The 53,806-nt window shown below is 74.0% G+C and carries 46 protein-coding genes (1 of these 46 only partly in view); 25 read left to right on the top strand and 21 right to left on the bottom strand.

All coding sequences use genetic code 11. The features are described 5' to 3' along the window. Positions 1 to 15: 15 nt before the first annotated feature. The 3 genes from ACWGIS_RS10795 to ACWGIS_RS10785 all read right to left on the bottom strand — a co-directional run bounded on the left by ACWGIS_RS10795 (position 16) and on the right by ACWGIS_RS10785 (position 4,804). On the bottom strand, positions 16 to 498 hold the full coding sequence (locus ACWGIS_RS10795) for an ATP-binding protein (protein ID WP_453362043.1): 483 nt from the start codon (positions 496 to 498) through the stop codon (positions 16 to 18). Positions 499 to 1,002: 504 nt separating this feature from the next. Then, positions 1,003 to 2,745 (bottom strand): pyruvate dehydrogenase, encoded by a 1,743-nt coding sequence (locus tag ACWGIS_RS10790; RefSeq protein WP_453362042.1) that lies wholly within the window; start codon positions 2,743 to 2,745, stop codon positions 1,003 to 1,005. Between the two features lie 64 nt (positions 2,746 to 2,809). Then, complete coding sequence (locus ACWGIS_RS10785) at positions 2,810 to 4,804, bottom strand: protein phosphatase 2C domain-containing protein (protein WP_453362041.1); 1,995 nt, start codon at positions 4,802 to 4,804, stop codon at positions 2,810 to 2,812. 509 nt (positions 4,805 to 5,313) lie between these two features. On the opposite strand from ACWGIS_RS10785, the gene ACWGIS_RS10780 reads away from it, so the two are divergent. Continuing rightward, positions 5,314 to 6,303 (top strand): helix-turn-helix transcriptional regulator, encoded by a 990-nt coding sequence (locus ACWGIS_RS10780; RefSeq protein ID WP_453362040.1) that lies wholly within the window; start codon positions 5,314 to 5,316, stop codon positions 6,301 to 6,303. A 36-nt stretch (positions 6,304 to 6,339) separates the two neighbouring features. Beyond that, a complete protein-coding gene (locus ACWGIS_RS10775) occupies positions 6,340 to 6,822 on the top strand; it encodes a DUF456 domain-containing protein (RefSeq protein WP_453362039.1) in 483 nt (160 codons plus the stop codon). Positions 6,823 to 6,925: 103 nt separating this feature from the next. Here the strand turns inward: ACWGIS_RS10775 and ACWGIS_RS10770 are convergent, their stop codons facing one another. Further along, positions 6,926 to 8,386: a GDSL-type esterase/lipase family protein gene (locus ACWGIS_RS10770; protein ID WP_453362038.1), complete on the bottom strand. Its 1,461-nt coding sequence runs from the start codon at positions 8,384 to 8,386 to the stop codon at positions 6,926 to 6,928. Positions 8,387 to 8,516: 130 nt separating this feature from the next. Between ACWGIS_RS10770 and ACWGIS_RS10765 the strand changes: the two genes are divergently transcribed. Then, positions 8,517 to 8,885 carry a PPOX class F420-dependent oxidoreductase gene (locus ACWGIS_RS10765; RefSeq protein WP_453362037.1) on the top strand — a complete coding sequence of 123 codons (369 nt, stop codon included), beginning with the start codon at positions 8,517 to 8,519 and terminating at the stop codon, positions 8,883 to 8,885. A 36-nt stretch (positions 8,886 to 8,921) separates the two neighbouring features. On the opposite strand, the gene ACWGIS_RS10760 is transcribed toward ACWGIS_RS10765, so the two are convergent. The 5 genes from ACWGIS_RS10760 to ACWGIS_RS10740 form a co-directional block, all read right to left on the bottom strand. Continuing rightward, positions 8,922 to 9,422, bottom strand: coding sequence for a methylated-DNA--[protein]-cysteine S-methyltransferase (locus tag ACWGIS_RS10760; protein WP_453362036.1), 501 nt, complete (start codon positions 9,420 to 9,422; stop codon positions 8,922 to 8,924). A 2-nt stretch (positions 9,423 to 9,424) separates the two neighbouring features. Next, positions 9,425 to 10,861 carry an AlkA N-terminal domain-containing protein gene (locus ACWGIS_RS10755; protein ID WP_453362066.1) on the bottom strand — a complete coding sequence of 479 codons (1,437 nt, stop codon included), beginning with the start codon at positions 10,859 to 10,861 and terminating at the stop codon, positions 9,425 to 9,427. 695 nt (positions 10,862 to 11,556) lie between these two features. Continuing rightward, complete coding sequence (gene rsgA, locus ACWGIS_RS10750) at positions 11,557 to 12,678, bottom strand: ribosome small subunit-dependent GTPase A (protein ID WP_453362035.1); 1,122 nt, start codon at positions 12,676 to 12,678, stop codon at positions 11,557 to 11,559. A 261-nt stretch (positions 12,679 to 12,939) separates the two neighbouring features. After that, positions 12,940 to 14,427: a cellulose binding domain-containing protein gene (locus tag ACWGIS_RS10745; protein ID WP_453362034.1), complete on the bottom strand. Its 1,488-nt coding sequence runs from the start codon at positions 14,425 to 14,427 to the stop codon at positions 12,940 to 12,942. A 342-nt stretch (positions 14,428 to 14,769) separates the two neighbouring features. After that, complete coding sequence (locus tag ACWGIS_RS10740; protein WP_453362033.1) at positions 14,770 to 16,101, bottom strand: radical SAM protein; 1,332 nt, start codon at positions 16,099 to 16,101, stop codon at positions 14,770 to 14,772. Positions 16,102 to 16,357: 256 nt separating this feature from the next. On the opposite strand from ACWGIS_RS10740, the gene ACWGIS_RS10735 reads away from it, so the two are divergent. The 3 genes from ACWGIS_RS10735 to ACWGIS_RS10725 all read left to right on the top strand — a co-directional run bounded on the left by ACWGIS_RS10735 (position 16,358) and on the right by ACWGIS_RS10725 (position 20,949). Continuing rightward, a complete protein-coding gene (locus ACWGIS_RS10735; RefSeq protein ID WP_453362032.1) occupies positions 16,358 to 17,602 on the top strand; it encodes an FAD-binding protein in 1,245 nt (414 codons plus the stop codon). Between the two features lie 185 nt (positions 17,603 to 17,787). Next, positions 17,788 to 17,973, top strand: coding sequence for a hypothetical protein (locus tag ACWGIS_RS10730; RefSeq protein WP_453362031.1), 186 nt, complete (start codon positions 17,788 to 17,790; stop codon positions 17,971 to 17,973). An 81-nt stretch (positions 17,974 to 18,054) separates the two neighbouring features. After that, complete coding sequence (locus tag ACWGIS_RS10725; RefSeq protein WP_453362030.1) at positions 18,055 to 20,949, top strand: glycoside hydrolase family 2 TIM barrel-domain containing protein; 2,895 nt, start codon at positions 18,055 to 18,057, stop codon at positions 20,947 to 20,949. Between the two features lie 167 nt (positions 20,950 to 21,116). Here the strand turns inward: ACWGIS_RS10725 and ACWGIS_RS10720 are convergent, their stop codons facing one another. Continuing rightward, positions 21,117 to 21,632: a hypothetical protein gene (locus tag ACWGIS_RS10720; RefSeq protein ID WP_453362029.1), complete on the bottom strand. Its 516-nt coding sequence runs from the start codon at positions 21,630 to 21,632 to the stop codon at positions 21,117 to 21,119. Further along, positions 21,629 to 23,329, bottom strand: coding sequence for a PHP domain-containing protein (locus ACWGIS_RS10715; RefSeq protein WP_453362028.1), 1,701 nt, complete (start codon positions 23,327 to 23,329; stop codon positions 21,629 to 21,631). The genes ACWGIS_RS10720 and ACWGIS_RS10715 overlap by 4 nt, the downstream gene beginning before the upstream one ends. A gap of 462 nt (positions 23,330 to 23,791) precedes the next feature. On the opposite strand from ACWGIS_RS10715, the gene ACWGIS_RS10710 reads away from it, so the two are divergent. Beyond that, the gene (locus ACWGIS_RS10710) at positions 23,792 to 24,394 is read left to right on the top strand and encodes a TetR-like C-terminal domain-containing protein (protein WP_453362027.1); all 603 of its coding nucleotides are present in this window, start codon (positions 23,792 to 23,794) and stop codon (positions 24,392 to 24,394) included. A gap of 103 nt (positions 24,395 to 24,497) precedes the next feature. Here the strand turns inward: ACWGIS_RS10710 and ACWGIS_RS10705 are convergent, their stop codons facing one another. Both ACWGIS_RS10705 and ACWGIS_RS10700 read right to left on the bottom strand, forming a co-directional pair. After that, positions 24,498 to 25,265 carry an isocitrate lyase/PEP mutase family protein gene (locus ACWGIS_RS10705; RefSeq protein WP_453362026.1) on the bottom strand — a complete coding sequence of 256 codons (768 nt, stop codon included), beginning with the start codon at positions 25,263 to 25,265 and terminating at the stop codon, positions 24,498 to 24,500. Beyond that, complete coding sequence (locus tag ACWGIS_RS10700) at positions 25,262 to 25,675, bottom strand: hypothetical protein (RefSeq protein WP_453362065.1); 414 nt, start codon at positions 25,673 to 25,675, stop codon at positions 25,262 to 25,264. The genes ACWGIS_RS10705 and ACWGIS_RS10700 overlap by 4 nt, the downstream gene beginning before the upstream one ends. Before the next feature lie 442 nt (positions 25,676 to 26,117). On the opposite strand from ACWGIS_RS10700, the gene mmuM reads away from it, so the two are divergent. Continuing rightward, positions 26,118 to 27,044, top strand: a complete 927-nt coding sequence (mmuM, locus tag ACWGIS_RS10695; RefSeq protein ID WP_453362025.1) for a homocysteine S-methyltransferase — start codon at positions 26,118 to 26,120, stop codon at positions 27,042 to 27,044. A 361-nt stretch (positions 27,045 to 27,405) separates the two neighbouring features. On the opposite strand, the gene ACWGIS_RS10690 is transcribed toward mmuM, so the two are convergent. Both ACWGIS_RS10690 and ACWGIS_RS10685 read right to left on the bottom strand, forming a co-directional pair. After that, on the bottom strand, positions 27,406 to 27,813 hold the full coding sequence (locus ACWGIS_RS10690; protein ID WP_453362024.1) for a DUF3592 domain-containing protein: 408 nt from the start codon (positions 27,811 to 27,813) through the stop codon (positions 27,406 to 27,408). 345 nt (positions 27,814 to 28,158) lie between these two features. Continuing rightward, entirely contained in the window at positions 28,159 to 29,748 is a 1,590-nt protein-coding gene (locus ACWGIS_RS10685) for a carboxylesterase/lipase family protein (protein WP_453362023.1), read from the bottom strand. A 536-nt stretch (positions 29,749 to 30,284) separates the two neighbouring features. Here ACWGIS_RS10685 and ACWGIS_RS10680 point away from each other — a divergent pair. Next, complete coding sequence (locus ACWGIS_RS10680) at positions 30,285 to 32,204, top strand: sulfatase (protein WP_453362022.1); 1,920 nt, start codon at positions 30,285 to 30,287, stop codon at positions 32,202 to 32,204. Here ACWGIS_RS10680 and ACWGIS_RS10675 read toward each other — a convergent pair. Further along, positions 32,196 to 32,855, bottom strand: a complete 660-nt coding sequence (locus ACWGIS_RS10675) for a ThuA domain-containing protein (RefSeq protein WP_453362021.1) — start codon at positions 32,853 to 32,855, stop codon at positions 32,196 to 32,198. The genes ACWGIS_RS10680 and ACWGIS_RS10675 overlap by 9 nt on opposite strands. A gap of 161 nt (positions 32,856 to 33,016) precedes the next feature. Here ACWGIS_RS10675 and ACWGIS_RS10670 point away from each other — a divergent pair, with 161 nt between their 5' ends. Continuing rightward, positions 33,017 to 33,754, top strand: coding sequence for an SAM-dependent methyltransferase (locus tag ACWGIS_RS10670; RefSeq protein WP_453362020.1), 738 nt, complete (start codon positions 33,017 to 33,019; stop codon positions 33,752 to 33,754). 382 nt (positions 33,755 to 34,136) lie between these two features. On the opposite strand, the gene ACWGIS_RS10665 is transcribed toward ACWGIS_RS10670, so the two are convergent. After that, entirely contained in the window at positions 34,137 to 34,781 is a 645-nt protein-coding gene (locus ACWGIS_RS10665; protein ID WP_453362019.1) for a hypothetical protein, read from the bottom strand. Between the two features lie 100 nt (positions 34,782 to 34,881). Here ACWGIS_RS10665 and ACWGIS_RS10660 point away from each other — a divergent pair, with 100 nt between their 5' ends. Then, positions 34,882 to 35,286, top strand: a complete 405-nt coding sequence (locus tag ACWGIS_RS10660; protein WP_453362018.1) for a VOC family protein — start codon at positions 34,882 to 34,884, stop codon at positions 35,284 to 35,286. Between the two features lie 76 nt (positions 35,287 to 35,362). On the opposite strand, the gene ACWGIS_RS10655 is transcribed toward ACWGIS_RS10660, so the two are convergent. Together ACWGIS_RS10655 and ACWGIS_RS10650 are read right to left on the bottom strand one after the other, a co-directional pair. Further along, positions 35,363 to 36,052, bottom strand: coding sequence for a helix-turn-helix domain-containing protein (locus ACWGIS_RS10655; RefSeq protein WP_453362017.1), 690 nt, complete (start codon positions 36,050 to 36,052; stop codon positions 35,363 to 35,365). Positions 36,053 to 36,062: 10 nt separating this feature from the next. Next, on the bottom strand, positions 36,063 to 36,998 hold the full coding sequence (locus tag ACWGIS_RS10650; protein WP_453362016.1) for an AraC family transcriptional regulator: 936 nt from the start codon (positions 36,996 to 36,998) through the stop codon (positions 36,063 to 36,065). A gap of 101 nt (positions 36,999 to 37,099) precedes the next feature. Here ACWGIS_RS10650 and ACWGIS_RS10645 point away from each other — a divergent pair, with 101 nt between their 5' ends. Then, complete coding sequence (locus ACWGIS_RS10645) at positions 37,100 to 37,942, top strand: NmrA family NAD(P)-binding protein (protein ID WP_453362015.1); 843 nt, start codon at positions 37,100 to 37,102, stop codon at positions 37,940 to 37,942. 132 nt (positions 37,943 to 38,074) lie between these two features. Here ACWGIS_RS10645 and ACWGIS_RS10640 read toward each other — a convergent pair whose 3' ends face one another. Then, positions 38,075 to 39,244, bottom strand: coding sequence for a YihY/virulence factor BrkB family protein (locus ACWGIS_RS10640; protein WP_453362014.1), 1,170 nt, complete (start codon positions 39,242 to 39,244; stop codon positions 38,075 to 38,077). Between the two features lie 17 nt (positions 39,245 to 39,261). Between ACWGIS_RS10640 and ACWGIS_RS10635 the strand changes: the two genes are divergently transcribed. Next, positions 39,262 to 40,896, top strand: a complete 1,635-nt coding sequence (locus ACWGIS_RS10635; protein WP_453362013.1) for an acyl-CoA dehydrogenase family protein — start codon at positions 39,262 to 39,264, stop codon at positions 40,894 to 40,896. Between the two features lie 324 nt (positions 40,897 to 41,220). After that, a complete protein-coding gene (locus tag ACWGIS_RS10630) occupies positions 41,221 to 42,510 on the top strand; it encodes a GAF domain-containing protein (RefSeq protein ID WP_453362012.1) in 1,290 nt (429 codons plus the stop codon). A 54-nt stretch (positions 42,511 to 42,564) separates the two neighbouring features. Here the strand turns inward: ACWGIS_RS10630 and ACWGIS_RS10625 are convergent, their stop codons facing one another. After that, complete coding sequence (locus tag ACWGIS_RS10625) at positions 42,565 to 43,617, bottom strand: M4 family metallopeptidase (RefSeq protein WP_453362011.1); 1,053 nt, start codon at positions 43,615 to 43,617, stop codon at positions 42,565 to 42,567. Between the two features lie 182 nt (positions 43,618 to 43,799). Here ACWGIS_RS10625 and ACWGIS_RS10620 point away from each other — a divergent pair, with 182 nt between their 5' ends. From ACWGIS_RS10620 to ACWGIS_RS10570, 11 genes are all read left to right on the top strand, one after another. Next, a complete protein-coding gene (locus ACWGIS_RS10620) occupies positions 43,800 to 45,203 on the top strand; it encodes a hypothetical protein (RefSeq protein WP_453362010.1) in 1,404 nt (467 codons plus the stop codon). A gap of 88 nt (positions 45,204 to 45,291) precedes the next feature. After that, complete coding sequence (locus ACWGIS_RS10615) at positions 45,292 to 45,864, top strand: GNAT family N-acetyltransferase (protein WP_453362009.1); 573 nt, start codon at positions 45,292 to 45,294, stop codon at positions 45,862 to 45,864. 152 nt (positions 45,865 to 46,016) lie between these two features. Continuing rightward, the gene (locus tag ACWGIS_RS10610) at positions 46,017 to 46,100 is read left to right on the top strand and encodes a putative leader peptide (protein WP_316944184.1); all 84 of its coding nucleotides are present in this window, start codon (positions 46,017 to 46,019) and stop codon (positions 46,098 to 46,100) included. A gap of 134 nt (positions 46,101 to 46,234) precedes the next feature. Continuing rightward, positions 46,235 to 47,926 (top strand): nitrite/sulfite reductase, encoded by a 1,692-nt coding sequence (locus ACWGIS_RS10605; RefSeq protein WP_453362008.1) that lies wholly within the window; start codon positions 46,235 to 46,237, stop codon positions 47,924 to 47,926. A 31-nt stretch (positions 47,927 to 47,957) separates the two neighbouring features. Continuing rightward, the gene (locus ACWGIS_RS10600; RefSeq protein ID WP_453362007.1) at positions 47,958 to 48,137 is read left to right on the top strand and encodes a hypothetical protein; all 180 of its coding nucleotides are present in this window, start codon (positions 47,958 to 47,960) and stop codon (positions 48,135 to 48,137) included. After that, positions 48,134 to 48,844, top strand: a complete 711-nt coding sequence (locus ACWGIS_RS10595) for a phosphoadenylyl-sulfate reductase (RefSeq protein ID WP_453362006.1) — start codon at positions 48,134 to 48,136, stop codon at positions 48,842 to 48,844. Before ACWGIS_RS10600 ends, ACWGIS_RS10595 begins: the two co-directional genes overlap by 4 nt. Positions 48,845 to 48,885: 41 nt before the next feature. Next, a complete protein-coding gene (cysC, locus tag ACWGIS_RS10590) occupies positions 48,886 to 49,422 on the top strand; it encodes an adenylyl-sulfate kinase (protein ID WP_453362005.1) in 537 nt (178 codons plus the stop codon). Further along, positions 49,419 to 50,354 carry a sulfate adenylyltransferase subunit CysD gene (cysD, locus tag ACWGIS_RS10585; protein WP_453362004.1) on the top strand — a complete coding sequence of 312 codons (936 nt, stop codon included), beginning with the start codon at positions 49,419 to 49,421 and terminating at the stop codon, positions 50,352 to 50,354. The genes cysC and cysD overlap by 4 nt, the downstream gene beginning before the upstream one ends. Before the next feature lie 2 nt (positions 50,355 to 50,356). Beyond that, complete coding sequence (locus ACWGIS_RS10580; protein WP_453362003.1) at positions 50,357 to 51,712, top strand: sulfate adenylyltransferase subunit 1; 1,356 nt, start codon at positions 50,357 to 50,359, stop codon at positions 51,710 to 51,712. A 229-nt stretch (positions 51,713 to 51,941) separates the two neighbouring features. After that, the gene (locus ACWGIS_RS10575) at positions 51,942 to 53,054 is read left to right on the top strand and encodes an aliphatic sulfonate ABC transporter substrate-binding protein (RefSeq protein WP_453362002.1); all 1,113 of its coding nucleotides are present in this window, start codon (positions 51,942 to 51,944) and stop codon (positions 53,052 to 53,054) included. A 40-nt stretch (positions 53,055 to 53,094) separates the two neighbouring features. Continuing rightward, positions 53,095 to 53,806, top strand: the 5' portion of a protein-coding gene (locus ACWGIS_RS10570) for an ABC transporter ATP-binding protein (RefSeq protein ID WP_453362001.1). It continues 77 nt past the right edge of the window; the window shows 712 of its 789 coding nt (coding positions 1–712); its start codon is at positions 53,095 to 53,097; its stop codon lies beyond the right edge, outside the window.

The raw sequence follows: 53,806 nt of genomic DNA, 5'->3' as shown, positions 1-53,806 counted from the left end.
GGGCGCGGCATGAGGTCATGCCGCGCCCCCGTCCAGTTCGAACCACACCGCCTTGCCCACGGCGTGCACCCGCACGCCCCACGCGTCGGCCAGGGACTGCACCAGGACCAGGCCCCTGCCGTGCGTACCGTCGTCGGCGTCCGGTACCCGCAGCCGTGGCCTGCGCCCCACGAAGTCCCTGACCTCCACGCGCAGTCCGCGCGGCGAGACGGTGGCCGTCAGCACCGCGTCGTGGTCGGTGTGCACCAGGGCGTTGGTCACCAGCTCACTGGTGAGCAGTTCGGCGACCTCCGACCGTCCGGGTCTCCCCCAGTGACGTAACAGCTCCCTCAGTGCCTTGCGGGCCTCCGGCACGGCCCTCAGGTCCCCCCGTCCCAGCCGGCGCCGGAGCTGCGGCGCCCCCGGCTTCTCCCCGCCCCCGTCGACCGTTTCCTCCACTGTCTCCGCCGCGGGTGCCCCCAGTGTCCCGGGGCCGCCCGCACGTGCCTGCCTCTTCATGACCCCCGCCCGCACGCCGATGTCGGTTTCCTTCCTGCTCGAACACGTTCACGGGGATCCATGCCCGGCCGTGGAAGACGACAGTCATGCTGAATCGTCAATCACGCGCCGTTCGCCGGCCGTTCGCCGTCACCGCACCGGGGAAGCGGCCCGCCGGGACGGGGTCGGCCGGACCCCCGGGAGCGGCGCGTCCCGGCCCGGGCACGCCTGCGAGAGCGGAACCGCTGTGTGTCCAGGGGCAGTTCGGGCGGGTGGCGCGACCCTCACCGGGCACCCCGGCGCCCGTGAGGGGAGGAGAGCCGGTGCGGCTGCCGGTGCGCGCGCCCGCCCTCGGCCGCGCCGTCCCTGGGGTCTGCCGCCCGCGACGGCGCGCCGACCGCGTGAGATCGCCCCAACTGCCGACAGCGGCCTGCCTATTCCGCCGTAGACGACGGGGAGGGACGGCTCCCGCCACTCGACACGCGGGCGCCGGGGCCGTGCGACCGGTCCCGTGCGGGTCGCGCCTCAGGGCCTCGGCACGTTGCGCAGGTTGGAGCGGGCCATCTGCACCATGCGGCCCACGCCCCCGTCGAGGACGATCTTCGACGCGGACAGGGCGAAGCCCGTGACCATCTCGGCGCTGATCTTCGGCGGGATGGAGAGGGCGTTGGGGTCGGTGACGACGTCGACGAGCGCCGGGCCCTTGTGCCGGAAGGCGTCCTTGAGAGCGCCGGCGAGCTGCTTGGGCTTCTCGACGCGGACGCCGTACGCCCCGCAGGCCTCGGCGACGGCGGCGAAGTCGGGGTTCTTGTTCGCCGTGCCGTGCGAGGGCAGGCCGGCGACCAGCATCTCCAACTCCACCATGCCGAGCGAGGAGTTGTTGAAGAGGACGACCTTCACCGGCAGGTCGTACTGGACGAGGGTGAGGAAGTCGCCCATCAGCATGCTGAATCCGCCGTCACCGGACATCGAGACGACCTGGCGGCTCCGGTCGGTGAACTGGGCGCCGATAGCCATCGGCAGCGCGTTCGCCATCGAGCCGTGCGAGAACGAACCGATCACCCTGCGGCGCCCGTTGGGCGAGATGTAGCGCGCCGCCCAGACGTTGCACATGCCGGTGTCGACGGTGAAGACCGCGTCGTCGTCGGCGACCTCGTCCAGGACCGCGGCGACGTACTCGGGGTGGACCGGGACGTGCTTGTCGACCTTCCTGGTGTACGCCTTGACGACGCCTTCGAGCGCGTCGGCGTGCTTCTTCAGCATCTTGTCGAGGAAGCGCCGGTTCTTCTTGGTCCGCACCCGCGGGGTCAGGCACCGCAGGGTCTCGCGCACGTCGCCCCACACGGCCAGGTCGAGCCGGGAGCGGCGGCCCAGGTGCTCGGGGCGGACGTCGACCTGGGCGATCTTCACGTCGTCGGGCAGGAAGGCGTTGTACGGGAAGTCCGTGCCGAGCAGGATGAGCAGATCGCACTCGTGGGTGGCCTCGTAGGCGGCGCCGTAGCCCAGCAGGCCGCTCATCCCGACGTCGAACGGGTTGTCGTACTGGATCCACTCCTTGCCGCGCAGCGCGTGCCCCACCGGCGACTTGATCTTCTCGGCGAACTCCATGACCTCGGCGTGGGCGCCCGCCGTGCCGCTGCCGCAGAAGAGGGTGACCTTGTCGGCCGCGTCGATCAGCTTGACCAGTTCGTCGATCTCGGCGTCGCCGGGGCGGACGGTGGGCCGCGCGGTGACCAGGGCGGTCTCCGCCGACTTCTCCGGTGCGGGCTCGCCCGCGATGTCGCCCGGCAGCGTCACGACACTGACCCCGCCGCGACCGACGGCGTTCTGGATCGCCGTCTGCACCAGCCGGGGCATCTGCTTCGGGTTGGAGATCATCTCGTTGTAGTGGCTGCACTCCTCGAAGAGCCGCTCGGGGTGGGTCTCCTGGAAGTACCCGAGCCCGATCTCGCTGGAGGGGATGTGCGAGGCGAGGGCGAGGACCGGGGCCATGGAGCGGTGGGCGTCGTACAGGCCGTTGATGAGGTGCAGGTTGCCGGGGCCGCAGGAACCCGCGCAGGCGGCGAGACTCCCGGTGATCTGCGCTTCCGCGCCCGCGGCGAACGCGGCGGTCTCCTCGTGCCGGACGTGGATCCAGTCGATGGCCGCGTTGCGCCGGACGGCGTCCACGACCGGGTTGAGGCTGTCGCCGACGACCCCGTACAGCCGTTTCACGCCCGCGCGGACGAGAAGGTCGACGTACTGCTCGGCGACGGTCTGCTTGGCCATGACGTCACGTGCCCTTCGGTCTCCGGAGATCCCTTCGGGTTCCATGAATCCACACGGCGGGCGGTTACGCCTCCCACACGGCGGCGGCCGTCCGGTCGTCGGCGTACCCCTTGACCCTGACCTGGCTGTCCGCGAGGAACGTCGCGAGCCCCGGCGGCTCGGGCGCCGACCAGCGTGTCGTCAGATGCCCGGCGAGCTCCGGTTCCCCGCGCAGCGGCTCCGCGAGGCCGCCGGTGCACAGCAGCAGCGTGTCACCCGGGCGGGCGACGGAGGCCCGGAACCGGAAGGGGGCGCGGGGCGGCCGGGGCGCGGGCTCGTACGGGCTCGGCGGTGTCGTGATCCCGAGGTCCATGGTGAGCCGGTCGCCGTCCGGGGTCTCGTGGGGCGGCGACCCGAAACCGACGACGGGCTCCCCGGCGGTCTCCGCCACCCGGGGCTCGATGTCCTGCCACTCGCCGTCCCGCAGCCGGAACAGGCCGCCGGGGCCGACGCCGAAGAAGACGCGCGTACGGCACTCCGGGTCCGCGGGCAGCAGCAGGCACCGCAGGCTCGCGGTGTACTCCTCGGGTTCGACGCCCTGTTCGGCCGCGCTGGCCCGCAGCCTGCCGAGGCTGCGGTCGGTGAGGCGGTGCAGCCCCGACTTCAGGTCGCCGCGCCGGCCCGCCCGGATGTCCTCGGCCAGCCGTGCGTGGCTGCGGCCGACGGCCCGGCCGATCCACCGGCACGCCTCCGCGGCCGCCCGGTGCGCGCCGGGGGTGGCCCGCGCGCCGGTCGCCATGGCCACGAGGACCAGGGCGTCCTCGCCCGTCCCGAAGCGGGCGGTCAGCAGGGCGTCCCGGCGCGGTTCGCCCCGGTACCGCGCGGAGTCCCCGCGCACCGAGACCGCCCGCAGGGTGCACGCCCCGTACTGCGCGCCCTCCAGCACCGTGTCCGCGACGAGGTCCGCCAGCGCGTCCGGGTCGGCGGGCGGCAGGGCCGTGGGCTCCGCGTCGTAGGTGGGCGGCCCGGATCCGACGTGGCCGACGGGGTCCGGCGGCGCGGCGCCCGCGGCCGGGGGCTCCGGATCCGCGAGGGAGGGCCAGGCCGGCCCGGCGGACCGGCCGAGGGGCGCGAGGGTGGGTTCGTCGGGCGGCGCGGGGGCGGCACCGCCGGGCTTCTCGGCGGGCAGGTAACCGGCGGGAGGCGGCGGCACACCGACGGTCGGGGACCCGCCGGGCGGTCGCGTCCCGTCACCGGCCGGGACGACCGCGGGCGGACCGGCGACGGGCGGTCGCGGGCTCCCGGTCGGCGGCGGGGGGCCGACGGGAAGCGGAGGGGCCTCCGGTGGAGGACCGACGGGCGGCACGGCGGGCGGGGGCGGGCCCTCTGCGGAGGGGCGCGCACCGGTCGGCGGCGGATCGCCTGCCGCCCCGGGCGACGCACTCCAGGCAACCCCCGCCGACGGACGGACCCCGATCGTCCCGCCCACTGGCCGGCCGTCCCCGGTTCCGCCGGCGGACGGAGTCCTGTCCGTCCCGGCGGGCAGAGTTCCGGCCGTCCCGGCGGACGCAGGCCCGTCCGTCCGGGCAGGCGGAGCTCCGGCCGTCCCGGCGGACGCCGTTCCGGCCGTCCCGGCGGAGGGCAGAGGGGCCGTCGGTGACTGAGTGCCCTCCGTGCCGACGGGAGGCCGGTCTTCGAGGGCGCCGGCCACTGGCCGGGAGCCGGAGTCGCGTGATCCGGAGCCCAAGTCGCGTGCCCCGGAGCCCGACTCGCGTGACGTGGGGCCCGACTCGCGTGGCCCGGGGCCGCCGGACGGGGTTCCGGGGCCGCCGGACGGGGTTCCGGAGCCGCCGGTGCGCTGCTCCGGGACGGCGTGCGTCTCCCCGGGCCGGGGCGGGACCTCGTCGGCGTACGCACCCGGCGCCGGGCCGCCGCGCCCCACCGTGCCCGACGCCGACGCGAACCGGTCGTCGAGGGAGTCGGCCGCCGCCGCGGGACCCGTGTCTCCGGTGGAGTCGTCGTACAACTGCCCCCACCAGTCGTCCTCGTGACCGGTAGGACTCTCCCCCTGCTGGCTCATGTCCCTGATTGTCCACCGCGGGAGCCGGAAGGAAACGGTGCATCGGGAAAATCCGGCGGACGGAGATCGCGCGACGGCGTGTCGGACCGGCGGAAAGACGTCGGCTCGAACAGCCGTGCGTGATACCGCCGGGCGGTCCCACCCCCCACGGGAGAACCGCCCGGCGGCGCCGGAGTGACCGGGACCCACCGCACGTCGTGGGTCCGGGTCACGGTCTGGACGACCGGGCCGCCGCGTACGGCGGTCCTTCCCGGTCCTGAGTGTGACCTGGTTCCCTGATGTTCCGCGGTGATGCGCGGTCACGTCCGTCGGGAACCGCCCCGCCCGCGTCCGCGCAGGCCGGACAGGCTCAAGCCGGGCATTGCGGGCGGTGGTTGGTGCCCCAGTGGCGCCACCTTGTCAGAGAGACGGGTGGTGCGGCGATGATGTGGGAAGGCGGGTTTGCGCCGTGGCTGTTTTCCGCCACGGCGCGGTCGTCACGGATGATCCTCGGGGAGGGACGTCTCCGCATGCTGGGAGCGATAGGTCTGGACGAGACGCACGAGTCGGCGTACCGGGCACTGGTGTCCGTGGGCGCCGCCGACGTGCCCGATCTCGCACGCCGGCTCATGCTCGGCGAGTACGACACGGAGCGCGCCCTGCGCCGGCTGGAGCGGCACGGACTGGCGGCGCAGTCGACGGCCCGTCCCGGGCGTTGGGTCGCGGCGCCGCCCGGCGTCGCGCTGGGCGCGCTGCTCACCCAGCGGCGGCACGAGCTGGAGAAGGCGGAGCTGGCGGCGGCGCTGCTCGCCGAGGAGTACCGGGCGCAGGCCGCCGAGCCGGCCGTGCACGACCTGGTTGAGGTGGTGATCGGCGCGGCGGCGGTCGCGCAGCGGTTCCTCCAGCTCCAGCTGGGCGCCAGTGAGGAGGTGTGCGCGCTGGTCACGGGGAACCCGGTGGTCGTCTCGGGGACGGACAACGAGGCCGAGGAGCAGGCGGCCGGCCGTGGCGTGACCTACCGGGTGGTGGTCGAGCGGGCGGTCCTCGACCTGCCCGGCGGCATCACCGAGCTGTCCGCCGCGCTCGGCCGGGACGAGCGGGTCCGCGTCGCCGACACGGTGCCGACCAAGCTCGTGATCGCCGACCGGGCGCTCGCCATGGTGCCGCTGACCTCGCACACCGCCGAGCCCGCGGCCCTGGTCGTGCACGCGAGCGGACTGCTCGAACTGCTCTCGGGCCTCTTCGAGTCGGTGTGGCGGGAGGCGCTCCCCCTGCGCCTCGGCGACACGGGCGTGGCCGAGCAGGAACCGGACGGCCCGGACAGCACCGACCTGGAGGTGCTGTCACTGCTGCTGGCCGGGCTGACCGACGCGAGCGTCGCCAAGCAGCTGGACCTGGGCCTGCGGACCGTGCAGCGCCGGGTGAAGCGGCTGATGGAGCTGACCGGCGTGACCACCCGGCTCCAGCTGGGCTGGCACGCGTACGAGCGTGCCTGGGTGGCCCGGGACCGGCTGGACTGACCTGCGGGTTCACCCGTTCTCCTGCACTCTGGACAGATGGGAGTGTGGGAGCTCCTGCTGGTCGGGGTGGTGATACTGCTCGGCCTGTTCGGAGTACTGGTGCCCGGCGTGCCGGGATCGTGGCTCGTCTGGGCCGCGGTGCTGTGGTGGGCGCTGGAGGACCCCCGCAAGCTGTCCTGGGTCGTGCTGGTGGGCGCGACGGTGGTGCAGCTGTTGTCCCAGGCGGCGCGGTGGGCGCTTCCCCCGCGCAGGCTGCGCGCGAGCGGCGCGACGCCCCGCATGGCGGCGTACGCCGGGTGCGGCGCGCTGCTCGGCTTCGTCGTGCTGCCGGTGCTGGGCGCGCTGCCCGGGTTCATGGGCGGGATCTATCTGTCGGAGCGGCTGCGTCTCGGGCGGCACGGGGAGGCGGTGGCGGCGATGCGCACGGCGATGCGTTCGGGGGGCTGGAGCGTGCTGGCGGAGCTGTTCGCCTGTCTGCTGATCATGGGGGCGTGGGTGGGGGCGGTCATCTGGGGCTAATGCCGCGGCCGCAGAGGGTTCCTGCGTGGCGGTCGGGCCCCGTTGTCAGGCGTCGCGGCGGACGGACTCGCGGACGCCGGGGACACCGGCCGCACCGGCGTCCCTAGCGGGTGAGGGAGGTCAGGTCGACCGCGTCGGCCAGGGCCCGCATGCCGGCGTCGTTCAGGTGCAGGTGGTCGCCGGGGTCGTAGGCGGGGCGGATGCGGGCCGGGTGGGCGGGGTCGCGGACGGCGGCGTCGAAGTCGGCGACGTCGTCGAAGAGGCCGCCCGTGCGGATGAGGGAGTTGACCGCCCGGCGTGCGGCCTCGCGGGACGCCGTCCAGGCGCCGTGCCCGCCGTACGGGGTGAGGGTGGCGCCGACGACGCGGATGCCGTGCGCGTGGGCGCGGCTCACGATGCGCCGGTACGCCTCCTCGAAGGCGGCGGGGTCGAGCTGTTGGGGCGTGCCCTTGATGTCGTTGACGCCCTCCAGGACGATCAGCGCGCGCACGCCGGTGCGGGAGAGGACGTCGGCGTCGAGCCGGGACACGGCGTCCGGTCCGACGCCCTCGCGCAGGAGGCGGTTGCCGGAGATCCCGGCGTTCAGGACGCCGAGCCGACGGGCCGGCGGCAGGCCGCGCAGCCGCTCGGCGAGCCGGTCGGGCCACCGGCGGTTGGCACCGGACGTGGACCCGGTGCCGTCGGTGAGGGAGTCGCCGAGGGCGACCACACTGCCCGCCGCGGGCGCGTCGAGCACGTCGACTCCGGTCACGTGGTACCAGTTCCCGAGCGTGACGGTGTACGCGTCTCCGTCCTCGTCGCGGGTGTGGTCGCCGCTGCGGGCGAGGAAGTTCGTCTGGAGGGCGGAGCGGTGGTACGTCGCCGGGCCCGCGGCGTCCGGGGTGTGCACCGAGATCAGCAGGTCGGCGCCGGCCGGCACGCGCAGCCGTACGGGGTCGCTGACCAGGTCCCAGCCCGCCGGGACGACCACGGACCCGGCGCCCGCGAAGGTCGCGGTGCGCAGCGAGCCCGGGACGGCGTCCGGGCTCGCGGGGGCGCCGGGCCGGTGCAGCGCGACGGTGAGGGAGCCGAGGCGGAGCGGCGCGGTGCCGAGGCGGTTGGTGATCCGGACCCGGACCGCGCTGCCGCCGACGCTCGTGTGCACGACGTTGCGGACGGAGGCTCCAGGAAGCCCCGGCACGGTCCCGGAGGGGGCCGCCTCCCAGGTGCCGGTCCAGTCCTCGTCGGGGCTGCGCAGCACGCCGGACGTCAGGGCCTCGGTGACGGAGTGGGCCGGTGGCAGCGGATCGGCCCCCGAGGCGCGGTAGCCGGGGGCGCCGAGGGCACCGGGCGCCGGGGCGCCGACGGCGGGGACCGGAGCGTGGGCGGCCGGGACGGCGTCACGGCCCGGGACGGCGGACGCGGCGCCCCGGTTCACGGCCCCGCGCTCGACGGCGTCGCGCACGGGGGCGCCGGCCGGGCGGACGGGCCCGGAGACGGTGGCGGCGCCGGCCGTCGGCGGGGCGAACGCCAGCGCGGTCACCAGGGCGGTCAGGAAGTACCTGACCTTGATCACTCGGGTCATGGACCCAAGGGTTCCCGGCACCGGCCGCTCCCAACACACCGTCACACCCCTGGCCGCAGACGCCGGGTGCCGCCCCGACTCGGGCTGTCGGCCGATGTACGGCGGGCGCGGGGATGCTTGGCTTGCCGCCATGACCGAATTCAGCGAGGCGGAACGCGCCTACCTCAGATCGCAGCGGCTGGGCCGGCTGGCCACCGTCGACGCCCACGGACAGCCGCAGGCCAACCCGGTCGGCTTCTTCCCGCAGGACGACGGGACCATCCTGATCGGCGGGTACGCGATGGGATCGACCAAGAAGTGGCGCAACCTCCAGCGGAACCCGAAGGTGGCCCTCGTCGTGGACGACATCGTGAGCCTCGACCCGTGGCGGGTGCGCGGCGTCGACATCCGCGGGGACGCCGAACTCCTCACCGGACCGCACGACTTGGGGCCGCACTTCAGCGAGGAGCTGATCCGGGTCCACCCGAGGCGGATCCACAGCTGGGGCCTGGAGGACTGACGCTGTCGCGGAAGTCCCGCGATCCCCCGTCGACTTCTACGGCGTGAGCACTCCTTCGAGGGTGAGCAGCCGCTGCTTGCGGTCGAGCCCGCCCGCGTAGCCGGTCAGCGAGCCGTCCGCGCCGATCACCCGGTGGCAGGGGCGGACGATCAGCAGGGGGTTGGCGCCGATCGCGCCGCCGATCGCGCGGACGGCGGCGCGAGGGGCGCCGATGCGCGCGGCGATGGCACCGTACGTGGTCGTCCCGCCGTACGGCACGGAGTCGACGGCGGCCCACACCCGTTCCCGGAACTCGGTGCCGGCGGCCCTGAACTCCAGGGTGAAACGGTCGAGTTCACCGGCGAAGTAGGCGGCGAGCTGTTCCTCGGCGGCCCGGAAGAGGCCGGGTGTGTGCCGCCACTCCGGCCGGCGCTCGCGGCCGCCCTTCTGGCCCGGCACGGACAGGGAGGTGAGGGCGCCCGAATCGTCGGCGGTGAGGAGCAGCGGGCCGACCGGGCTGTCCACGGTCGTGCAGTGCGTGACGGTGTGCGAGGACATGATCAGTGGGTTTCCCGTTCCGTGTCGGTGGCGCCGTCTGCGTCGTGTGCCGCGAGCGCGGCGTCGAGGTGGTGGAGGGCGTAGGCGCGCCAGGGGCGCCAGGTGTCGGGGACGCCGGCGTCCGGTGGCGCGGCGTCCGGGTCGCCGAGGGCGCGGTTGCGGATGACCGCGACGGTGCGGGCGTCCATGCCGGGCAGGGCGAGGAGCGCGTGCTGTGCGTCGTCCCGGTCGGCGCCCGCGTCGAGCCGGAGCGTGCCGTCGGCGAGGGCGGCGGCCAGCGCGCCGAGCGTGCCGTCCGGCTCCGCCTCCGCGAGGACGCCCGCTTCGGGGAAGAGGTGGGTCAGCGTGCCGCAAGGGGCGTCCAGCGCCTTGCCGTACCGCCGTACGAGCCGCTCGGCCTGAGCCCGGCCGACGAGCGCGCGCACGGCCAGCTCGTCCGGGTCGGCGGTGCCGGGCGACCGCAGGCCGGGGCGGGCGGCGACCAGCGGGGCGAGACGGGGATCGGCGGCGAGCCGCTCGTCCACCGCGTACGGGTCGGCGTCGAGGTCGAACAGCAGCCGCAGCCGCTGTACGGCGGTGGTGAGATCGCGCAGGTCGGTGAGGTGCAGCAGGGCGTCGAGCCAGCCGCCGGGGTGCGCGGGCCCGGGGCGTGCCGGGCCGCCGGGGCGTTCGTCCACGGCGACGATTCCGGTGCCGTACGGCAGGCGCAGGGTCCGCCGGTACGTACGGCGCCCTCGGGTGCCGGCGACCTCCTCGACGCCCGGGACCGCCTCGCGGGCGAGGACGTCGAAGAGGGCGGTCGACTGGTACGGGCCCCGGTGGGCGAGCCGCAGCGGGATCCCCGCGGAGGGGGTCGCCGCACGCCGCCCGGGGACAGCGCGCCGGGCCGCCGCCGCGCGCAGCTCGCTCGGCGTGGACGCGTAGACGGTGCGGACCGTGTCGTTGAACTGGCGCACGCTGGCGAAACCGGCGGCGAACGCGATCTCGGTGATCGGCAGGCCGGTGGTCTGGAGCAGCACCCGCGCGGTGTGGGCGCGCTGGGCGCGGGCGAGTGCGACGGGTCCCGCCCCCAGTTCGGCGGTGAGCTGGCGCTGCACCTGGCGGGCGCTGTACCCGAGCCGCACGGCGAGCCCGGCGACGCCCTCCCGGTCGACGACACCGTCCCCGATCATGCGCATGGCCCGGCCCACGACATCGGCGCGTACGTTCCAGTCGGCGGAGCCCGGCACCGCGTCCGGGCGGCAGCGGCGGCAGGCCCGGAAACCCGAGCCCTGGGCCGCGGCGGCCGTCGGGTAGTAGCGGACGTTCTCCCGCCTCGGCGTCACCGCCGGGCAGCTGGGCCGGCAGTAGATCCCGGTCGTCCGGACGGCGAAGAAGAACTCCCCGTCGAAACGGGCGTCGCGGCTGCGCACCGCCTCGTACCTGGTCTCTTCATCGATCACGCCATCCAGTCTCCGCCACCGGGACACCCGCCGCTGGCGGAAATCGGACACGGCGCTGGGGCGGCACCGCGGGGGGTCGACCGGGCGTGGCCCGGGTATCGCCCCTCCGGCTGCCGGTCCTCGGCCTCCGGGCGGTACGGCGACGCCGACGCCGACGGGGTCCGCACCGCCGGAATCCCGACGGGTACGCCCTCCCCACCTGGACGGACATCCGGGACGCCCGGGGGCGGGGAGCGGCCGGGGGGCGTCCAGGAGGCGCCGGGAGGCGGGGAGCGCGTACGGGACGCGCCGGGCGGCGAGTGCACGGAGGACCTGTGCACCCGGCCCGCCCAGCAGCCGGTGGCTGGGGTGCAGCGGGCACCGCCAAGCCCCGTGCTGAAGCCAGATGACGGGCGGCGCGGAATCCCGCGCCGCCCGTACGCCCCGCAGGAGCAGGCGCCTGCCTCGCACCGGCCTTGAAGTCGGCCACGGCAGAGGCCGGACTCCCAGCCTCGCAAACCGCCCCGGCGTGAGCCGGGACCAGCCTCGCGTTGGTCCTGACCGCAAGCTGCACGCCCCCCAGCGGGGAGCCGGACGCCAGCCCAGAGGTCGGCCCCGCGCAGCCTCGCCGTGGGTCGGAGTCGGCCCGGCGTCGGCTCTGGCCGGGGCCGGAATGCGCGCCGGCGTCAGGGCCGGCCCCGTGTCAGGGGGCGTCAGGCGTCGTGGCCGCGCTTGGCTCGCAGCGCGGCGCGCCCCTCGGCGTTCTTCCGCTTCCAGTCGCGGCGGATCTCGGCCCGGAGCCGGGCGTCCGTCTTGGCGACGATGCGCTGGTTCTCGCGCAGGAGCTTGCGGTAGCTGTCGAGGCGGCGCTCGGGCAGGACCCCGTCCTCGACGGCGGCGAGGACCGCGCAGCCGGGCTCCGCGACATGCGCGCAGTCCTGGAAGCGGCAGTCGGCGGCCAGCGCCTCGATCTCGGCGAAGACCTGCCCGACGCCGTTCCCGGCGTCCCAGAGGCCGACGCCCCGCAGGCCGGGGGTGTCGATGAGGACGCCCCCGCCGGGCAGGGCGAGGAGGTTGCGGGTCGTCGTGGTGTGACGGCCCTTGCCGTCCAGGTCACGGATGGCCTGTACGTCCATCACGTCCTCGCCGAGCAGCGCGTTGGCGAGGGTGGACTTGCCGGCGCCGGACTGCCCGAGCAGCACCGCCGTGCCGCCCGAGAGGACGGCCGCGAGGACGTCGAGGCCCTCCCCCGCTTCGGAGCTGACGGGCAGCACCGGCACTCCGGGCGCCGTCGTCTCCACGTCCTGGACGAGATGGGCGAGCGTGGCGGGGTCGGGCACCAGGTCGGCCTTGGTCAGGACGACCAGCGGCTGGGCCCCCGACTCCCAGGCGAGCGCGAGGAAGCGCTCGACGCGGCCGAGGTCGAGTTCCAGGGCGAGGGACACGGCTACGACGGCGTGGTCGACGTTGGCCGCGAGGATCTGCCCCTCGGAGCGCTTGGAGGAGGTGGAGCGGACGAAGGCGGTACGGCGGGGCAGGTACGTGCGGACGTAGCGCGGGTTGCCGGTGGGTTCGACGGCGACCCAGTCGCCGGTGCACACCACACGCAGCGGGTCGTGCGGCGTCACGAACGCGGTGTCCGCGCGCACGACCCCGTCGGCGGTGACCACGTCGCACTGGCCGCGGTCGACCCGGATGACGCGTCCGGCGATCAGCCCCTCGGCGTCGTGCGGGGCGAACTCGCGCGCCCATTCCTCGTCCCAGCCGTAGAGGGCGAGAGGGTGCGCGGACAGAGCGGAGAGAGCGGTAAGAGGGGTGGAGGCGGAGGAAGACAAGGGAGACCCTTCGAGGGGCGGCCCCGGCACGCGCGCTCAGGCGCGGAGAAGTGAGAAGGAGGTCAGCCGGCGGCCACGGAGGTGGACTTGATGGACTTCTGGATGCGGGCAGCGCCCATCGCAGTGACAGCCATCGGTCAACACCTCCTGGTTTCCGCTCGGTTGGGCCCCGGCGGCGTGCGCCGCGGGGGAACGTGGAACACCCTAGGCCGGACCTCCGGGCGGACGCCACCGATTATTCGGGGCGTGCGGACACCGGGCTCACGAGACCGTCGTGCAGCCGCGCCCGTTGAGGGTGAAGTCGTGCGCGGGCCCGTTCTCGCCGTGCCAGGAGGCGATGAAGCCGACGCCGAAGGTGCCTCCGGCGCGGACGGACTTGTTGTAGTCGGCGGCGGTGGCGGTGACGCGCGAGCCGCTCTGGGCGTAGTCGCCGTCCCACATCCGGCTGACCCGCTGGCCGTCGCCGAAGGTCCATGCGACGCGCCAGGTGTCGAGGGCCTTGTCGGAGGTGACGGTGACGGCGCCCTGGAAACCGTCGGGCCACTGGTCGACGATCTCGTACCGCACCCGGCAGGTCGCCGCCGGGCGCTTCGTGGACCGGGTGGGGCTCGGGGTGCGGTCGGGTGTGGAGGAGCCGCCCTGGATGCCGGGGCCGGGATCGGGGGCGGAGCGGGTCCGGGAGCGGGACGGCCGGGGTGAGGCCGTCGAGGCGGCCGTGGTGGTCGCGGAGGCGGAGGCGGAGGGGAGGGACGGGCCGGGGTCCACCACGGGCGCGCGGTCTCCTGCCTCGCCGCGCACGGAGGTGCTGCCCTCGGAGCCGTCGAAGGGCATCAGCGAGACCGCGAGGGCCAGCGCGGACACCAGGACGGCGGTGACCAGCGTGCCGGTGCGCCCGATCCGGGGCGCGGCCTCCTCGCCCTCGGTGATCCCGGTGTCCGAGGTGGCGTCGGCGCGTCCGCCGACCAGGCCGGCCTCCGCGGCCCGGCGCCGGCGCTCCAGATAGGCGAGACCGCCCCAGCCGATGACCCCGCCCGCCAGGGCGCCGGGCAGTCCGCCGCCGTGCAGGCGCAGGCAGGCGGCGGCCTCGGCGCACTCCACGCACCGCGCGAGGTGGTGCGAGAGGTCCTCCGGCGTCTCGGTGCCGGGCGAGCGGGTGACCGCGTCGAGCAGGCGCGCGAAGGCGCGGCACCGCGCGTCCATGGGCGTGTCGAGGTGGGCGCGGTGGCAGCGGTCCCGGAACAGGGCGCGTACCTGGGCCAGTTCGGCGGCGGCGGACGCCGGGTCCAGGCCGAGGCGCCGGGCCACGGCGGTCAGCGGCAGCGCCTCGACCTCGACGAGCCACAGCAGCGCGGCGTCCGGTTCCTGGAGGTCCCGCAGGGCGCGCAGGGCGAGCGGGCGGCGCAGTGGCGGCCCGGTGTGGCGGTCGGCCTTCCCGGAGGTGAGCCACAGCCGCAGGTCGGGGTCGAGGTGATGGCCGCGGCCGGCGGCCTCCCAGGCGGCGGCGGTGGTGCGGACCGAGGTGAGCAGCAGCGGGATCCGGGGCAGCCGCGACACCCGGCGCCCGCTCCCCTGCGCCCCGCCGTCGTCGTCGCGTGCCTGGCGTATGCCGTGCGTGAACGCCTCGGTGGCCAGCTGCGTGGCCGAGGCGGATCCGGACGTGCACAGATCGGCGTACGACAGGACCGCGTCCCAGCATTCCGAGAACCACGCGGCCTCGGTGGCGTTCCGGGGAGTCGGCAGGTCGGGCAATGAGGGCTCCTGCGTCAGGTGCATCCACGACGTCAACTCGCTGCCGCTACAGCGGAGTTGGCCTCATCGGCTCGCGGCAGGCCCCGACCTTTTCACGGTTCCCGCACAACTGACAAGGAGCATATCCATCTGGGCGCGGGACGTACGCCGACCCGGGAAAGCGGGCCGCCGCACTCGCGGGGCAGGACGTCCCTGAGGGCCGGGCGCGGGACCGGAGGGAACACCCGAACCGTGCGGAGTGCCGTGCGCGGGATCGCAGGGAACGCCTCGCTGCGCGGCGGCCGTCCGCGAGAGGGCTTCCGGGTTCTCGCGGACGGCGCGGCGTGGCGTGAGGGGGCGCGGCTACCGGGCGGAGGGCTCGGTAGCCGGTTCGCGCGCCGGCAGGCTGTCCATGAACGAGCTGACCGAGAAGACGGCCCGGCCGGGGCCGGGCGGGCCGTAGCCGGGGGGCGAGGAGAGGCCGAAGTCCTCCATCGTCGAGCGGTACGCCTCCAGCAGGCGGATGTGGTACTCCAGCGGGGCGCCCTGCGGGTTGGCCTTGCCGAGCGGCGTCGTCGGCTCCGGGCACCAGGTGGTGAACCGGGGCGTGATGCCGTGCGACATGAAGAAGCGCAGGCCCTCGGTGGTGGAGGCGATGGCCTCGTCGACCGTGGTGAAGCCGAAGGGCTCGGCCATCTCCACGCCCGCCACGAAGTTGGGGATGACGTTGCGCGCGCCGAAGATCTCCGCGGAGTCGAGGATGCGCTTGTGCCACTCGTCGCGGCCCACGTAGCGCTCCTTGCCGGGGCAGTACAGCTCGAACAGGCGGCGGTCCCACACCTCGTAGTTGGGGTGGTAGATCTGCACGCCGTAGTCCTTGAAGCGCTGCACGTCGTCGCGCGGGAGGGCCTGGGCGACGACCTTGCCGATCCAGCGGCCGGGGAAGCGCTCCTCGATGGCCTTGGCGTAGTGGCCGTAGAAGTCGGCCTCGTCGCGCCCGGCGACCGTCCTGGTGATCGCGCCGCCGGTGAGGGTGTACGCGGTGGAGGTCCTCGCCGTGTCGTACCGGTCGATGATCTCCAGCGCCTCCAGGACCTCCTCGACGTCCTTCACGCCCGTGTAGGGGCGGCCCGCGGCCTTGTGCTGGCGCCAGTTGTGGTTGATGTCGCAGTACTGGCACTCCTCCTTGGCGCCGAAGTACTGGCAGACCCGGAAGACGGTGAGGTAGATCAGGTAGCCCCACTGGATGGTGGGGGCCACCTCCATCACGGACTTGCCGTTGGAGAGCTTGTGCCGGTAGTAGTCCGGCATCGGCGGGACGCCGACGTCGGAGATCCGCTTCCCGTCCAGGTAGAGGCCGAGCACGCCCTCCTCGTCGGCCGCGACACGGTACGGGGAGGCGGGGTTCACGCGGACCGAGACGACCGTGCGCCGCAGGTCGTACGGGCCGCCGGTGAGGATGATCTCCTCCGGCGGGCGGCGCAGCGCGGCCGCGCCCAGCTCGGGCAGGGTGCCGTGGTCGAAGGAGAAGATGAAGTACGACTTCGGCTTGACGTCGCCGTCCTCGTTGTCCGAGAGGGCCGAGTCGTCGAAGGCGACGCCCCCGCGGAGCAGGTCCTCCTTGAAGACGGCTTCCCGCGGCACGTGCGGGAACCGTTCCATCAGATCCTCGACCAGCGCGGTGCGGCTGCCCATCCCGTTCTCCTCGCTCCCGGCGTTCGTGCTCGACTCCTCACGGTATGCCCCTGCCTGCGGCGCCGGCGTGCCGGGTCCCCCGTGGGGGCGCGAGCCGGGCCAGCGGACCGTACGGGGCGCTCCGGTCCGCCGTCCTCGCGCACCGGGGCGTACGGTCTTGATCGCGGGGAGTCCGTGAGCCGGGATTCCCTCGTACGCGGCACGTCGTCACGGCGGGTGCACGGCCGCCAGGGACTTCCCGGGGAGGACGCCACACATGACAGAGATCCTGACCAACTGGGCGGGCAACATCACGTACTCCGCCGAGGAGCTGCACCGTCCGGAGTCGCTCGACGCGCTCGCGGCGCTGGTGGCCGCCAGCGCGCGGGTGCGGGTGCTGGGCAGCGGGCACTCGTTCAACACGATCGCCGATCCGGGTGACGACGGCGTGCTCCTCTCGCTGACCGCGCTGCCGCCGGAGGTGGACGTCGACACCGACGCCCGTACGGTGCGTGTCGCGGGCGGTGTCCGGTACGCCGAGCTGGCGCGGCGGGTGCACGAGCGGGGGTTCGCGCTCCCCAACATGGCCTCGCTCCCGCACATCTCCGTGGCCGGCTCGGTGGCGACCGGCACCCACGGGTCGGGGGTGGCGAACGGCTCGCTCGCCTCGGTCGTGCGCGAGGTGGAGCTGGTCACGGCGGACGGCTCGGCCGTGACGATCGCGCGCGGCGACGAGCGCTTCGACGGCGCGGTGACCTCGCTCGGCGCCCTCGGCGTGGTCACCGCCCTCACGCTCGACCTGGAGCCGGACTTCGAGGTGAGCCAGCACGTCTTCACCGAACTCCCGCTGGCGGGGCTGGACTTCGAGGCGGTGGCGGCGTCGGCGTACAGCGTCAGCCTCTTCACCGACTGGGGTGCGCCCGGCTTCCGGCAGGTGTGGCTCAAGCGGCGCACCGACCGGCCCGCCGCCGCCTTCCCGTGGGCCGCGCCGGCCACCGTGGCCATGCACCCGGTACCGGGCATGCCCGCGGTGAACTGCACCGAGCAGTTCGGCGTCCCGGGGCCGTGGCACGAGCGGCTTCCGCACTTCCGTGCCGAGTTCACCCCGAGCAGCGGGGCCGAGCTTCAGTCCGAGTACCTGCTGCCGCGCGAGCACGCACTCGGGGCGCTGCACGCCCTGGACGCCATCCGGGACACGGTCTCGCCGGTGCTCCAGATCTGCGAGGTGCGGACCGTCGCCGCGGACCGGCAGTGGCTGAGTCCCGCGTACGGGCGGGACACCGTGGCGCTGCACTTCACCTGGGTCGCGGACACGGCGGCCGTCCTGCCCGTGGTGCGGCGGGTGGAGGAGGCCCTCGACGCCTTCGGTCCGCGGCCGCACTGGGGGAAGGTGTACGCGATGCCGTCCGCCGTGGTGCGGGGACGCTATCCGCGCCTGGCCGACTTCGCGGCACTCGCCGCCGAGCTGGACCCGGCGGGCACGTTCCGCAACGCCTTCGTCCGCGAGGTCCTGGGCGGCTGACCCCGGCCGGTCGGCCGACCGGGGCCGACCACGGGACCACGCGGCTGTTCGGCGGCCGACGCGTGCCCCCGCCCCTTCCCCCAGCCCCTTTCCCGACCCCTGGTGGCAAGTCCGTGCCCGACCGTAGCCTGGCCGGGCGCGGGGGCCGGGGGCCCTGGTCCGTCCGGGTCGAGGGGGCACGTCCGGTGAAAGGCACATCCCGTGACATCCCCGTCCCGACCGACCCGGGGTGCCTCGGCGCCGCCACGTTCGCGCTGGAGGGCGCCCTGTCGGCCGTGGGCCGGCGCCCCCCGGCCAACGGGGCCGCGCATCGGCGCGGCACCACCGTCTTCTCCGCCACCGCCGGGAAGCACACCGTGCCGCCCGCGTGACCGGCCGGCCGCCCTCCCCGCGGGAGGCGCCCGGCAGCCGCACGACGACCGCACCCTGGGCCGATCCGATCTAGGAGACCGATGTCGTTCCGCACCTCCCCCAGCGAGCGATCCCCGTCCGCCACCGACTACGTCGAGGACGTCTCCCCCGGCGCCGGCACACTTCCCCCGCGCGCCTGGTACGCGTCCTCGGACGCCGACTTACTGTCCCTGAACGGCCGTTGGCGTTTCCGGCTTTCCCCGACGGCCGACGCGGAGGACGACTCGTTCGCCGCGGACGGCTACGACGGCGGGGACTGGGCGGAGGTGTCCGTCCCCGGCCACTGGGTCCTCCAGGGCGACGGGGCCTTCGGCGCACCGATCTACACCAACCACCGCTACCCCTTCCCGGTGGACCCGCCGCGGGTGCCCGACGAGAACCCGACCGGGGACCACCTGCGGTACTTCGACCTGCCCGACGGGTGGCCCGCGGACGGCGGGAGCGTGCTGCGCTTCGACGGGGTGGAGTCCTGCGCCCGGGTCTGGCTGAACGGCACGGACGTCGGCGAGTTCAAGGGGTCGCGGCTGCCCCACGAGTTCGCGGTCGGCCACCTGCTGAGGCCACGGGGCAACGTGCTCGCGGTCCGGGTCCACCAGTGGTCGTCGGGTTCGTACCTGGAGGACCAGGACCAGTGGTGGCTGCCCGGCATCTTCCGGAACGTCACCCTGCTGCACCGTCCGCCGGGCGCCGTGCTCGACTTCTTCGTGCACGCCTCGTACGGCCACGTGGGCGGCGAGGGCACGCTGCGGGTGGACTCCGACGTCGACGGCCGGGTGACCGTGCCGGAACTGGGCGTCGACGTCGCGACCGGCGAGTCCGTGACCGTGCCGGCCGAGCCGTGGACCGCCGAGACACCGCGCCTGTACGACGGCGTGCTGGCGACGGAGGGCGAGCGCGTCCCCCTGCGGATCGGCTTCCGCACGGTCGCCCTCCGCGACGGGCTGATCGAGGTCAACGGCCGCCCGGTCCTCTTCCGGGGCGTCAACCGGCACGAGTGGCACCCGGAGACGGGGCGGGCCCTGGACCCGGAGACCATGCGCGAGGACGTGCTGCTCATGAAGCGGCACAACGTCAACGCCGTGCGGACCTCGCACTACCCGCCGCACCCCGCCTTCCTCGACCTGTGCGACGAGTACGGCCTGTGGGTGATCGACGAGTGCGACCTGGAGACCCACGGCTTCACCGAGCAGGCGTGGCGCGACAACCCCGTGGCCGACGACCGCTGGACCCCGGCGCTGCTGGACCGGGCGGCCCGCATGGTCGAACGCGACAAGAACCATCCCTCGGTGGTCCTCTGGTCGCTCGGCAACGAGGCGGGCACCGGACGCGGGCTGACCGCCATGGCCGGGTGGATCCGCGCCCGGGACGGCTCACGGCTCCTCCACTACGAGGGCGACCCCGACTGCCGTGACACCGACGTGTACACGCGGATGTACGCCCCGCACGCCGAGGTCGAGCGGATCGGGCGGGGCCTGGACGGCGGCTCCCGGCGCCGGCGGTCGCTGCCGTTCGTGCTGTGCGAGTACGGGCACGCCATGGGCAACGGCCCCGGCGGACTCGCCGACTACCAGCGGCTGTTCGAGTCCCACGCGCGCCTCCAGGGCGGCTTCGTCTGGGAGTGGATCGACCACGGCGTCAGGGACGAGCGGTACGGCTTCGCGTACGGCGGCGACTTCGGGGAGGAGCTGCACGACGGGAACTTCGTCTGCGACGGACTGCTCTTCCCCGACCGGACGCCGTCACCGGGGCTGGCCGAGTACAAGAAGGTGATCGAGCCGGTCAGGATCACGGGCGACGGGGCGGGCGGCACGCTCCGGATCACCAACCGGTACGACTTCGCGAATCTGTCCGCGCTGGCCTTCGCGTGGTCCTTCCAGGTCGACGGCGGGACCGTCGCGACGGGCACCCTCCCCGTGCCCGCTCTCCCTCCCGGCGAGACGGCGGAGGTGAGGCTGCCGCCGCCGGCCGCCGACGGGGACGGCGCCGAGACCGGCTGGACGGTGCGGGCGGTACTGGCCCGGCAGTTCGCCTGGGCGCCCGCGGGCCATCCCGTCGCGTGGGCCCACCTCCCGCTCGCCCGGCGGGCGCCGGTCCGGGTGGCCGCCTCCGCCGCACCGGTGCACGGCGGGCGCACGGTCACCCTGGGCCCCGCCTCCTTCGACTCCCGCACCGGCGCACCGCTCACCATCGGCGGGACCGGCGTGAGCGCGCTGCGCCTGGACGTCTGGCGCGCGCCGACCGACAACGACGAGGGCGCCCCCTGGCAGCCCGAGCAGCGCCTCGGGCCGCGGTGGCGCGCGCTCGGCCTGCACCGGATGCGGCACCGCGTGGACGCGGTCGAGGCGTCCGGCGACGCGCTGACCGTACGGACCCGGGTGGCGCCCGCGGGGCGGGAGCTCGGCCTGCGCACGGTGTACCGGTGGACGTCCGACGGGACCCTGCTGCGGCTGACGGTGTCCGTGGCACCCGAGGGCGACTGGCCAGTGCCGCTGCCCCGGCTCGGGATCCGGTTCGGGCTGCCGGCGTCCGCGGACCGGGTGCGGTGGTTCGGCGGAGGCCCCGGCGAGGGCTACCCCGACACCCGGGCGGCCTCGCTGCCGGGCCGCTGGGAGGCGTCGGTGGACGCGCTCCAGACGCCCTACGTCCGGCCGCAGGAGAACGGGGCGCGGGCCGGGGTGCGGTGGGCGGAGCTCGGCGGCCTGCGGATCGAGGGCGACCCGGAGTTCTGGTTCACCGCCCGGCGCTGGACGACCGAGCAGCTCGACGCGGCGGACCACCTGACGGACCTGGTGCCCGGGGACACGGTGTGGGTGAACCTGGACCACGGCCAGCAGGGCATCGGTTCGCAGTCGTGCGGTCCGGGCGTGCTGCCCCAGTACCGACTCCTCGCGGAACCGGCGGAGTTCTCGTTCGTCTTCTCCGAGCCGCGGGGCTGACCCAGGGACGCCGGACGGGCCGGCCCGGCGCGCGCGGCGTACCCGGCCGGGGCACGGACCTGTGCGGGTCCGCGCCCCGGTTCGGACGCCGCGCGCGGCGGGCCCGGGAGCTCGGCCGCGAGAGGCCGGAGAGGCCGGAAGGGCCGCGAGGGGCCGCGAGGGGTACGTCAGTGGTCCGCGCAGCACGGGGTCGGGTCCGGGACCTCGAACGGGACGAGGGTGCCGCCGGCGGCGGGCATCGCGGCCAGGACGAGTTCGCCGTCGCGCCACTCGGGGCGCACGTGGTCCCGGGTGACGAGCCGCCGGTCCGGCGGGGGCGGCCCCGGCTCGCCCAGGACGGCGACACGGGCGATCGCGGAGGCCGCCAGGACCTCCGCGACCGCCACCGTGCCGGTGAGCCGCGCGACGCCGGGGTACAGCACCGCGCGGCCCACCTCGTCGGGCGCCCCCGGCGACACCTCGTACCCCCGGTCCGCGAGGCGCTGCCGGACGGTGCTCAGCAGTGACCGCGAGGGGGCGGAGAGGGAGAGGGCGACCCGGGGGCGAGCGCCCCGCACCAGGTGGGTGCAGCCGAACCAGCCCTCATTGAGGGCCAGTTCGTCCGCGAGGGCGCGCAGCCGGTGATCCGCCGCGCGCAGGTCGCCCGTCCCCGCGTCCACCGTCAGTGTGTGGGGTCCGCTCACGAGGGCAGGACCCACACCGGGTTGGAGTAGAACCACAGGTCGCGCCACGGGTCGGCGTCGCCGACGACGTCGACGGCCGGGCCCGCCGGGTCGACCGCGGCGCCCATCAGACCGGTCGCCGAGCGGTTGCCGTCCGTGCCGCGGAACCGGACGTAGAGGGGACGGTCGACGACGCCCAGGGAGTACGTCAGCCGGACCGTGCCGGTGGACTTGCCGACCTCGTACGAGCGGACGACCCTGGCCGTGGGGGCGGTGAACGTGTCCTTGTCCCCGGCGGCGCCCGTGACATCACCGAGGATGACGTCCACCCGGTCCAGCTCCGGTACGAAGCCCGCCCAGTTGGGGCCGCCGGCCAGGGCGACGTCGATCGTGACGGTGACCTTCGTGCCCTTCCTGACGTGCAGCGCGCCGCCGAGCGTGGCCCAGCGGCCGCCGCCCGACACCCGCGCGTCGAGACCCGAGATCAGCCCGCCGTGGTCGACCCAGATCCGCCCGGCGCGGATGCCGTCCATCACGGCGGCGTACGAGAATCCGTCGGCGCCGACGTGGGTGCGGCTGTACTGGCCGGGCCAGTAGTCGCCCTGGGCGAGGTCGACCTTGCCGCCGTAGACGGGGTCCGTGTGCCTGCCGTTGGCGGTGAAGTCGCTGTCCGGTCCGCCGCGCACGGCGGTGTCCGTGTAGACTTGGTGCGAGTCGGAGTTGGCGGTGATCCACCAGGGCTTGCCCTCGGCGAGCAGGCTGTCCCAGAGGCCGCCGACGGTCGCGGTCATCCAGTCGAAGCCGCCCCAGGTGCGGTAGCTCTCCAGCGGGTATCCGGCGAAGGAGTTGGCGCTCGGGCTGTTGTCGTAGATGCCGCGGGCGCGGCCCATGCCGAGGGGTGCGGCGATGCCGGCGGCCTGGTGGCCGGGCGCGCCCTCGAAGCCGATCGCGATCTGGCGGCCCGAGCCGGTCGCGTCGCGCCAGCTGCGGATCTCGTGCGGGGAGTCGACACCGCGCCGCGCCGGGTGGTTGGCGAGCATCAGCGCGTCCTTGACCTTGCGCCGCCGCACCTGCTCCGCGAGGAAGTTGAGGCCGGCGACGGCCAGCGCCTCGTTGGCGGGCGTCGAGTCGGAGGCGCCCTTCACACTGCCGTCGTAGGAGGTCTCGAACTGCTTGAGGACGGAGACCTCGTTCTTGCCCGGGTGGACGAAGACGGTGCCGTGCTCGGCGGCCGGGATGTTCCACTCCAGTCCCTGGAAGACCAGGGTGTCCTGGTACGCGGCCCTGGCCTCCTTGATGTCGGGGTTGACCTTCTCGACGCCGATCTTGGCGTGCGTCTCGCTGCCGTGGTCGGTGATGACCATCCAGTCGAGTCCGTGCCGGGCGCCCTGGCGGACCTGGTCGGAGACGCGGTACTTGCCGTCGCTGCTGTACTGCGTGTGGATGTGGTGGTCGCCGGAGAGCCAGAGGAAGCCGCCGCTCCTGCGCCGGCCCTCGGCGGCGTACGCGGGTGCCGCGGCGCCCTGGGCGAGCACGCCGCCCGCGGCGAGGCCCGCGCCCAGCAGACCGGCGCGCCGCAGCAGCGAGCGGCGCGAACGCTGCTCGGGGGTCAGCGCCTCGTCCGGCACGGAGGTGTCGAACGCCGCCGGCAGCGGCTCCGCCGCGTGCTCGTGCGGGTGCGGGTGATGGTGGTGCCCGTGTCCGTGTGCGTGGCCCATGTCGGCCTCCTCAAGTCCGGCGGCGCCGGACGGCCGCGCGACAAGGAGGATCGACGGAACACATGAACGTTCAACGGCCGCCGCGTGAGCTGCGGACGACCTGGGAGCGGCGGCTCCCCGCAGGGACCTTCCGGACCTGGGTTCCGGTGCCGGTGCGGGGGCGGTGCTGGTGCCCCTGCCGGCACCAGTACCGGTACCAATGTCCTTGCCGGTGCCGGTACTTGTGGCGGTACCCGTGCCAGTACCAGTACTCGGTGCCGGTACAAGTGCCCGTGTCGGTACCCGTGCCGGTACCGGTACTCGGTGCCGGTACTGGTACCCGTGTCGGTACTCGTGCCAGTACCAGTGCCGGTGGTCGTGCCCGGACCTGTGCCAGTACCAGCGCCAGTGCCGGTACCTATGTATATTAGGCAAATACCTAGCATCCCTAGGTTCAGGTGCTCGCGGAGGTGGTGGTCGGGGATGGCCCGTGCCGGACTCACGGTCGACCGGCTCGTGGCGGCGGCGGCCGACCTCGCGGACGAGGTCGGCTTCGACAACGTCACCGTCTCCGCGCTGGCGCGCCGCTTCGGCGTGAAGGACGCCAGCCTGTACTCGCACGTCAAGAGCCTGCGGGACCTGCGCACCCGGGTCGCCCTGCTGGCCGGCGAGGAGATGATCGAGCGCATCGCCGACGCGGTGGCCGGGCGGGCCGGGAAGGACGCGCTGGCCGCGTTCGCGGGGGCCTACCGGGAGTTCGCCCTGACGCGGCCCGGACGGTACGCGGCCACCCAGATCCGTATCGACCAGGAACTCGTCACCGACTCCCGCGCCCTGCGGCGGACCGCCGAGATCACCTACGGCATGCTCCGCGCCTACGGCCTCGAAGAGCCCGATCTGACCGACGCGGTACGGCTGTTGCGCAGTTCCTTCCACGGCTTCTGCGGCATCGAGGCCGCCGGCGGCTTCGGCGCGCCCCGTGACGTGCAGACGTCCTGGGACCGGGCGGTGGACGCCCTGCACGTCCTGCTGCTCCACTGGCCCGCGGAGGGATCGGCGGCCGACGGATCGGCGGCCGACGCGTGAGATTCCGGCGCACCACGACGTGCGCGGGAGCGGCCCGGTGCTGCGGTCCCGCCGGGCGCGGCCGACACCCGAACGGTCTCCGCGGGATGCCGGACCCCGCCCACTAGTCGCCCGGGCCACGCGCGCCCAGCGCTTCGACCTGCGCGTACGTGGGCGCCGCACCGCGCGGTGGCCGGCCCGCCCGGATGTCCGCGGCGGCCTCCGCGGCGGCACCCAGCGCCCGGCGGTACAGCAGGGAGCCGAGGCTGACCCGGCGGACGCCGAGGTCACCCAGACGGCCGACGTCCGGGCCGAGCGGCGAGTAGAGGATGTTGAGCGGCACGTCCAGGCCGCGCACCAGCTCGGCGATGCGCGCCGGGTCGCTGAGCCCCGGCACGAACACCCCGTCCGCGCCCGCCTGTTGGTACGCGTCGAGGCGGCGGCAGGTCTCGGCGTGGCTGCCGTCGCCGAGCCAGTGGGTGTCGGTGCGGGCGTTCACGAAGAGGTCCGGCACGGCCGCCTTGACCGCGGCGATCTTCGCGGCGTGCAGCCGGGCGGGGGCGAGGGCGTCCTCCAGGTTGATGCCGGCGGCCCCCGCGTCGGCCAGCCGCCGGGCGAACGCGGCCACGTCGTCGGGGTCCGCGCCGAATCCGTCCCCGGCGTCGACGGAGAGCAGGTAGGGCTCCGCCCCGAGCCGCCGGGCGAGCCGCTCCGTCGGCCCGCGCAGGGCCGCGGAGCCGTCCGGCAGACCGGTGGCCGCGGCGACGCCGAGACTCGTGGTGCCGATCGCGGTGAACCCCTGGGCGGCGAGGGCGGCGGCGGACGCGTGGTCCCAGGCGTTGGGCAGCAGCAGCGGCGCGTCCCCGTGGTGGAGGTCCCGGAGGGCGGTCACGCGAGCCGCCCCACCGCGTCGGCGTAATACACCGACTCCGCGAGGTGCGAGGCCAGTTCACGGAACGACCAGCCCTCGCCCGGGGAGTCGTCGAGCTGCCGTTCGGTCAGCGCGTCCAGGCGGTGCGCCCAGATCCCGGCGAGTCTGGTCAGCCGGCTGCGGGCCTCGTCGAAGTCCTCGGCCGTGAACGGGGCGAGGTCCGCCGGGGTCGTCGTCGCCGAGGCGTGCCAGTGGTCCGGCAGCGGGTCCTCACCGGCGAGCCTGGCCTCCAACTCGGCGAGGTGGTCCACGAGATGGTCGGCGACCCGGCGGATCGCCTTGTGCGGGGTGTGGACGCGGCCGTCCGCGTGGACGGGCCCGCCGTCCCAGGCGGTCCAGGTCGCGGCCAGTGCGAGGACGTGGTCGACCATCGCGACGAGGGTCCCGGCGGGACTGCCGGCGCCGGCCCGCTCCCCCGGGCTCGCGCCCGTCGCCTGTGGGCCCTCTTCCTGCCGTGTCTCCTGCGGGTGCTCGTTCATGGAAGGAACGCTAGGGCGCCGACAGTTCGGTACCCGCCGAACCGTCGCGCGCGCCCGTGACGCGGGGGACGCGGCCGCGCACCGGCACGGGGAGGAGCGGTACGGGTCTGACCGGACCGGCGGGGCAGGTGGCCGCGTACCGGAACGGACACCGGCACCGGCACCGGCACCGGGAGGAGCGGTACGGGAGTCCCGGCCGAACCGGCGGGGGACGCGGCCTCGCACTGGCACCGGCAGGCGCGGGGACGGGAGTCCCCGTCGAACCTTCGCGCGCCTGACGCCCCCGCGGGCGACCGGACACCGGGCACGGCGGCGTATCGGCTAGCGTCGGGCCATGACCAGCGACACCTCCCGCACCTTCGCGGACGCCCTCGCCGCCGGCACGGTCGTCCTGGACGGCGGCCTGTCCAACCAGCTCGCGTCGGCCGGACACGACCTGAGCGACGAACTGTGGTCGGCACGGCTGCTCGCCGACCGGCCGGAGGCGATCACCGAGGCACACCTCGCCTACTACGAGGCGGGCGCGGACGTGGCGATCACCGCCAGCTACCAGGCCACCTTCGAGGGCTTCGCCGAACGCGGTGTCGCACCCGCCCGGGCCGCCGAACTCATCGCGCTCAGCGTCGAACTGGCCCGCGAGGCGGCCCGGCGCGCGCAGGCGGGCGGCATCGACCGCCCGCTGTGGGTGGCCGCGTCGGTGGGGCCGTACGGGGCGATGCTGGCGGACGGTTCCGAGTACCGGGGCCGGTACGGGCTGAGCGTGTCCGAGCTGGAGCGCTTCCACCGCCCGCGCCTGGAGGTGCTGGCCGCCGCCGCCCCCGACGTACTGGCGCTGGAGACCGTGCCGGACGCCGACGAGGCCGAGGCGCTGCTGCGGGCGGTGCGCGGACTGGGCGTACCCGCGTGGCTGTCGTACTCCGTGGACGGTGACCGCACCCGGGCCGGGCAGCCGCTGGAGGAGGCCTTCGCCCCGGCCGCCGACGCGGACGAGATCGTCGCGGTGGGCGTCAACTGCTGCGCCCCGGCGGACGTCGGCCGGGCGGTCGAGACGGCCGCGCGGGTCACCGGCAAGCCGGTGGTGGTCTACCCGAACAGCGGGGAGACCTGGGACGCGGACCGGCGCGCCTGGGACGGCCGCGCCACGTTCACCTCCGCCGAGGTCACGGGCTGGCGCCGGTCGGGGGCCCGGCTGATCGGGGGCTGCTGCCGGGTGGGGCCCGACGCCATCGCCGGCATCGCGGGGGCACTGCGCTCGGGGTGATCCCGGCGCCGCCCGGTACCCCGGCGTTCCGGGATACCAGGCGCGTGCCCGCGGTAGCCCCGAGGCACGGACACCATCGAGCGCTCGCAGGCGACGGCACCGTCCGGACCGGGCGCGCCCCGCTGCACCGGCCAACCGCTGCGTACCGGGCGCGAGTTCGTGGCGTCCCGGGCGGCGGACACTTTTGTGGCGGCGCAGGCGGCGTACCGGCGACAGCGGCGGCACCATCCGGGTGAGGTGGCCAGGAGCTGTCGTCGAAGTGTCAGGCCAACACCATGACCGCCTGAGGGCGATGGCGGCCTGATCGAGGAGTTGTTCCCGGGCCGTGACGGCGGCCGGGTGGTGGGGCAGTTCAGCACAATCAAGTGAAGAGATCCAGATACAGCACCACGGCGAGGAAGGCCATGCCGACCCCGCTTATCAGGGATGCGAACAGTCCGGGTTCGCCGTAGCCCTCCAGACGGGCACGTCGGGGCTTGGCTGGGTCGTACCGGACGCGTATTCGCGTCGGGTAGTCGATCGGATACAGCCGGCCGACCTTGGATTCGACCCTGACCTCATCGTTGTCCAGAGGGGTGAAGGCGACCTCGGGATAGAAGCGGGGGTCGCCCTCGCCGTCCGTGTCCTCCCGGACGTGGACGATCTCCGCCTCGATCCACTGCCCTCGGGTGAGGAGGCGGAAGTTGTCCCACGCCTTCACACAGGCCCAGGCCGAGAGCCCTGCCGACACAGGGATGAAGGGCGATATGACGATCTGGTCCGCATTCACGCGGGCAGGCTATAGCGCCCGTCGGACGGCGACAGGCCGTATCGTCACTGCCGCCGAGCGCATCGTCACGGAGTTCGAGCCGCTGGTGGCCGGTCCCCGGCCTTCGACCAGGGGATCTGCGAGCGGCGCCACGTGGTGGATCGATGCCTCAACCGGCTGAAGCAATGGCGCGGCATCGCCACCCGCCACGAGAGGACTGCCGAGTCCTGCCAGGCATCCGTCACCTGGCCTCCCTGCTGATGTGCCTGACAGGTGACGACGGGACCTGGGGCGGTGGCACCGTCCGGCCGAGAGGCCCCTCGACCCCCAGGCCAACCACCGCCCAGCGGAGACCGGTTCACGGCGTCACGGGCGGCGGACGCCTCCCGGTCGGCGCAGGCGGCGTACGGCCGAGAGCGGGGCCGTGCCTCGTAGGGGCGGGCCCGGGCGGGGCTCCGGGGCCGGGGTAGCCGCGGCGCGCGCGGACTCCGCTTCCCAGAGCCGCATCTCGTGGTCGCGCGGACCGTGCAGGAGGCCCGGCTCCGTGCCGAACATCCGGACCGGGTGCGAGGAGTCCCAGGCGGGCCAGCCCGGGTCGCCGTCCACCGCGAACCGCACCCACGCCGAGTGCATCACGTCGGCGAGCTCCTGCGGCGCGCCGGGACCCGCCAGCTTCGCCGACTCCGGCACGTCGGCGGTGTCGAAGACGAAGCCCAGCTCCAAGGCGTGGCAGGCGCCGAGCCCCGGCACGTTGGACGGCCAGGCGAACTCGTAGACGTAGGAGGGCGCGTGGCCGGTGCGGGCGTCGGCGAGCCGGTGCAGCGGAACCCGCAGCAGGTGGTCGGTGACGAGCTGGCCGACCAGTTCGCCGGTGCTCGCGTCCGGGTGGGCGGCGCGGTAGCCGCGCGGCACCTCGGGCCCGCAGTGGCAGCGGGCCATCGCGCCGGCCAGGGCCACCGGGCCGAGCCGGTCGACCCGTTCGAGCAGTCCGGTGGGCGCGAGCCACAGCCGGTACTCCTCACTGGTCCAGCCGAGCAGCAGGCCGACGTCCGGGGCGGCACCGTCGAGCAGCGCGGCCAGCGGGTCGCGCGGCACCAGCTCGCCGTCGACGACGATGCCGAAGGCCGGTCCGCCGAGGACCGGACTGGCGCGCCGGCCGACCTCGGCCTGCACCTCGGCGAGGAGGGTCCGGTCGACGGCGGCGAAGGCGGTGGCGGTCGCCGGGATCTTCAGCCGCGCCGCCATCCGGCGCACCAGGCGGCGCACCTTCTCCCGGTCCGTGGCCTCCGGCGGCCCGCTCTGCAGGGCCGCCCGCCGGAAGAGGCCCGCGGCGCGCGGACTGGCGAGCAGCGCGCCGATGCTGATGGCGCCCGCGGACTCGCCGAACAGCGTGACCCGGTCCGGATCGCCGCCGAAGGGGGTGATGGCGTCGCGCACCCACTCCAGGGCGGCGAGCTGGTCCCGCAGGCCCAGGTTCGGCAGGGCGTCCGGGAACAGGCCGTAACCCTCCACGCCGAGGCGGTAGTTGAGGGAGACGAAGACGACGCCGTCACGGGCGAAGGCGCTGCCGTCGTACACGGGGACGGCGGACGAGCCCCGGGTGAGGGCGCCGCCGTGGATCCACACCATGACCGGGAGCCGCGCCGCCGGATCGGGGTCCGGGGTCCACACGTTCAGGTTCAGGCAGTCGTCGCCGGGGATCACCGGGTCGGACAGGAGCCGGGCGAACGCCTCGGAGTACGGCGGCTTGGGCGGGGTCGGCCCGAACGCGCCCGCGTCCCGCACGCCGTCCCAGGGCTCGGGCGGGACGGGGGGACGGAAGCGGTGCGGGCCGAACGGGGGTGCGGCGAACGGGATGCCGCGGAAGACGGCGGCGCCCTTCTCGTACCGGCCGCGCACGGCTCCGTACGGGGTGGTGACCACCGGGTCCTCGGACGTGCCGGCCATACGTCCCATACATCCCTCTCCTCACCGTGGTGCGGGGCTGCCGCAGTCACCGCATCACATCACCCGGCGCCCCCGCAGCCCGGACGTGCCGGATCCGGGCTCCAGCGTGTCCCGCCCGGGTTGCGCGCCGGTGGGGTCCGGGTGGGGGCGCCGGCGCGGACGTGTAGAAGGCTCACCGTCGGACCGGGCGGACGGCGGGCACAGGCGGGGCGGCTCCTGTCCGGCCCGCCCGGAGCGTTTCCCCACGGACCGGAGGCGCCCTCCGACCAGACGGACGGGAGGCACGGCCGGGGCAGTTCCCATCCGGCCCGTCCGGACGTCCCCTCACGGGCCGGGGGTCCCCCCCGACCAGACGGACGGCGGGCACGGCCGACCCGGTTCCCGTCCGGCCCGCCAGGACCGTCCTTGCCGGAGCCGGTGAGGGGACGCCGGGTGACTGAACGGAACGCGCCGGACAGCCGTACGGAGTAGCGGCGCGCGCGGGAGCCCCGGCCGCCCTCTGGTCCGCGGTGCCGTCAGCGGCTCTGCACGGAAGGAACACCGGGTTGTCCCGTTTCACGCGCTCATGGCGGTCTCCGCACCCGGCCGGGGCGACCGGCCGGGAGAAGCCGCACCCGGACGACACCGACGCCCGGGACGACACCGAAACCACCCCGCACACCGACGCCGCCCCGGACATGGTCGCGGTCCCACCGGACGACGGGGCCGCGTCGGCCGGCGGGGCGTCCGCGCCGCGCGGCACGGACCACCCAGGTCCGGGCGACTCCGCCGCCTCCTCCGAGGGGGCGGGCTCCGACGGGCGGGACGGCGATTCGCGGGGTGACCGGAGCGTGCGGCGTCGTCTGGCGGCGCGGGGCTTCAGCCGGGCCGCCGACGGACTGGCGTTCCTGCTCGTCACCGGTGCGCTCGTGCTGCCGAACAGGCTCGTCGACCTCCGTCCCGCCGGGTTCGCGCGCCTGCCCGTGGAGGCGGTCCTCGGTGCCGCCGTGCTGATCGTGCTGCCGCGCCGGCCGCGGACCGTCGTGGCCGCCGTCGCGGGCCTCGGCCTCGGCGCGCTGACCGTCCTGAACCTCCTCGACCTCGGCTTCGACGAGTTCCTGGGCCGGGGCTTCAACCTCGTCCTCGACTGGGCGCTCCTCGGCGACGCCCGGGCGTACCTGGAGGACTCGGCGGGGCCGACGGGCGCGACCGCCGCCCTGGTCGCGGCGGTGGTCCTCGTCCTCGCCGTGCTGGTCCTGACCGCGCTCGCGGTGGTGCGGCTCGCCGGGATCCTGGCCCGGCACGGTCCCGTCGCGACGCGTTCGACGCTGGCCCTCGGCACGGCCTGGGTGCTGTGCACGGCGACCGGCGTGCAGGTCGCGGGCGTGCCCGTCGCCGCCGAGCACACCGCCGCGAGCGTCCAGGACCGGGTGCAACGGGTGCGGGCGACCCTGCGGGACGAGGCGGCGTTCGCGAAGGTGGCCCGGGAGGACGCCTTCGGCGACACCCCACCGGACCGGCTGCTGACCGGGCTGCGCGGCAAGGACGTGATGATCACCTTCATCGAGAGCTACGGCCGCAGCGCGATCGAGGACCCGGCCACGGCGCCGGGAGTGGACGCGACGCTCACCGCCGCCACCGAGCGGCTGGGCCGGGCCGGGTACGCCGCGAAGAGCGGCTGGCTCACCTCGGCGACGTACGGCGGCAGCAGCTGGCTCGGCCACTCCACGTTCCTGACGGGCCTGTGGATCGACAGCCAGCAGCGCTACCGCACCGTCACCGCCGGCGACCACCTCACCCTCACCGGCGCGTTCCGGAAGACGGGGGCCTGGCGGACGGTCGGCATCATGCCCGGCGTGCAGAAGGCGTGGCCGGAGGCGGAGTTCTACGGTCTCGACCACGTCTACGACTCACGGGACCTCGGCTACCGGGGCCCGAAGTTCAGCTGGTCGACCATGCCCGACCAGTACGCCCTCACCGCCTTCGAGCGCCTCGAACACGGCAGGCGACACGACAAGCCCCTGATGTCGGAGATCATCCTGACCTCCAGCCACCAGCCCTGGGCCCCCGTCCCGAAAACGGTGCCCCAGGACCGGGTGGGCGACGGCTCGGTCTACGAGGACATCCAGCGGGCCGGCAAGAAGCCCGCGGACGTCTTCTACGACTCGGCCGAGGTGAAGCGCGAATACGGCAGGTCCATCCAGTACTCGGTGAACAGCCTCGTCGACCACCTGGCCCGGTACGGCCGCGAGGACACCGTCCTCGTCTTCCTCGGCGACCACCAGCCCATGGCCCGGGTCAGCGGCGCGCACGCGAGCCGGGACGTGCCGTGCACGATCGTCGCCCACGACCCCGAGGTGCTGGAGAAGATCGCCGGCTGGGGCTGGACGGACGGACTCCGGCCCGCGCACGACGCCCCCGTCTGGAGGATGAGTTCGTTCCGCGACCGCTTCCTCACCGCCTACGGTTCGGCCCCGTCATCCTGAGGCACCGGCCGCCCAGCGGATCCCGCCGAGCAGATGGGCGCGGAAGTCGGGGTCCGCGTAGGCCTCCGAGGCGTGCCCGAGCGCGGTGTAGAAGACCCGGCCCGCGCCCTGCTCCCGGCACCACGCCAGCGGGTGGTCCGCCCCCGTCCCGCCGCCCTCGTAGGACGTCTCGTCGGCGCGGACCAGGACGCGCGCCGAACTCCGGGGATTCGCGCGGAAGTCGTACCACTCGTCCGTGAACTCCCAGACGGGCGGCAGGTGCCGGGTCGCCGGATGCCCGTGGTCCTCCACCACGGCCCGGCCCGGCTGGAGGGCGGGGTGCCGGTCGAACCACGTGCCGAGCAGCTCGCCGTAGTAGGGCCAGCCGTACTCGGTGCAGGCCGCCGCGTGCACACCGGCGAACCCGCCGCCCGACTCGACGTGGGCCCGCAGCTCCTCGCGTCCCCGGGGAGTCAGCACCTCCCCGCTCGTCGACAGGAAGACGACGGCCGCGTACGCGTCCAACGGCCCCTCGAAGGCGGCGGGGTCCTCGGTCGCGTCCACGCCGAAGCCGTGCGCGCCGCCGAGTTCACGCACGGCGGTGACGGCGTCCGGGATGGAGTCGTGCCGGTAGTCGGTGGTCCGGGTGTACACGAGAACGCGGAAGGCCATGCCCCGAGCCTATGTCGCCGTCCGGGCGGTTCTTCCCTCGCGGGCCCGTGCTTCTCCGCGCGCGGACGGGGGCGGGTCCGGCGGACCCCGGTGCCGCCGCCGGGGGTGGTCCCCCGGGAAATGGGTGTGCGTGCGGCGGCCGTCGCTGTCAGGCTGCGCCGATGAACCGTGAACAGCTGTCCGAGATCGCTCACGCAGGTCACCCGATCAAGGCGCCCCTCGACGACGGCTCGGTGCGCGAGCTGCTGGAGCACGGGATCGCCCGGCCGGACGCGCGTGTGCTCGACCTCGGCTGCGGTGGCGGCGAGTGGCTGCTGCGCGCCCTGGCCACCGGTCCCCTGCTGCGCGCCGAGGGCGTCGACATCTCGCGGGACGCGCTGGCGCGGGCCGGAGAGTCCGCGGAGCGTCTCGGCGTCGGCTCGCGCCTGACGCTGCACCACCGGTCGGCCGCCGACTTCACCTCCCCGCACCTCTTCGACCTGGTGCTCAGCGTGGGGGCGGCGCACGCGTTCGGGGGTTTGCTCCCCACGCTCGCGGCGGCCCGCGGCCACCTGGCGCCGGGCGGGCGCGTGCTGGTGGGTGACGGGTTCTGGGAGCGCGAACCCTCCCCGGAGGCCGTGGAGATGCTCGGCGAGCTGACCGACCTGACCACCACCGTGGAGCGGGTGACCGCCGACGGGTGGACGCCCGTCCACGGTCACATCAGCACCCGGCGCGAGCTCGACGCCTACGAGTGGGCCTGCTGGGGGTCCATGGCCGCGTGGGCGCTGGACCGGCCCGGCCACCCGGACAGCGCCGAGGTGCTGGCGACGTCCGCCGTACGCCGCTCCGAGTGGCTGCGGTCCTACCGGGACAGCTTCGGCTTCGTCTGCCTGGTCCTGCGCCCCACCTCCGGCTGACCGCCCGCGCGCCCGAGCCGACCCCGGCGACCCGGACGGTCCGGCCGCACGTGACCAACCCCGGACGCATCCGCCCCACGACCACGTGACCGACCCCGGGACGGCTCCCGCCACACCACGACGTAGCCGACGCCGGACGCTTCCGCCGCACGGCGAGGTGGCCGACGCCGGACGCTTCCGCCGCACGGCGAGGTGGCCGACCCTGAAGGTTTCAGCCGCACGACGACGTCCACCGCCCTGGACGCTCCGGCCTCAGAACGACGTGACCAACCCCGGACGCCTCCGCCCCACGACCACGTGACCGACCCCGGGACGGGTGCCGCGGCTCGTGTGCGCCGCCGCCGTGGTCCCCTGGCCCGGCGGCGTACCCGGTCCGGTCCTGTCAGCCCGAGGTCCCCACCTCGTTGTTCGGGGCGCCGTCGCCCTCCGGGGGCAGGTCGCCCCGCTCGACCGGCTCCGTGGCCGTGCCCGACCGCTCGGGCGGCAGCGCGGCGGCCAGCTCGGCGTCGTCGGGGCGGTGCACGGCCTTCGCGGCGGCGCGCAGGACCCGGCGGTCCACGGCGGCGACGTCCGCGGTCACCCGCACCACGATCCCCTTGCCGCTCGTCGCGTATTCGTGCTGCGCGGGCCCCTCGCGGTACCAGGCGGCGCCGTCGCGCACGCAGGTGACCGGCTCGTCCGCGACGTCGCCGACCGGCTGCCGCTCGCAGTCGCCGGCCGTCACGGTGCCCCGGTCCACGGACAGGCGGATCTGCGCCCCGCTGCTCTCCGACCAGTAGACGGCCGAGAACCCGTCGTCGCCGTACACGCCGACCGACTGCCGGGCGATGGTGAAGCCGGGGACCTCGGTGACCCGGACGAGTTCGGGTGCGCTGCCCGACGACCGTACCCGGGCGTCCAGTTCGGCCCGGTCGTGGGCGGCGGACGTCGAGGGCCGCCCGCCGGGCCCCGACTTCTCGGTGCCGCAGCCGGCGAGCAGGGCGGGCAGCAGCAGCGCGGGCAGCAGCAGGCGCACGGTCCGGGTCATGCGCCCATCCTGCCGCACACGCGTTCCCCTGCCGCAGGGCCGGTCACGGATGTCCGATTCCTTCAAGACCGGCCGCCGCCCGCCCGCCTACGGTGATCGCATGACTCCACGTTTCGATGTGATCGGCGTCGCCGTCTCCGACATGGCGGCCGCGCTCGCCTTCTACCGCCGGCTCGGGCTCGTCTTCCCCGACGGCTCCGAGAGCCTGCCGCACACCGAGGCCGAACTCCCCGGCGGCCTGCGGCTGGCACTCGACACCGAGGAGACCATCCGCTCCTTCCACGCCGGATGGCGACCGCCCGCAGGGGGCGGCGGCCGGGTCTCGCTCGCCTTCCTGTGCGACAGCCCGGCGGAGGTCGACTCCCTCTACCAGGAGCTGGTCGACGCGGGCCACCACGGGGAGCTCAAGCCCTGGGACGCCTTCTGGGGCATGCGCTACGCCGTGGTGCACGACCCCGACGGCAACGGGGTGGACCTCTTCGCGCGCCTCCCCGCGGCGGAGTGACGCCGCGGGGCCCCCTCGGACCGCTACGCGCACAGCCGAAGGACGGGCACCATCCGCCCGCACAGCCGTACGGGCACTACGCGCCGGCCAGCAGCTCGGTGAGCGGCATGCCCGCCAACTCGCGTACGTCGCGCGCCAGATGAGCCTGGTCCGCGAAGCCGCACCGGGCCGCCGTCTCCGCGAACGGCACGCCGTCGCGGGCCAGCGCCAGGGCCCGCTGGAGCCGCAGTACCCGGGCCAGCGTCTTGGGCCCGTACCCGAAGGCGGCCAGCGAACAGCGGTGCAACTGGCGGGCGCCGAGGCCGAGTCCGTCCGCCGCCGCGGCGACCGAGCGCCCGGCCCGCAGCGCCGCCACGATCTCCCGGACCCTCGGGTCGGGTGGCGGTGCTCCGACCGCCCGCTCCAGGGCGACCTGTTCAAGCGCGGTCACCGGGTCGGCGGCGGCGTCGATCCGGCCGGTGAGGCGCCGCACCTCGGCGGCGGGCCACAGGTCGGCCAACTCCACGCGCCGGTCACGGAGTTCGTACGCGGGCACCCCGAGATGGGCGGGGGCCGTGCCGGGGTAGAAGCGCACGCCCGCCCAGCGGCGGCCCGCCGCGCCCTCGGGAACGTGGGCACGGGTGTCGGGTCCGGCGACCAGCAGCCGTCCCTCGGTCCACAGCAGGTCCATGCAGCCGTCGGGCAGCACGGGCCGCGCCGCGCCGCCGGTCCCGCCGTGCGACCAGACGACGGCGCCCGCCAGCCGGGACGCCCGCTCCTCGTACACGTACGCCAGGCTACGCCGCCCGGGTCCGGTGCTCCTGGGGACTGACGCCGTAGACCCGCTTGAAGGCGCTGGACAGGGCGAACGCGCTGCCGTACCCGACCCGGCGGGCGATCGCGCCGATCGTCTCCTCGCCGTCGCGCAGCAGGTCGGCGGCGAGGGCGAGACGCCAGCCGGTGAGGTACGTCATCGGGGGTTCGCCGACGAGGTCGCTGAAGCGCCGGGCCAGCGCGGCGCGCGACACCCCGGCCTCGGCGGCGAGCGAGGCCACCGTCCAGGGGTGGGCCGGGTCGTCCTGGACCAGCCGCAGCACCCGGCCCACGACCGGGTCGGCGAGCGCCCGGTACCAGGCGGGCGTCCCGGCGTCCGGACGGGAGAACCAGGCGCGCAGCGCGGCGATGACGAGCAGGTCGAGGAGCCGGTCGAGGACGACCTCCTGGCCGGGTTCGTCGCGCACGATCTCCGCGGCGAGGATCGGGGTCAGGGGGCACTCCCAGACGTCGGAGGTCAGCGACAGCAGCGGGGGCAGGGCGTCGAGCAGCCGGCCGCTGATCTCGCCCCGCATCAGGTAGGTGCCGATCAGCAGCACGGTGGAGCCGTCCGGCCGGTCGCCCCAGCTGCGCACCCCGAGGTCCCAGTGCCCCCGCAGGGAGCGCCCGTCGGGGTAGGTGCAGACGCCGCCCGGCAGGATCACCGCCTGCGGCGGGGTGTCCGGGGCGTCGGCGCAGACGTACGGGTCGGGTCCGCGGGCGATGGCGAGGTCGCCGGCCCGCAGCAGCACGCCCTCCGCCCCGTCCGGCACGACGCGGGCCTCGCCGCGGACCACGAGCACGACGGTGAGCGGGGCGCCGTCCTCGACGCGCACGCACCAGGGCGGGTCGAAGCTGGCCCGGATCATGAAGGCGCCACGCGCGCGTGGACCGTCGAGCAGGCCTGCGAGTGCGTCCATGGCGTCAGCGTAGAGGGCGCGGAAGCCGTCGTGGACGTCCGCTTATGGGGACGAGCCGCTCGGCCATGGTCCCCTTCCCGGCCCGGCGGTTGACTCAAGGCATGACGGAGAACAGGGCACGTGCGAAGGACATGACGGTGCTGGTCACCGGGGCGTCGGGGCGTACCGGCCGCCGGGTCGCGGAGGCCGCGCGGGCCGCGGGCCTGGGGGTGCGGGCGGCGTCGCGGGCGCACGGCTTCGACTGGGACGACCGGTCGACGTGGGCCCGGGCGCTGCGGGGCGCCGACGCGGCCTATCTCGTCCACCCCGCGGACGTGGGCGCCCCGTCGGCCGCGGAGACGATCGGCGCGTTCGCCCGGGAGGCGGTGGGACTCGGGGTGCGGCGGCTGGTGCTGCTGTCCTCGCGGGGCGAGGAGCGGGCGCTGCCGACGGAGGAGGCGGTCCGGGATTCGGGGGCCGTGTGGACGGTCGTCCGGGCGGCCTGGTTCGCGCAGAACTTCAGCGAGGGGCCGCTCGTGGAGGAGCTGCGGCACGGGGGGCTGGTGTTCCCCGCGGGCGACGTGCGGGAGCCGTTCGTGGACGTGCGGGACATCGCGGAGGTGGTGGTGGCCGCGCTGACGGCGGGCGAGCGGTACGCCGGCCGGGAGATCGCCGTGTCGGGGCCGCGCCTGCTGGGGTTCGGCGAGGCGTTGGCGGAGATCGCGGCGGCGACGGGCGGTGAGCTGACGTACACACCGGTCACGGCACGCGCGTACGGTGAGCGGCTCGTGGGTTTCGGGGTGCCGCCGGCGGAGGCGGAGTTCCTCGTCGAGCTGTTCGGGAGTCTGCTGGACGGCCGCAACGCCCGGCTGTCGGACGGTGTCCGGGAGGTGCTGGGCCGCGAGCCGCGCGACTTCGCCGACTTCGCGCGGGAGGCCGCGGCGGCGGGCGTCTGGAAGACCTGACCGCGCCCGGCGCCCTGCCCACCGGGGCTGGCGGTGGGGCGGTGTCCGCCGCCCCGCACGGCTCCCGGGCGGCTCGGCAGCCCCGCCCAGCTCCCCGGGCGGCTCGGCGACTCCGCACGGGGCCCCGGCGGCTCACTCCTCGGGGGGTTTCTCGTCCCCGTTCCTGTGCGGGTGGTGGTGGGTGTTCCGCACGTGCGTCCGCAGCCGGGACGTCACGTCCTCGGGCGGCAGGAAGCGGGACCACCGCTCGGGGAACTCGGAGGGCATGTCCGGGTCGTCCGGATCCGGGCCGGCGTCGCCGTGGCGGGCCGCGGACGCGCGGGCGACGTACTCCGCGGCCTGGGCCTCGCGCAGGCGCTCGTTGGCGGCGCGGGCGGCGGCCGTGGCGGCGGCGGGCCAGACCCGGTCGATGGCGGCGTTGACGGCGGCGCCCACGAGGACCGCGAAGGCGGACACACCGATCCACAGCAGGACCGCGACGGGCGCGGCGAGCGAACCGTAGATCGTGGGGCCCTCGACCGTGTTCGTCAGGTAGATGCGGAGCAGGAAGCTGCCCAGCACCCACATGGCGAGGGCCACCAGGGCGCCCGGCACGTCCTCGATCCAGGGCGAGCGGACCGGCACGGACACGTGGTAGAGCGTCGTCAGGAAGACGATGGAGAGCACGATGACGACGGGCCAGTACAGGACCTGTACGACGGTCGTCGACCAGGACACGATCTGCACCACGGCGTCCGGGCCCGCGACCATCAGCGGCAGCGCGACCGAGCCGATCAGCAGCGCCACGATGAACAGCAGGAACGACATCACGCGGGTCGCCACGATGCCGCGGGTGCCGTCGAGGCCGTACATGACGGTGATGGTGTCGATGAAGACGTTCACCGCGCGGGAGCCCGACCACAGCGCGAACAAAAAGCCGAGGGAGATGACGTCGGGCCGGCCGCCCTTCATCACGTCGTCGAGGATCGGCTGGGCGATCTGGGTGACACCCTTGTCGGAGAGGACTGTGCGGGACGCCTCCAACAGGTTGTTCTCCAGCCCGGCGATGCTGTCGGCGCCGGTCCAGTCGTCCACGTAGCCGAGCAGTCCGATCATGCTCAGCAGCAGCGGCGGCACGGACAGCAGCGTGAAGAACGCCGCCTCCGCCGCCAGTCCCAGGATCCGGTACTCCATGCACGAGTTGACGGTGTCCTTGAGCAGCAGCCAGGCGGTCCTGCGCTTCGACACGTTCCGGTACAGCGCCTTGGCGCGGTGAAGACGGCCCGAGGGTGGCCGTTCAGGTGTTTCTTTTGCCTGGTGCACATCCTTACCGTATCCGTATGGCAGCCACCACCCACACCGTGACCAACCAGGCTCCGCCCCTGGTCGGATATGACGTCTTCGCCGCCGACCGGGCCCTCGTGGAGGGGGTCGAACGGCACCTCGACCCGGCCCTCCTCGACGAGGCGCGCGGGGAACTCTCGGGCCTCGGCCGTTCGGCCGGCGCCACGCAGGTCCTGGAGTGGGGTGCGCTGGCCAACGAGTACCCGCCCCGGCTGCGCACCCACGACCGCTACGGCAACCGCGTCGACGAGGTCGAGTTCCATCCGTCCTGGCACCGGCTCCTCGGCAAGGGCGTCTCCGCCGGTCTGACCGCGGCCTGGTCCCGTCCCGGCGGGCACGTCCGGCGCGCGGCCGGTTTCATGATCTGGACGCAGGTCGAGGCGGGCAACGGCTGCCCGCTGTCGATGACCCACGCCGCGGTGCCCGCGCTGCGCACGGACCCGGCGCTCGCCGCCGAGTGGGAGCCGCGGCTGACGTCCACCGTCTACGACCAGGGGCTGCGCCCCGCCCACGAGAAGGCCGGCGTCCTCTTCGGGATGGGGATGACGGAGAAGCAGGGCGGCAGCGACGTCCGGGCCAACACGACGGCCGCCCGGCCGCTCGCCGAGGACGGGACGTACGAGCTGACGGGCCACAAGTGGTTCTGCTCGGCGCCGATGTCGGACGGCTTCCTGGTGCTGGCGCAGGCGCCCGGCGGTCTGACCTGCTTCCTCGTGCCGCGCGTGCTGGAGGACGGCACGCGCAACGTGTTCCGCATCCAGCGGCTCAAGGACAAGCTGGGCAACCGGTCGAACGCGTCGAGCGAGGTGGAGTTCGACGGAACCTGGGCGCGCCGGGTCGGGGACGAGGGGCGCGGGGTGCGCACGATCATCGAGATGGTCGCGGCGACCCGGCTGGACTGCGTGCTGGGCTCGGCGTCGCTGATGCGGCAGGCCGTGGCGCAGGCCGTGCACCACTCGGCCCACCGCGAGGCGTTCGGCGGCGCCCTGATCGACAAGCCGCTGATGCGCAACGTCCTGGCGGACCTGGCGCTGGAGTCCGAGGCGGCGACCACGCTGGCGCTGCGGCTGGCCGCCGCCTACGACGACGGCGGGGAGCAGGAGCGGGCGTTCCTGCGGCTCGCGGTGCCGGCCGCGAAGTACTGGGTGACCAAGCGGTGTACGCCGGTTGCGGTCGAGGCGCTGGAGTGCCTGGGCGGGAACGGCTACGTCGAGGAGTCCGGGATGCCCCGGCTGCTGCGCGAGTCGCCGCTGAACTCGATCTGGGAGGGCGCGGGCAACGTGCAGGCGCTGGACGTACTGCGGGCCCTGCAGCGGGAGCCCGGCGCGCTGGACGCCTTCCTGCGCGAGGTGGGGCAGGCCCGCGGTGCCGACCACCGGCTGGACGGCGCGATCAAGAACCTGCTGACGGAGCTCGCCGACCTGGAGGGGGTCGAGGCCCGCGCCCGCCGGGTCGTGGAGCGCATCGCGCTGGTGCTCCAGGGATCGCTGCTGGTGAGGTACGCGCCGCCGGAGGTCGCCGACGCGTTCTGCGCCTCGCGGCTGGGCGGTGACTGGGGTTCGGCGTTCGGCACGCTGCCGCACAGCCTGGACCTGGCCTCGGTGGTGGAGCGGGCGCGGCCGGTGAGCTGACCGCCCCGGCCGGACGCCGGGGGCTCCTCCGGGGGTGCGGTACGAGGGGCGGGGGTGGTGCTGCGCCGACACGGCACCACCCCCGCCCCGCGGGCCCCGTTGGAGGAGCACGGGCGCCGCACGGGCGGCGCCGCTCAAGTTTCGGACACGGTACGACGGTTCGCCAGAGTTGCAGGGGGTTGCAACCGGGCGGTACTTGTGGGCGGACCGTCTCCCTCCGAGGCGGCGGGGCTGCACTATGAGAGCGGCAGCCGGCGCGGCTCCGCCTCTGGCCGAAAGAGGACTCGGAAGCCGGTTGCCGCAAGGCTCATGCAGGAGGATCCGGTGGCGCACTCGACGATGGACGTGACACGGCTCGCCGCCAGGGACGCCGCGGGGGCGGCACGGGTGCTGAGCGAGGTGCACAGCGCTGCCCTGTCGGGGCGGCGCGCGCGGGTGGCACCCCGGCCGGTCATCGAGGAGTCCTGGGAGCGGATGCTGCGCAGCGGCGTCGATCCCGACCACGACTTCCGGGCCGGGCTGCTCGGCAGGGAGGAGATCGAGCACCGGCGGCGGAACTCGCCGCTGCGGCACGTGCTGCCGGTCCTGCGCGAGGGTCTGCTCTCGGTCGCGGACACCACGCACCACATCATGGTCGTCGCGGACGCGGAGGGCCGGGTGCTGTGGCGGGAGGGCAGTCCTTCGGTGCTGCGCAAGGCCGACGGGCACGGCTTCGAGGTGGGCGCCGACTGGCGCGAGGACGTCGTCGGCACGAACGGCGTGGGCACACCGCTGGTCACCGGGCGTCCGGTGCAGGTGTTCTCCGCCGAGCACTTCGTGCGCACGCATCACTCGTGGACGTGCACCGGCGCCCCGATCACCGATCCGCGCGACGGCCGTCTGGTCGGCGCGGTCGACGTGAGCGGACCGCTGGAGACGATGCATCCGGCCACGCTCGCGCTGGTCGACGCGGTGGCCAAGCTGGCCCAGGCGCGGCTGCGGGAGCTGCACCAGAGTTCGCTGGAGCGGCTGCGGGCGGTGGCGGCGCCGATGCTGGCGCGGCTCGGCGGACGTGCCGTGGTGGTGGACCGGGACGGCTGGACCGCCGCGGTGACCGGGATGCCGTACACGAACCGGGTGGCGCTGCCCGCCTCGCTCGGCGGGGACGGCCTGAGCCGGCTGCCGGCGCTCGGCCTGTGCGTGGTGGAGTCCCTGCCGGGCGGCTGGCTGATCCGGGTGGCGGACGAGCCGGCGCCGCGGGAGGCCAGCCGGATCGTGCTGGACCTGTCGCACCCGCGCCGCAGGAGGGTGACCGTGTCGGGCGACGCGGGCTCGTGGACGCACGAGCTGAGCCCCCGTCACGCGGAGCTGCTGTACCTGCTGGCGCTGCACCCGGCCGGCCGCAGTGCCGCGGGACTGGCCGACGACATGTTCGGCGACCCGGCCCGCACGGTGACGGTCCGTGCCGAGATGTCCCGGGTCAGGCGGTACCTCGGCGCGTTCCTGGAGCACCAGCCGTATCGTTTCTCCGACGTCGCCGGGGTCGAACTCCTCCTCCCCGAGGACCCCATCGACCTGCTGCCCCACTCGACCGCTCCGGCGATCGTCGAGGCGCGCACGGCCCGGCAGCGCTGAGCCGCCGGGGCCGGTGACGGCGGCCGCGGGAGGCGCGGCCGCCGTACCCCGCGGTCAGACCCCGGGGATCTCCCGGTCCTGGAAGGCGGCCCGCACCGCGGCCGCGGCCGAGCTGCCGTACATCTTCTGCGCCGTGGCGACCGTGGTCAGCGCCGCGTCACGGAAGCCCGTGTCCGGGGCGAACCCGAACTGCGCGTTCACGATGATCCGGTCGGCCGTCCGGGCGCCGAGGGCCCTGCGGATGTCGAGGAGGGCCCGGGACCAGATCTCGCCGTCGGCGTGTACCTCGCCCACCTTGTCGCCGTACACCTTGTCGCCGTCGATGCGGCGCAGGCAGTGCGGCGCCGCGGAGGTGTACGAGACGGAGTCCCAGTCGGCGACGCAGGCGAGGTCGGCCCGGCGGGGCCAGCCGTACCGGGCGTCCGCGTGCTCGCCGACCGCCACGGCGAGGTAGTCGCCGAAGGCCTCGCCGATGGAGCCGGCCTCCTCCGAGGTACCGAAGCCGGGGACCTGGGCGTGGTGCACGGCGTGGCCGTACTCGTGCACGATCACCTCGCCGTCCTCCGCGTCGTCGACGCCGCCCTTGCCGAAGCGGATCTCGGCCTTCTTGTCGGTGAAGAAGGAGTTGTCGGCGCCCCACTGGTTGATGCGGACCGGCTGGGCGCGGTCGTTGGCGCCGGGGAGCTCGCTGCCGAAGCCGAGGCTCTGCAGGTACTCCTGGGCCTCGTTGACCCAGAAGTACGCCATCACCTGTTCGAACTGGTCGTCCTTGCGGGTGTACGAGCCGGCGTCGGCGGTCCTCGCCGAGGTGCCGGTGTCCGAACGGACGTGGGCCCAGCGGCCGGACAGGCCGCCGGACGCGTCGAGGTTGCGCAGCGCGGCCCGGGCGTAGGCGGAGGCGGGCACGGCCGACGCCGAGTCCTTGGCGTCGGCGAGCGTCTGGTCACCGGACGACTGGACCGGGTTGACCATGAAGACACGGGCCTCGGGACCTGCCGACGCCGAGGCCGGGGCCGAGGCGAGGGCCGTGACACTGGTGAGGGCCAGCGCGGCCGTGGTGGCGGCGAGCAGGCCGCGGGGTGTGCGGCGGGAGAGCCGGCGAGTCATGCACATCCTCCGGGTCAGGAGTGGGTGCGGGGGGTGGCGTAGCGCTGCGGATCTTCTCGTATTCCCCCGTCTTTGACCAGGCTCGGTGCTCTCTGCCGTAGCATCCCTTCCACGGGCCACCCCGCACGCCCCTCGCTCAATGTCTGGACCCGGAGGGGAAGTTGGCCTTCTCGGGAGGACGCATGAAGCAGCGCGGCAGGCACCGTCGAAAGAGAAGGGGCCAGGCGCTGCGCGCCACCCTGGCCGGGACCGCTCTCGCCCTGACCGCCGCGGCCACGCTGATCAGCACCTCGCAGGCCACCGACGGCGACGACCCGGGCGCGCTCACGCCGCTCACCTCGTCCGCCGAGATCGGCAAGCTCCGGCTCCACGAGAACCTGGTCTCGGAAAGCACCCTGGACACCCTCACCGCGAACATGGGCGGGAACGTCGGGGTCCACGGCGTGCTGCAGAGCGCCAACCACGCGATGCGCGGCAAGGGGGAGTGCGCGGGCACCGAGACCGGCGCCCTGCCCGTGGAGCCCGAGGCGTCCCGCGCGTACTGCTGGGACAGCGGGGACGCCACGACCCAGAAGTGGCTGCCGCAGTCCGTCACCACCTCCGGCGACGCCGACGACGACGGCAAGTGGGGCGAGGACCGCGTCATCCTGGCCGGCTGGACGCACAACGACCACAAGGCGGGCGAGCCGCCCGAGGACACCGGGCTGGCCCGGATCGCGTTCATCGACGCCAACGACCCGGACCACCTCAGGTACCGCTGGGTGCTGCTCGTCGCCCCGCTGAGCGGCGGCGCGGACTTCGGGGCCGTGCGCTCCCACCTCGGCGGCATGGTCTGGTACCAGGACAAGCTGATCGTCACCGCGAAGAACGGCGCCGACCACGACAACGCCCTGTTCGTCTTCGACATGCGCCGCATCCTGCGGGCGAGCGTCGACAGCGGCGCGATCGGCAAGGTCAGCGGCGGCTACTCGGCCAAGGGCTACCAGTACGTGCTGCCCGCCATCGGCTCGTACAACCTGACGGGCGGCGCCTGCACCGCGAGCCACGACGACGCCGTCCCGTGCTTCGCCTCCGTCTCACTGGACCGCACCTCGACCCCGGACAGCCTGGTCGCCAACGAGTGGTTCAGCTCCGGCGGCACCCAGCCGGCCCGCCTGTGGCGCTACCACTACAGCACCGCGAGCGACCGCACCGGCCTGCTGGCCACCGGCGCCGGCGGCCTGGTGGACGCCGACGAGGCCTTCGAGACCAAGGCCGTCGGGGTGCAGGGCGCGCTCTCCCACCGGGCGGACGGCGCGAGCAGAGCGGACTGGTACGTCGGCCAGGCGCCGGGCAGCCGCGGCACGCACGGCACCCTGTGGCGGCAGAACGCGAGCGGGGCCGCCGCGGCCCGCTGCACCGCCGACCGGTCGCACGCCTGCTGGGGACAGCACACGGAGTCGCTGTCGTACTGGACGGAGACCGGTGAGCTGTGGACGCTCACCGAGTGGGCGGCGAACAAGGACAACGCCTGGGAGCCGACCGCCATCCCGGAACGCGTGCTGTACGCCGTGCCCCTGTCGTCGGTGAACAACTCCCTGGACTAGCGCCCGGCGCGCGCCCGCAGCGGGTGGCGTCCGGGGTCCCGTGCCGGCATTTTGGAGGCGCGACGCGCTCCGTGGTTCCCTGGCCGGCATGAGCAACGTCACCGTGACCACCTGGTCCCTGGAGCAGACGGCCGCCGCCGACCTGCTGCCCGCGCCCGCGCCCGGCGCCGACGTGAGCGTCGTCCGCTCCGAGGTGCCCTCCCCCGAGTTCAGCCGCTTCCTGTACGCCTCCGTCGGCGGGGACATCCGCTGGACCGACCGGCTCGGCTGGACGTACGCGCGGTGGCGGGAGTTCCTGGACCGGCCGGGCGTCGAGACCTGGGTCGCCTACGACCGGGGGACGCCCGCGGGCTACGTGGAACTGGACCCGCAGGACGACGGAGCCGTGGAGATCGCCTACTTCGGGCTCATCCCCGCCTTCCGGGGCCGCCGGATCGGCGGGCACCTGCTCTCGTACGGGACCGCGCGCGCCTGGGACCTGGCGCGGCGCTGGCCGGGCCGCGCCGAGACCCGGCGGGTCTGGCTGCACACCTGCAGCAAGGACGGCGAGCACGCCATGGACAACTACCTCAAGCGCGGGTTCTCGCTCTTCGACACCAAGGTGGAGGAGGAGCCGGAGGTGCCCGCGCCCGGCCCCTGGCCCGGAGCGCGGGTGCGGTGACCTGCCGGAACCGCGGGCCGCTGGTCCCCGTCGCGGAGGTCCGGCGGCCCCGGATGTGATCGACGACACCCTTGTCTCGCCATTCGGGACTAGGGTGTCCACATGATGGATGATGGTGGACTCCCCCGAGACCCCCGTGACACGCTTCCGTCATGTCTGGAACTGGGATTGCCTTGGTGAGTCGGCGACACGTCGATCTCTGCCGCATGTCCAGCGCCATCTGTCCGGCGAGCTGATCAGCCCAGCGCTGCCGAGATCTCCCCTTGTGTGACCTTTGCGCAATGACGCGCCCATACTCCGGTATGTGCCCATATGTGCAGGTCAGAGCCGCTCTCCTGCCTGTCCCGTAGTCCCGAAGGACGTATCAGCCATGGCCGCCACCCCGCAGAATCCCGCCGCGCCCCGCCGCAAGGTGAGCCGTCACCGCGGCGAGGGTCAGTGGGCCGTGGGTCACTTCACCCCGCTCAACGGCAACGAACAGTTCAAGAAGGACGACGACGGTCTCAATGTGCGGACACGCATTGAGACGATCTACTCCAAGCGCGGCTTCGACTCGATCGACCCCAACGACCTGCGCGGGCGGATGCGCTGGTGGGGCCTCTACACCCAGCGCAAGCCCGGGATCGACGGCGGCAAGACCGCGATCCTGGAGCCCGAGGAGCTGGACGACAAGTACTTCATGCTGCGCGTGCGCATCGACGGCGGCCGGCTGACCACCGCTCAGCTCAGGGTCATCGGCGAGGTCTCGCAGGAGTTCGCGCGCGGCACCGCCGACATCACCGACCGGCAGAACATCCAGCTCCACTGGGTCCGCATCGAGGACGTGCCCGAGATCTGGAACCGCCTGGAGGCCGTCGGGCTCTCGACCACCGAGGCCTGCGGTGACACGCCCCGCACGATCCTCGGCTCGCCGGTCGCCGGCATCGCGGAGGACGAGATCATCGACGGCACCCCGGCCGTCGAGGAGATCCACCGGCGCTTCATCGGCGACAAGGCGTTCTCCAACCTGCCGCGCAAGTTCAAGACCGCGATCTCCGGCTCGCCGCTGCTGGACGTGGCCCACGAGATCAACGACGTCGCGTTCGTCGGCGTGGACCACCCCGAGCACGGCCCCGGCTTCGACCTCTGGGTCGGCGGCGGCCTCTCCACCAACCCCAAGATCGGCCAGCGCCTCGGCGCCTGGGTCCCGCTGGACGAGGTCGCGGACGCCTGGGAGGGCGTCATCTCGATCTTCCGCGACTACGGCTACCGGCGGCTGCGCAACCGCGCCCGGCTGAAGTTCCTGGTCGCCGACTGGGGCGTCGAGAAGTTCCGCCAGGTCCTGGAGGACGAGTACCTGAAGCGCAAGCTCGTCGACGGCCCGGCGCCCGCCGAGCCGCTCGCCCGCTGGCGCGACCACATCGGCGTGCACCGGCAGCAGGACGGCCGCCACTACGTCGGCTTCGCGCCGCGGGTCGGCCGCGTGGACGGCGCCACCCTCACGAAGATCGCCGAACTGGCCGAGGCACACGGCTCGGGCCGCCTGCGCACCACCGTCGAGCAGAAGATGATCGTGCTCGACGTCGAGCAGGACCAGGTCGACTCGCTCACAGCGGGCCTGGAGGCGCTCGACCTGACCGTGCGGCCCTCCGCGTTCCGGCGCGGCACGATGGCCTGCACCGGCATCGAGTACTGCAAGCTCGCCATCGTCGAGACGAAGGCGCGGGGAGCCGCCCTGATCGACGAACTGGAGCGCCGCATCCCCGAGTTCGACGAGCCGATCACCATCAACCTCAACGGCTGCCCGAACGCCTGCGCCCGCATCCAGGTCGCGGACATCGGTCTCAAGGGCCAGCTGGTCCTCGACGAGAACGGCGAGCAGGTCGAGGGCTACCAGGTGCACCTCGGCGGCGCGCTCGGCCTGGAGGCCGGGTTCGGCCGCAAGGTCCGCGGCCTGAAGGTCACCTCCGACGAACTGCCCGACTACGTCGAGCGGGTCCTCACGCGCTACCAGGCGGAGCGCGAGGACGGCGAGCGGTTCGCCGTCTGGGCGGCGCGCGCCTCCGAGGAGGCCCTGTCGTGAACCGGGCCGGCGACCACCGGGGGGACGGCGCATGAGTGAGCGTGCCGCGCCCTTCTACTGCCCCTACTGCGGCGACGAGGACCTGCGGCCCGGGGAACAGGGCCACGGGGCCTGGGAATGCGGGGCCTGCAATCGAGCCTTCCAGCTGAAGTTCCTCGGGCTGCTGTCCCGGGGCTTCCAGCACAACGACGGTGGAGGGGACGGGACATGACGACGCTTCAGGACGGACGCACGGCCGAGGACCTCAAGAGCCTCGCCGAGCGGGCGGGACGCGACCTGGAGGACGCGTCCGCGCTGGACATCCTCCGGTGGGCCGCGGACACCTTCGGCACGCGGTTCTGCGTGACCTCCTCCATGGAGGACGCCGTGGTGGCGCACCTCGCGTCCCGCGCCCGCCCCGGGGTCGACGTCGTCTTCCTCGACACCGGCTACCACTTCCCCGAGACCATCGGCACCCGGGACGCGGTCGAGGCCGTGATGGACGTCAACGTCATCACGCTCACCCCGCGCCGGACGGTCGCCGAACAGGACGCCGAGCACGGTCCGCGGCTGCACGACCGCGACCCGGACCTGTGCTGCGCGCTGCGCAAGGTGCAGCCGCTGGAGCAGGGGCTGACGGGGTACGACGCGTGGGCGACGGGCCTGCGCCGCGACGAGTCCCCGACCCGGGCGAACACCCCGGTCGTCGGCTGGGACGAGAAGCGCCGCAAGGTCAAGGTGTCGCCGATCGCCCGCTGGACGCAGGACGACGTGGAGGCCTATGTCGCCGAGCACGGAGTCCTCACCAACCCCCTGCTGACGGACGGCTACCCGTCCGTGGGCTGCGCGCCCTGCACCCGCCGGGTGCTGGAGGGCGAGGACGCGCGCGCCGGCCGCTGGGCGGGCCGCAACAAGACCGAGTGCGGGCTGCACGGATGACGACGGCCACGCCCGACTCCCGGGAAACGCAGGAGAAGCAAGTGACGACCGGAGCCACCGTCTGGCTCACGGGTCTGCCGAGTGCCGGCAAGACCACCATCGCGAACGAGCTGGCCGGACGCCTGCGCGCGGAGGGACACCGCGTGGAGGTCCTCGACGGCGACGAGATCCGCGAGTTCCTCTCGTCGGGCCTCGGCTTCTCGCGCGAGGACCGTGACACGAACGTGCAGCGCATCGGCTTCCTCGCCGACCTGCTCGCGCGCAACGGCGTCAAGGCGCTGGTGCCGGTGATCGCGCCGTTCGCCGACAGCCGCGAGGCGGTGCGCAAGCGCCATCGGGCGAGCGGCGCCGCGTACCTGGAGGTGCACGTGGCGACTCCGGTCGAGGTGTGCTCCGTACGCGACGTGAAGGGGCTGTACGCCAAGCAGGCGGCCGGGGAGATATCCGGGCTCACCGGGGTCGACGACCCCTACGAGGAGCCCGCCTCGCCCGACCTGCGCATCGAGTCCCACACCCAGACCGTGCAGGAGTCCGCGGCCGCGCTGTACTCGCTGCTCACCGAAAGGGGTCTCGCATGACGACCGCAGCCACTGTCTCCGAGGAGACGGACAGCCCGTACGCGCTGTCGCACCTGGACGCGCTGGAGTCCGAGGCCGTCCACATCTTCCGCGAGGTGGCGGGCGAGTTCGAGCGGCCGGTGATCCTCTTCTCCGGCGGCAAGGACTCCATCGTCATGCTGCACCTGGCGCTGAAGGCCTTCGCCCCCGCGCCCGTGCCGTTCTCCCTGCTGCACGTGGACACCGGGCACAACTTCCCCGAGGTGCTGGACTACCGCGACCGCACGGTGGCCCGCCACGGCCTGCGCCTGCACGTCGCCTCGGTGCAGGACTACATCGACCGCGGTGTGCTGCGCGAGCGCCCCGACGGCACGCGCAACCCGCTGCAGACCGTCCCCCTCACCGAGAAGATCCAGGCCGAGCGCTTCGACGCCGTCTTCGGCGGCGGACGCCGCGACGAGGAGAAGGCCCGCGCCAAGGAGCGCGTCTTCTCCCTGCGCGACGAGTTCTCCCAGTGGGACCCGAGGCGCCAGCGCCCCGAACTGTGGCAGCTCTACAACGGCCGCCACGCGCCCGGCGAGCACGTCCGCGTCTTCCCCCTCAGCAACTGGACCGAGCTGGACGTCTGGCAGTACATCGCCCGCGAGGGCATCGAACTGCCCGGGATCTACTTCGCCCACGAGCGCGAGGTGTTCCAGCGGGCCGGCATGTGGCTGACCCCCGGCGAGTGGGGCGGCCCGAAGGAGAGCGAGACGGTCGAGAAGCGCCTCGTGCGCTACCGCACCGTCGGCGACATGTCCTGCACCGGCGCCGTCGACTCCGACGCCACCACGCTGGACGCCGTCATCGCCGAGATCGCCGCCTCCCGGCTCACCGAACGCGGCGCCACCCGAGCCGACGACAAGATGTCCGAGGCCGCCATGGAAGACCGCAAGCGCGAGGGGTACTTCTAGAGATGTCCAGCACCACCGAGCCCGCCCAGCCGCTGTCGGTCGAGCAGTTGTCGGCGACGACCCTGCTGCGCTTCGCCACCGCCGGTTCCGTCGACGACGGCAAGTCCACCCTGGTCGGGCGCCTCCTGCACGACTCCAAGTCGGTCCTCACCGACCAGCTCGAAGCCGTCGAGCGGGTCTCCGCGAGCCGCGGCCAGGACACCCCCGACCTCGCCCTGCTCACCGACGGCCTGCGCGCCGAGCGCGAACAGGGCATCACCATCGACGTCGCCTACCGGTACTTCGCCACGGCCCGCCGCCGGTTCATCCTCGCGGACACCCCGGGCCACGTGCAGTACACCCGCAACATGGTCACCGGCGCGTCCACCGCCGACCTCGCCGTCGTCCTCGTCGACGCCCGCAACGGCGTCATCGAGCAGACCCGCCGGCACGCCGCCGTCGCCGCCCTGCTGCGCGTGCCGCACGTGGTCCTCGCCGTGAACAAGATGGACCTGGTCGCGTACCAGGAGTCCGTCTTCGCCGCGATCGCCGAGGAGTTCACGGCGTACGCGTCCGAGCTGGGCGTCCCGGAGATCACCGCGATCCCGATCTCGGCGCTCGCCGGCGACAACGTGGTGGAGCCGTCGGCGAACATGGACTGGTACGGCGGCCCCACGGTCCTGGAGCACCTGGAGACCGTGCCGGTCAGCCACGACCTGGCCCACTGCCACGCCCGGCTGCCCGTGCAGTACGTGATCCGGCCGCAGACCGCCGAGCACCCCGACTACCGGGGCTACGCGGGGCAGATCGCGGCCGGCACCTTCCGGGTCGGCGAGAGCGTGACCGTGCTGCCGTCGGGCCGCACGACGCGGCTCGCCGGGATCGACGTCCTCGGCACGCCCGCCGACGTCGCCTGGACCCCGCAGTCGGTGACCCTGCTGCTGGAGGACGACATCGACGTCTCGCGCGGCGACCTGATCGTGCCGAGCAAGGACGCGCCGCCGACCACCCAGGACGTCGAGGCGACCGTCTGCCACGTCGCCGACGAACCGCTCACCGTCGGCCACCGCGTGCTGCTCAAGCACGGCACCCGCACGGTCAAGGCGATCGTCAAGGACATCCCGTCCCGGCTGACGCTGGACGACCTCTCGCTGCACCCGCACCCGGGCCGGCTGGTCGCCAACGACATCGGCCGCGTCAAGATCCGTACCGCGGAGCCGCTGCCGCTGGACTCGTACGCCGACTCCCGCCGCACCGGCTCGTTCATCCTGATCGACCCCGCCGACGGCACGACCCTCACCGCGGGCATGGTCGGCGAGTCCTTCGCCGCGCCCGAGCCGGTCAGGGACGAGACGGACGACGACGGGTGGGACTTCTGACATGACGTCCACCGACTTCTTCTCCACGTTCGCGAAGGAGGGCGGCCGCGTCGGCAGCGGCGCCCTCGGCAGCGGGCAGGGCGGGGTCGCGCGATGTGCGCGATGACGTACGCGCACTGCCTGCGCGCCCCGTCCCCCCACCTGCCGTCCCAGCAGAGACGAAGACCTGCCGACCTCCCGGCCACGACCTGAGACCGTGACCGCCGGGCCAACGAGAGGAACACCTCCCGTGCCTGCCAACCGCTCCACCGTCCTGCGACGCACCTTCGCGGCCGTCGCCGCGCTTCCCCTTCTCACCCTGGCCGCCTGCGGTTACGGCTCGGACTCCGAGAAGAACGACGACACGGCGAAGGTCGCCGCCGGCGCCGAGAAGATCGACGGTCTCGACACCGTCAAGATCGGCTACTTCGGCAACCTCACCCACGCCACCGCGCTGGTGGGCCGCCAGCAGGGCCTCTTCCAGAAGGAACTGGGCGCCACGAAGGCGGAGTACGCCACCTTCAACGCGGGCCCGTCCGAGATCGAGGCGCTGAACTCGGGCTCGATCGACATCGGCTGGATCGGTCCCTCCCCGGCGATCAACGGCTTCACCAAGTCCGACGGCAAGAGCCTGCGCATCATCGGCGGTTCGGCCTCCGGCGGCGTGAAGCTCGTGGTGAACCCCAAGAAGATCAAGTCCCTGAAGGACGTCGAGGGCAAGAAGATCGCCACCCCGCAGCTCGGCAACACCCAGGACGTGGCGTTCCTCAACTGGGCCGCGGAGCAGGGCTGGAAGGTCGACGCGGAGAGCGGCAAGGGCGACGTCTCCGTGATCCGCACGGACAACAAGATCACTCCGGACGCCTACAAGTCCGGCTCCATCGACGGCGCCTGGGTGCCGGAGCCGACCGCGTCCAAGCTGGTCGCCGAGGGCGGCAAGGTGCTGCTCGACGAGGCCGACCTGTGGCCCGGCAAGAAGTTCGTGATCACGAACATCATCGTGTCGCAGAAGTTCCTCAAGGAGCACCCGAAGGTGGTCGAGGCCGTCCTGGCGGGCGCGGTGAAGACCAACAAGTGGATCGGCGCCAACCCGGACGAGGCGAAGAAGGCGGCGAACGCCCGGCTCAAGGAGGACTCCGGCAAGGAGCTCCCGGCCGACATCCTCGACCCGGCGTGGAAGTCCATCCAGATCACCAACGACCCGCTGGCGTCCACCCTGGAGACGGAGGCGGCCCACGCGGTCAAGGCCGGTCTGCTGGAGGCGCCCGACCTCAAGGGCATCTACGACCTCACTCTGCTGAACAAGGTCCTGAAGGCCGAGGGCGAGAGCACCGTCGACGACGCCGGTCTCGGCGTCAAGTAGTCCGCATCCGACACTGATCAGTTCCCAGGAGGTGACGACCATGGCAACCGCTCTCGTCAAGGCAGCCGACACCGGTACGTCGGTGGAGCAGGCCGTGCGGATCGAGCACGTCTCGAAGTCCTTCGCCGGGCCCGCCGGACAGCAGCTCGTCCTCGACGACATCTCGCTCGATGTCGCACCGGGCGAGTTCGTCACCCTCCTGGGGGCCTCGGGCTGCGGCAAGTCCACACTGCTCAACCTGGTGGCGGGGCTCGACGCCCCGTCCGCCGGCAGCATCACCACGGCGGGGCGGCCCGCCCTGATGTTCCAGGAGCACGCGCTGTTCCCGTGGCTGACCGCCGGCAAGAACATCGAACTCGCCCTGAAACTCCGGGGCATCGCGAAGGCCGACCGCCGCGGCAGGGCGGAGGAGCTGCTGGAGCTCGTCCGGCTGAAGGGCGCGTACGGCAAGCGGGTGCACGAGCTGTCGGGCGGCATGCGGCAGCGGGTCGCGCTGGCCCGCGCGCTCGCCCAGGACAGCCCGCTGCTGCTGATGGACGAGCCGTTCGCCGCGCTCGACGCCATCACGCGGGACGTGCTGCACGACGAACTGACCCGCATCTGGAGCGAGACGAACGTCTCGGTGCTGTTCGTGACCCACAACGTGCGCGAGGCCGTCCGGCTCGCCGAGCGGGTCGTCCTGCTGTCCTCCCGCCCGGGGCGCGTCGCGCACGAGTGGACGGTCGGCATTCCGCAGCCGCGCCGCATCGAGG

Source organism: Streptomyces sp. NPDC054842, from assembly GCF_053611025.1.
This window is presented reverse-complemented; position numbering and strand designations above follow the sequence as displayed.

What these genes read in the sequence shown, in the direction of transcription:
- ACWGIS_RS10785 (WP_453362041.1), bottom strand. Translation starts at nt 4,804, where the DNA reads ATGAGCCAGCAGGGGGAGAGTCCTACCGGTCACGAGGACGACTGGTGG.
- ACWGIS_RS10780 (WP_453362040.1), top strand. Translation starts at nt 5,314, where the DNA reads ATGCTGGGAGCGATAGGTCTGGACGAGACGCACGAGTCGGCGTACCGG.
- ACWGIS_RS10685 (WP_453362023.1), bottom strand. Translation starts at nt 29,748, where the DNA reads ATGGGACGTATGGCCGGCACGTCCGAGGACCCGGTGGTCACCACCCCG.
- ACWGIS_RS10715 (WP_453362028.1), bottom strand. Translation starts at nt 23,329, where the DNA reads ATGGGCCACGCACACGGACACGGGCACCACCATCACCCGCACCCGCAC.
- ACWGIS_RS10635 (WP_453362013.1), top strand. Translation starts at nt 39,262, where the DNA reads ATGGCAGCCACCACCCACACCGTGACCAACCAGGCTCCGCCCCTGGTC.
- ACWGIS_RS10610 (WP_316944184.1), top strand. Translation starts at nt 46,017, where the DNA reads ATGTCTGGAACTGGGATTGCCTTGGTGAGTCGGCGACACGTCGATCTC.
- ACWGIS_RS10700 (WP_453362065.1), bottom strand. Translation starts at nt 25,675, where the DNA reads ATGGTCGACCACGTCCTCGCACTGGCCGCGACCTGGACCGCCTGGGAC.
- mmuM (WP_453362025.1), top strand. Translation starts at nt 26,118, where the DNA reads ATGACCAGCGACACCTCCCGCACCTTCGCGGACGCCCTCGCCGCCGGC.
- ACWGIS_RS10775 (WP_453362039.1), top strand. Translation starts at nt 6,340, where the DNA reads ATGGGAGTGTGGGAGCTCCTGCTGGTCGGGGTGGTGATACTGCTCGGC.
- ACWGIS_RS10795 (WP_453362043.1), bottom strand. Translation starts at nt 498, where the DNA reads ATGAAGAGGCAGGCACGTGCGGGCGGCCCCGGGACACTGGGGGCACCC.
- ACWGIS_RS10645 (WP_453362015.1), top strand. Translation starts at nt 37,100, where the DNA reads ATGACGGAGAACAGGGCACGTGCGAAGGACATGACGGTGCTGGTCACC.
- ACWGIS_RS10760 (WP_453362036.1), bottom strand. Translation starts at nt 9,422, where the DNA reads ATGTCCTCGCACACCGTCACGCACTGCACGACCGTGGACAGCCCGGTC.
- ACWGIS_RS10595 (WP_453362006.1), top strand. Translation starts at nt 48,134, where the DNA reads ATGACGACGCTTCAGGACGGACGCACGGCCGAGGACCTCAAGAGCCTC.
- ACWGIS_RS10660 (WP_453362018.1), top strand. Translation starts at nt 34,882, where the DNA reads ATGACTCCACGTTTCGATGTGATCGGCGTCGCCGTCTCCGACATGGCG.
- ACWGIS_RS10665 (WP_453362019.1), bottom strand. Translation starts at nt 34,781, where the DNA reads ATGACCCGGACCGTGCGCCTGCTGCTGCCCGCGCTGCTGCTGCCCGCC.
- ACWGIS_RS10770 (WP_453362038.1), bottom strand. Translation starts at nt 8,386, where the DNA reads ATGACCCGAGTGATCAAGGTCAGGTACTTCCTGACCGCCCTGGTGACC.
- ACWGIS_RS10605 (WP_453362008.1), top strand. Translation starts at nt 46,235, where the DNA reads ATGGCCGCCACCCCGCAGAATCCCGCCGCGCCCCGCCGCAAGGTGAGC.
- ACWGIS_RS10670 (WP_453362020.1), top strand. Translation starts at nt 33,017, where the DNA reads ATGAACCGTGAACAGCTGTCCGAGATCGCTCACGCAGGTCACCCGATC.
- ACWGIS_RS10620 (WP_453362010.1), top strand. Translation starts at nt 43,800, where the DNA reads ATGAAGCAGCGCGGCAGGCACCGTCGAAAGAGAAGGGGCCAGGCGCTG.
- ACWGIS_RS10790 (WP_453362042.1), bottom strand. Translation starts at nt 2,745, where the DNA reads ATGGCCAAGCAGACCGTCGCCGAGCAGTACGTCGACCTTCTCGTCCGC.
- ACWGIS_RS10675 (WP_453362021.1), bottom strand. Translation starts at nt 32,855, where the DNA reads ATGGCCTTCCGCGTTCTCGTGTACACCCGGACCACCGACTACCGGCAC.
- cysD (WP_453362004.1), top strand. Translation starts at nt 49,419, where the DNA reads ATGACGACCGCAGCCACTGTCTCCGAGGAGACGGACAGCCCGTACGCG.
- ACWGIS_RS10765 (WP_453362037.1), top strand. Translation starts at nt 8,517, where the DNA reads ATGACCGAATTCAGCGAGGCGGAACGCGCCTACCTCAGATCGCAGCGG.
- ACWGIS_RS10725 (WP_453362030.1), top strand. Translation starts at nt 18,055, where the DNA reads ATGTCGTTCCGCACCTCCCCCAGCGAGCGATCCCCGTCCGCCACCGAC.
- ACWGIS_RS10615 (WP_453362009.1), top strand. Translation starts at nt 45,292, where the DNA reads ATGAGCAACGTCACCGTGACCACCTGGTCCCTGGAGCAGACGGCCGCC.
- ACWGIS_RS10740 (WP_453362033.1), bottom strand. Translation starts at nt 16,101, where the DNA reads ATGGGCAGCCGCACCGCGCTGGTCGAGGATCTGATGGAACGGTTCCCG.
- ACWGIS_RS10625 (WP_453362011.1), bottom strand. Translation starts at nt 43,617, where the DNA reads ATGACTCGCCGGCTCTCCCGCCGCACACCCCGCGGCCTGCTCGCCGCC.
- ACWGIS_RS10600 (WP_453362007.1), top strand. Translation starts at nt 47,958, where the DNA reads ATGAGTGAGCGTGCCGCGCCCTTCTACTGCCCCTACTGCGGCGACGAG.
- ACWGIS_RS10580 (WP_453362003.1), top strand. Translation starts at nt 50,357, where the DNA reads ATGTCCAGCACCACCGAGCCCGCCCAGCCGCTGTCGGTCGAGCAGTTG.
- ACWGIS_RS10710 (WP_453362027.1), top strand. Translation starts at nt 23,792, where the DNA reads ATGGCCCGTGCCGGACTCACGGTCGACCGGCTCGTGGCGGCGGCGGCC.
- ACWGIS_RS10650 (WP_453362016.1), bottom strand. Translation starts at nt 36,998, where the DNA reads ATGGACGCACTCGCAGGCCTGCTCGACGGTCCACGCGCGCGTGGCGCC.
- ACWGIS_RS10735 (WP_453362032.1), top strand. Translation starts at nt 16,358, where the DNA reads ATGACAGAGATCCTGACCAACTGGGCGGGCAACATCACGTACTCCGCC.